At 38.2% G+C, this 47235-nt stretch carries 41 protein-coding genes and 3 tRNA genes; 30 read left to right on the forward strand and 14 right to left on the reverse strand.

Annotation, left to right across the window (positions count from 1 at the left end):
• Both Q4489_RS15485 and Q4489_RS15490 read left to right on the forward strand, forming a co-directional pair.
• A partial coding sequence (locus Q4489_RS15485; protein ID WP_303481988.1) for a transposase occupies positions 1–1379 on the forward strand: 1379 nt, incomplete at its 5' end.
• A 218-nt stretch (positions 1380–1597) separates the two neighbouring features.
• Positions 1598–2467, forward strand: a complete 870-nt coding sequence (locus Q4489_RS15490) for a DUF2971 domain-containing protein (RefSeq protein WP_303481990.1) — start codon at positions 1598–1600, stop codon at positions 2465–2467.
• A gap of 34 nt (positions 2468–2501) precedes the next feature.
• Here Q4489_RS15490 and Q4489_RS15495 read toward each other — a convergent pair whose 3' ends face one another.
• Positions 2502–2744, reverse strand: coding sequence for a type II toxin-antitoxin system ParD family antitoxin (locus tag Q4489_RS15495; protein ID WP_303481992.1), 243 nt, complete (start codon positions 2742–2744; stop codon positions 2502–2504).
• A gap of 89 nt (positions 2745–2833) precedes the next feature.
• Between Q4489_RS15495 and Q4489_RS15500 the strand changes: the two genes are divergently transcribed.
• Positions 2834–3241 (forward strand): GNAT family N-acetyltransferase, encoded by a 408-nt coding sequence (locus tag Q4489_RS15500; protein ID WP_303481993.1) that lies wholly within the window; start codon positions 2834–2836, stop codon positions 3239–3241.
• Between the two features lie 433 nt (positions 3242–3674).
• On the opposite strand, the gene Q4489_RS15505 is transcribed toward Q4489_RS15500, so the two are convergent.
• Positions 3675–4244, reverse strand: coding sequence for a GNAT family N-acetyltransferase (locus tag Q4489_RS15505; protein ID WP_303481995.1), 570 nt, complete (start codon positions 4242–4244; stop codon positions 3675–3677).
• 77 nt (positions 4245–4321) lie between these two features.
• Here Q4489_RS15505 and Q4489_RS15510 point away from each other — a divergent pair, with 77 nt between their 5' ends.
• Together Q4489_RS15510 and Q4489_RS15515 are read left to right on the forward strand one after the other, a co-directional pair.
• A complete protein-coding gene (locus Q4489_RS15510; RefSeq protein ID WP_303481998.1) occupies positions 4322–4987 on the forward strand; it encodes an SDR family oxidoreductase in 666 nt (221 codons plus the stop codon).
• Entirely contained in the window at positions 4987–5343 is a 357-nt protein-coding gene (locus Q4489_RS15515) for an MGMT family protein (protein WP_303482000.1), read from the forward strand. Before Q4489_RS15510 ends, Q4489_RS15515 begins: the two co-directional genes overlap by 1 nt.
• 3 nt (positions 5344–5346) lie before the next feature.
• On the opposite strand, the gene Q4489_RS15520 is transcribed toward Q4489_RS15515, so the two are convergent.
• Positions 5347–6135, reverse strand: coding sequence for an SDR family oxidoreductase (locus Q4489_RS15520; protein ID WP_303482003.1), 789 nt, complete (start codon positions 6133–6135; stop codon positions 5347–5349).
• Positions 6136–6237: 102 nt separating this feature from the next.
• Here Q4489_RS15520 and Q4489_RS15525 point away from each other — a divergent pair, with 102 nt between their 5' ends.
• Complete coding sequence (locus tag Q4489_RS15525) at positions 6238–7023, forward strand: alpha/beta fold hydrolase (RefSeq protein WP_303482006.1); 786 nt, start codon at positions 6238–6240, stop codon at positions 7021–7023.
• A gap of 39 nt (positions 7024–7062) precedes the next feature.
• Here Q4489_RS15525 and Q4489_RS15530 read toward each other — a convergent pair whose 3' ends face one another.
• Entirely contained in the window at positions 7063–7518 is a 456-nt protein-coding gene (locus Q4489_RS15530) for an Hsp20 family protein (RefSeq protein WP_303482009.1), read from the reverse strand.
• 255 nt (positions 7519–7773) lie between these two features.
• Complete coding sequence (gene tpx, locus Q4489_RS15535; protein ID WP_303482011.1) at positions 7774–8394, reverse strand: thiol peroxidase; 621 nt, start codon at positions 8392–8394, stop codon at positions 7774–7776.
• A 173-nt stretch (positions 8395–8567) separates the two neighbouring features.
• Here tpx and Q4489_RS15540 point away from each other — a divergent pair, with 173 nt between their 5' ends.
• A complete protein-coding gene (locus tag Q4489_RS15540; protein WP_303482013.1) occupies positions 8568–9662 on the forward strand; it encodes a response regulator in 1095 nt (364 codons plus the stop codon).
• Positions 9663–9666: 4 nt separating this feature from the next.
• Complete coding sequence (locus tag Q4489_RS15545) at positions 9667–10632, forward strand: diguanylate cyclase (protein WP_303482015.1); 966 nt, start codon at positions 9667–9669, stop codon at positions 10630–10632.
• Positions 10633–10787: 155 nt separating this feature from the next.
• Here the strand turns inward: Q4489_RS15545 and Q4489_RS15550 are convergent, their stop codons facing one another.
• Positions 10788–12602: a M2 family metallopeptidase gene (locus Q4489_RS15550; RefSeq protein WP_303482018.1), complete on the reverse strand. Its 1815-nt coding sequence runs from the start codon at positions 12600–12602 to the stop codon at positions 10788–10790.
• 678 nt (positions 12603–13280) lie between these two features.
• Here Q4489_RS15550 and Q4489_RS15555 point away from each other — a divergent pair.
• From Q4489_RS15555 to Q4489_RS15570, 4 genes are all read left to right on the forward strand, one after another.
• A complete protein-coding gene (locus tag Q4489_RS15555) occupies positions 13281–13910 on the forward strand; it encodes a TetR/AcrR family transcriptional regulator (RefSeq protein ID WP_303482020.1) in 630 nt (209 codons plus the stop codon).
• A gap of 70 nt (positions 13911–13980) precedes the next feature.
• Positions 13981–15012: a beta-N-acetylhexosaminidase gene (gene nagZ, locus Q4489_RS15560; RefSeq protein ID WP_303482023.1), complete on the forward strand. Its 1032-nt coding sequence runs from the start codon at positions 13981–13983 to the stop codon at positions 15010–15012.
• Between the two features lie 170 nt (positions 15013–15182).
• Complete coding sequence (locus Q4489_RS15565) at positions 15183–17036, forward strand: protein kinase (protein WP_303482026.1); 1854 nt, start codon at positions 15183–15185, stop codon at positions 17034–17036.
• A 20-nt stretch (positions 17037–17056) separates the two neighbouring features.
• Positions 17057–17437 (forward strand): VOC family protein, encoded by a 381-nt coding sequence (locus Q4489_RS15570; protein WP_303482029.1) that lies wholly within the window; start codon positions 17057–17059, stop codon positions 17435–17437.
• A gap of 38 nt (positions 17438–17475) precedes the next feature.
• On the opposite strand, the gene Q4489_RS15575 is transcribed toward Q4489_RS15570, so the two are convergent.
• The 6 genes from Q4489_RS15575 to Q4489_RS15600 form a co-directional block, all read right to left on the reverse strand.
• Complete coding sequence (locus Q4489_RS15575; RefSeq protein ID WP_303482032.1) at positions 17476–17934, reverse strand: hypothetical protein; 459 nt, start codon at positions 17932–17934, stop codon at positions 17476–17478.
• Between the two features lie 354 nt (positions 17935–18288).
• Entirely contained in the window at positions 18289–19854 is a 1566-nt protein-coding gene (locus Q4489_RS15580; RefSeq protein WP_303482033.1) for a hypothetical protein, read from the reverse strand.
• A 12-nt stretch (positions 19855–19866) separates the two neighbouring features.
• Complete coding sequence (locus tag Q4489_RS15585) at positions 19867–22530, reverse strand: hypothetical protein (RefSeq protein WP_303482036.1); 2664 nt, start codon at positions 22528–22530, stop codon at positions 19867–19869.
• 253 nt (positions 22531–22783) lie between these two features.
• Entirely contained in the window at positions 22784–24829 is a 2046-nt protein-coding gene (locus tag Q4489_RS15590) for a hypothetical protein (protein ID WP_303482038.1), read from the reverse strand.
• A gap of 199 nt (positions 24830–25028) precedes the next feature.
• Positions 25029–26093, reverse strand: a complete 1065-nt coding sequence (locus Q4489_RS15595) for a patatin-like phospholipase family protein (protein WP_303482041.1) — start codon at positions 26091–26093, stop codon at positions 25029–25031.
• A 3-nt stretch (positions 26094–26096) separates the two neighbouring features.
• Positions 26097–27446, reverse strand: a complete 1350-nt coding sequence (locus tag Q4489_RS15600) for an anti-phage deoxyguanosine triphosphatase (protein ID WP_303482047.1) — start codon at positions 27444–27446, stop codon at positions 26097–26099.
• A gap of 321 nt (positions 27447–27767) precedes the next feature.
• Here Q4489_RS15600 and Q4489_RS15605 point away from each other — a divergent pair, with 321 nt between their 5' ends.
• Positions 27768–28505 carry an ABC transporter substrate-binding protein gene (locus Q4489_RS15605; protein WP_303482050.1) on the forward strand — a complete coding sequence of 246 codons (738 nt, stop codon included), beginning with the start codon at positions 27768–27770 and terminating at the stop codon, positions 28503–28505.
• Between the two features lie 64 nt (positions 28506–28569).
• Here the strand turns inward: Q4489_RS15605 and cmoB are convergent, their stop codons facing one another.
• Together cmoB and cmoA are read right to left on the reverse strand one after the other, a co-directional pair.
• On the reverse strand, positions 28570–29535 hold the full coding sequence (gene cmoB / locus Q4489_RS15610) for a tRNA 5-methoxyuridine(34)/uridine 5-oxyacetic acid(34) synthase CmoB (RefSeq protein ID WP_303482053.1): 966 nt from the start codon (positions 29533–29535) through the stop codon (positions 28570–28572).
• Positions 29536–29544: 9 nt separating this feature from the next.
• Complete coding sequence (gene cmoA / locus Q4489_RS15615) at positions 29545–30279, reverse strand: carboxy-S-adenosyl-L-methionine synthase CmoA (protein WP_303482056.1); 735 nt, start codon at positions 30277–30279, stop codon at positions 29545–29547.
• A 142-nt stretch (positions 30280–30421) separates the two neighbouring features.
• On the opposite strand from cmoA, the gene Q4489_RS15620 reads away from it, so the two are divergent.
• The 17 genes from Q4489_RS15620 (at position 30422) to nadA (ending at position 46913) form a co-directional block, all read left to right on the forward strand.
• A complete protein-coding gene (locus tag Q4489_RS15620; protein WP_303482059.1) occupies positions 30422–33268 on the forward strand; it encodes a transporter substrate-binding domain-containing protein in 2847 nt (948 codons plus the stop codon).
• Positions 33269–33371: 103 nt separating this feature from the next.
• A complete protein-coding gene (gene aspS / locus Q4489_RS15625; protein WP_303482062.1) occupies positions 33372–35153 on the forward strand; it encodes an aspartate--tRNA ligase in 1782 nt (593 codons plus the stop codon).
• A 99-nt stretch (positions 35154–35252) separates the two neighbouring features.
• Positions 35253–35780, forward strand: a complete 528-nt coding sequence (ruvC, locus tag Q4489_RS15630) for a crossover junction endodeoxyribonuclease RuvC (RefSeq protein WP_303482065.1) — start codon at positions 35253–35255, stop codon at positions 35778–35780.
• A gap of 87 nt (positions 35781–35867) precedes the next feature.
• The gene (gene ruvA / locus Q4489_RS15635) at positions 35868–36485 is read left to right on the forward strand and encodes a Holliday junction branch migration protein RuvA (RefSeq protein WP_303482069.1); all 618 of its coding nucleotides are present in this window, start codon (positions 35868–35870) and stop codon (positions 36483–36485) included.
• A gap of 12 nt (positions 36486–36497) precedes the next feature.
• On the forward strand, positions 36498–37505 hold the full coding sequence (ruvB, locus tag Q4489_RS15640) for a Holliday junction branch migration DNA helicase RuvB (RefSeq protein WP_303482072.1): 1008 nt from the start codon (positions 36498–36500) through the stop codon (positions 37503–37505).
• Positions 37506–37635: 130 nt separating this feature from the next.
• The gene (locus Q4489_RS15645) at positions 37636–39180 is read left to right on the forward strand and encodes an AbgT family transporter (protein WP_303482076.1); all 1545 of its coding nucleotides are present in this window, start codon (positions 37636–37638) and stop codon (positions 39178–39180) included.
• A gap of 468 nt (positions 39181–39648) precedes the next feature.
• Positions 39649–40059 (forward strand): tol-pal system-associated acyl-CoA thioesterase, encoded by a 411-nt coding sequence (gene ybgC / locus Q4489_RS15650; protein WP_303482078.1) that lies wholly within the window; start codon positions 39649–39651, stop codon positions 40057–40059.
• Positions 40049–40726, forward strand: coding sequence for a protein TolQ (tolQ, locus tag Q4489_RS15655; RefSeq protein WP_074500444.1), 678 nt, complete (start codon positions 40049–40051; stop codon positions 40724–40726). Before ybgC ends, tolQ begins: the two co-directional genes overlap by 11 nt.
• A gap of 18 nt (positions 40727–40744) precedes the next feature.
• Entirely contained in the window at positions 40745–41173 is a 429-nt protein-coding gene (gene tolR / locus Q4489_RS15660; protein ID WP_074500441.1) for a protein TolR, read from the forward strand.
• Positions 41174–41176: 3 nt separating this feature from the next.
• Positions 41177–42004, forward strand: coding sequence for a cell envelope integrity protein TolA (gene tolA / locus Q4489_RS15665; RefSeq protein WP_303482083.1), 828 nt, complete (start codon positions 41177–41179; stop codon positions 42002–42004).
• A 72-nt stretch (positions 42005–42076) separates the two neighbouring features.
• Entirely contained in the window at positions 42077–43384 is a 1308-nt protein-coding gene (tolB, locus tag Q4489_RS15670) for a Tol-Pal system beta propeller repeat protein TolB (RefSeq protein WP_303482087.1), read from the forward strand.
• A 44-nt stretch (positions 43385–43428) separates the two neighbouring features.
• Positions 43429–43968, forward strand: a complete 540-nt coding sequence (gene pal, locus Q4489_RS15675) for a peptidoglycan-associated lipoprotein Pal (protein WP_074500434.1) — start codon at positions 43429–43431, stop codon at positions 43966–43968.
• 15 nt (positions 43969–43983) lie between these two features.
• Positions 43984–44760: a tol-pal system protein YbgF gene (ybgF, locus tag Q4489_RS15680; protein ID WP_303482090.1), complete on the forward strand. Its 777-nt coding sequence runs from the start codon at positions 43984–43986 to the stop codon at positions 44758–44760.
• A gap of 146 nt (positions 44761–44906) precedes the next feature.
• Positions 44907–44982: transfer RNA gene (locus Q4489_RS15685), tRNA-Lys, on the forward strand.
• Between the two features lie 203 nt (positions 44983–45185).
• Positions 45186–45261 (forward strand) — tRNA-Lys (locus Q4489_RS15690).
• Between the two features lie 199 nt (positions 45262–45460).
• Positions 45461–45536: transfer RNA gene (locus Q4489_RS15695), tRNA-Lys, on the forward strand.
• Between the two features lie 336 nt (positions 45537–45872).
• The gene (nadA, locus tag Q4489_RS15700) at positions 45873–46913 is read left to right on the forward strand and encodes a quinolinate synthase NadA (protein ID WP_303482093.1); all 1041 of its coding nucleotides are present in this window, start codon (positions 45873–45875) and stop codon (positions 46911–46913) included.
• Positions 46914–47235 lie beyond the last annotated feature (322 nt).

A 47235-nucleotide genomic window follows, 5' to 3' on the forward strand; every position in this document is an offset into this window, starting at 1 on the left:
GCGGTGCAGCTGCCTATTCACCGTCTGTGATGCTAAAAATCATTCTCTTTGGTTACTCTCGTGGTTTTATCAGCAGTCGCCGTATTGCTAATGCATGTGAAACTAACATTACCTTCATGAGTTTATCGGGTGATGTGCAACCTCATTACACCTCAATAGCTTCGTTTGTTGCCCGAATGAAAGACCAGATAGAGCCGCTGTTTACCCAAGTGCTAATGATATGTGACAAAGAAGGTTTAATAGGCCGCAACATGTTTGCCATTGATGGCTGCAAGCTAAAATCAAATGCGAGCAAAGAGTGGAGCGGAACATTTACTGAACTAGCACGAAAAAAAGCGAAACTAGCGCGAGCAAGTAAACGTATTATCGAACGTCATCAATCTCAAGATAGCTTAAATGAAGCGCTAATAACACAGGACTTAAAGCAAAAAGAAAAGCTGGATAAAAGTGCTGAGAAAATCACCCGATTTCTAGCTACGCATCAAGAAAAAACAGGTAGCAAAGGCAAGCCTGTTAAAAGTAATATCACTGATCCAGACAGCGCTAAGATGACCACCTCAAAAGGTACCATTCAAGGTTACAACGGCATTGCAATTAACGATGATAAACATCAAATAATCTTACAAGCACAGGCGTGGGGCTCGGTTGGTGAGCAACAAACGTTACAGCCAGCGGTCATGCAATTAAAACAGCAGCTTGATAAACTTAATACTCAACAACAGACAAACGCGCAAACAATAAAGTTTACAGCAGACAGTGGCTTCAATAGTGAAGCGAATCTTGAGTTTATGGCACAAAGTGGTTTTGATACTTATATAGCAGACCATCAATTTAGAAAAAGAAATCCGCTCTTTAAAGAGAGTGAAACCTATGAAACGGAGCAGGAAAAGCGTCGATTTAAACGCAGTAAAGGCAAACCACGATTATTCACCTCAAGTGATTTTCATTATGATGAAGCAACGCAAACTTGCCGATGCCCAGCGGGAAATGACATGTGGTGCAGTGGGATAAATGTAAGTAACCATAGTCAACAATACACGCGATTCTGTGGTTACTTAAAGGACTGCAAGGTATGCTCTCTACAACAGCAGTGTATGCGTAAACCACCGAAGGATAGAGGAAGACAAGTTCAATTCAAAAATAAGGCGTCACGAAAAAAGCGAAGTTATGGTGACAAAATGAAAGTTAAGATAGATAGCCCAATAGGACGACGACAATACAGTAAGCGGTTAGGGACAATCGAGCCCGTATTTGGCAATATTACAATCAACAAAGGCATGAATAAGTTTACCTTACGAGGGCAAGAGAAAGTAAATACCCAATGGCAAATGTATTGCTTGGTTCACAATATTGAAAAACTAAGAAACCACCTACATTAAAGCTGATATTCAGTAAAACCCTCAGTAATAACACCTTAATTTCACTCAAAAATACATCAAATCAGACATATTGCAATTATCAGGTACAAAAAATAAAGATCGGCAAAAACGTAAACGTTTTTGATTGTTAAAAAGAATTAATGAAGTTAGAGTATTTGAATTAAAAAATAACAATAACGAGTTATTCTACAGGCTCGTTAGCTTTACAAGGATTACAGATGCTTTATCACTATACGAGTCTTGATGGACTAATTGGAATTATTAACGGCAATAGTGTTTGGGCTAGTCACTGTAAATACTTGAATGACTCTACTGAATATATTCATGCTCTAAATGCTCCAATTTCATTATCTAATAACATCTATATGGATGATGATTATTTATCGCCATTCGGATTTTCTATTCGTAAAGCTTTAGACGACATGAAACATAATGATGTTTATGTTTCATCGTTCAGCGAAAAACCTGATTTATTAAGTCAGTGGAGAGGTTATTGCCCACCTGGAAGAGGGGTTTGTATTGGCTTTAAACGTGAAATTTTAGAAGCGTTTTGTAAAGATAATGGCTTAAATTTGAATAAGTGTATATACAATGAGAGTGAACAGTTTCAAAAGATGAGCGCGTTGATACAACAATGCCAAGCTGAATTTCCTAAGCCTGCCGTTAGTAGAGAAGATTATGATGCTTTTGATAGCAAAGGCAGAGTAGATCATGAGTTAAATTATCAGCAATATGTCACAAAAGGTGATGGAAAAAATCAAGCAGATGCCGCTTTAAATAATTTATGTAATTCAATAACTAAGTTAGCTCCTTTATTTAAAGACGTTGGTTTTCATGAAGAATCTGAATGGAGAATTACCGCTGAAAATCCTACTTGTTCAATCAATTTTCGAGCAGGAATTAGTCATTTGATTCCATATATTACATTACCTATTTTGAGTTTCTCTAAAGAGGCTATTGGTGAAGTTATTATTGGCCCTAACGCAAGTTCACATAATTGCTCTAATTCAGTGTCTATGTTGCTAAAATCAGCTGGTTTCAGTGATGTTAATGTTAGAACATCAAAAATCCCATTCAAGAGTTGGTAAAGCTAACAACACGTCCTGAGGTGGACAGCAAGCATTAAACCTTGCTTTCCACTGCAAATTTCAACAACGGTGAACCTTTATTTTTCAACGCTTCTAGATAGGTTGACTCATCATACGCTGTATTTGTTTTCCAGCACCTAAATAATATCCTTATCCACTTAAATGCTAATGTTCTTAATCTAGCTCTAATAACTTCACTTGCCGAGCCATAACGACCAGTGTTAAGTTGTTGGTTTATAAGATGAACACCCAGTGTAACACTTGTATTTTTAGCCATAATTCAAAACCCGAAGAGTACCCATATATAATATATTGTGATATAAAAAAATAACAAGTCACTAATAGGCGCTAGGTATTTATTCAAGTATGACGATAATTTCTAATTTTACTGCTAATCAAATGAAGCAAGTCCATCAATTGTATAAAGAAGTCTGGTGGGGTAAAGAACGCTCACTCGAAGATACAGTAAATTGCATTCAAGGCTCTCAAATTTGTATTGGCATTCTCGATGACGATGATAGTTTAATAGGCTTTACTCGTGTGATTAGTGATTTTATATATAAAGCAATTATCTTTGATGTCATTGTAAGTAAAGCTCATCGTGGTAATGGTTTAGGGCAAAAGCTAATGACTTTAGTTAAAAAGCATAAGAAACTACAAAAGGTAAAACACTTTGAGTTATATTGCTTACCTGAAATGGAAGCATTTTATTCAAGTTTCGGTTTTACAACGGATGTAGGTGGTATTAAACTTATGCGGTGTACTAATGCCTAGTATAAATGAACCTCTGCTCGTCAATGGTCAATAGAGTTTTCTTAACTGTTGTTAGGCAGCTAATTGTTTCTAATCAGCAAAACCTATTACTTCGCTATGTCGTTAAGCCGTTTAAATCGTTTACGATAAACGCATATTGAGGCTCTCTTAGTGTGCTCTCATCACTTCCTGAAGCAGTCTATCCTTAGGTTGTTCAGGGGCACTAGACTTTCGTCGCTTAACCTTAATCTGTCACCACTCAAGCAAATTATTTATACAGCGTTGATCGTTCAGTATATGACGAAGATAAAAAGTACAAACTGTGGCATTACGGTTATAAAATTAGAGTTGCTTCAGTAGTCGGTCTTAGTACTCATATGGGGGATAAATTGTTAATGTAGATACGACAATATCGCTTGTTAATTATACCGTCAGCCTTTTTGGATAATCACACTTATTCAGTTTTAGTAATGTGTTCGCTAGCAAGCAGTGCGTAAATAAATTCATCATGCCATTGATTATTGAGTAAAGTATGAGCACGAAAGTGTGCCTCTTTCTGCATACCGAGTTTTTCCATGACTTTCCAACTACCAATATTTTTGGCGTAACAATAGGCGACAACTTTATGAACGCCAACCTGTTGAAAGAGAAATTCTATCAGGCAACAACCAACCTCTGGAATAATGCCCTTTCCTTGGTGTTTTTCTAATAGTAAATAACCTATTTCAGCACGCCGCTGCGCTAAGTCTTCAATACGAAAACCGAGACTGCCAACAGCAGATTGTGATATTTTTTCTGTAATTTTAAAGGTCAACCAATGATCTTCCTCGCGTTGCCAAGGCTTGATTCTTTGTGAAAACTTTTCAGCTAATGCTTGTGGTTCAAGTATTGGCCCTATGTACTGCATTAATCTTGGATCAGTTTGTAACTGTTGAAACAGATTAAAATCATCTGAAGTCATTAAGGCTAGGTCAAAACGCGCTGTTTGAAGCGTGGTTAGCTGTTGGATCCGATCAATACTCATAAACTATCCTTGAATAATGTTTAGCGTGTTGCCATATAGTACATAAGGTTTCATTAATAACAAACAGAGGAAGTGAAATGAAAAACACTGTAGTAATTACTGGCGCTAACCGTGGAATTGGACTTGCCATGGCGACGATTTTCGCAGAACAGGGTGATAACGTTATCGCATTATGTCGTCAAAGCTCAGCGGCGTTAGATGCGTTAAATGTCAAGGTAGTCAATGGGGTTGATGTTGCCACCGAGCAAGGCTTAACAGTGATGGCTGAGGCATTATCTAACGAGAGTATTAACGTATTAATTTGCAATGCGGGTATTCTAAGAGACGAACAATTAGGTCAATTAAACACAGCCACAATAAAAGAGCAGTTTGATGTTAATGCATTAGCGCCGCTATTAGTTGTGGAACGTTTACTGCCTCAGTTAGTTACCGGTAGTAAAATAGCGATGATCACTTCTAGAATGGGCTCTATCGCGGATAATGGTTCAGGTGGTCGTTATGGCTATCGTATGTCAAAGGCTGCTTTAAATGCGGCGTCAATGTCGTTATCGAAAGACCTAGCTCCTCAAGATATCTCTGTTGGTGTATATCATCCTGGTTTTGTTCAAACTGAAATGGTCAATATGGGCGGTGATATTAGTGCTAATGAAGCCGCTGGTCGTATCGTTAAGTTAATAGAGCAACAATCAATGGCTGAAACAGGCGTGTTTAAACATTCAAATGGCGAAGTATTACCCTGGTAATGGTTAACATCGGCAATTACCAACGAATTTGGCAAACGGTTCAATTCATTCCGGTTGGTAAAGTGGCGACCTATGGACAAATTGCTGATTTAGCTGGCTTACCAGGCCGCGCGAGATTAGTGGGTAAAGCGCTTGGTTATGTACCTGATAGCGGTTGGCAAAATAAAGCTGTTCCTTGGTTTCGTGTGATTAACGCACAAGGGAGAATATCGTTACCGTCCGGCAGCGAAGGGTTTGAACGGCAAAAAGCGTTGCTACAAGAAGAACAAATTGTGGTAGTAGGGGCTAAGATCAGTCTTAAAGAGTTTCAATGGCAGCCTGATCTTAGCGAGTTACTATTTACCTTACCTTTTTAGCGATTACAGGCTAGATGTTCTACCACCATCGACGGGTAAATTAATACCAGTAATGTAACCCGCGCTAGGCGATGCTAAAAATGCCGCTGCAGCGGCAAATTCTTCAGGTTGCGCAAATCGTCTCATTGGGATGTGAGATTTTTCATTTTCGGTAGCTTGCTCAATACTAATGTTTTGCTTTGCTGCTTTACCTTCGATAATCGCGTCTAATCTGGCAGTGGCTGTTGCGCCTGGCAACACGTTGTTTACTGTAATACCAAACGGCCCTAATTCATTGGCTAAGGTTTTAGCCCAACTTGCTACTGCACCACGTATTGTATTGGAAACACCTAAGTTTGGTAATGGTTGTTTTACTGATGTTGAAATAACGTTAATTATTCGTCCATAACCTGTTTTTTTCATGTGTGGAATAACGGCCTGTACTAAATGGTGGTTTGACACCAAATGTAATTGAAAGGCATCAATAAACGCTTGCGCGTCAGCGGTATTCGCAGGTCCTGGCGCTGGTCCGCCAGTATTATTAATGAGAATATCAATGCCGCCATGCTTTTCTATATTTGCTATAACAGCATCTTTCACTTGTTCAGGCTGAGAAAAATCAGCAACTAATACATGATGTTGTTGGCCTTGACTAGTGTCTAATAACGCCAACACCGTATTGAGTGATTGTTCATTACGTGCAAATAAGGTGACGTTAGCACCCAGTGATGCTAGTTCGATTGCACATGCTTTTCCAATACCTTGGCTGCTACCGCACACTAGTGCGCTTTTGTTGGTTAATGTTATATTCATGCTTCTCTTTATTTCTTGCTTTCGACCTAGTTATTTAATCATATCTCTTGTTAAAATGTGCAAAATTTTACGATGTTGATATGAAAAGGTAGTGTTTCAGATATGCAAGGTATCAAAGTATTAGGACAAGGTCCTGCGATTGTTTTATTGCATAGTTCACTCAGTAGTAGTAAGCAATGGTTACCATTATGTTTTCAATTGCAAGATAGCTTTACCTTGATTAATGTTGATTTACTTGGTTATGGTGATGCTGACTTACCTGAAGATCTCCTTAGTTATACCTTCGAAGATGAGCTAACCCGCATTGATCAGTGTTTACTTCAAGAAAATATTCAAACGCCCATTCATCTTGTTGGTCATTCGTGTGGTGGGGCAATTGCATTAGCTTGGGCGATGCAACACAAGGAGCGAGTAGCCAGTTTATCTTTATTTGAACCGGTTGCCTTTCATTTACTTGAACAGGAACAAGCTCAGTATTTTCAGCAAGTGAGTGAGTTTTCACAGCAATTACGCCAATTAGAAAGTACAGAGGCAGCAGCGGCATTTGTTAATTTTTGGAATGGCGAACAGTTTTTTCAACACTTACCGGTAAAAGTTCAACAACAAATGGCAGTTGCGATGCCTAAGGTTCATGCAGATTTTCAAGGAATATTAGATCAAAGGTATCAGCTGACAGACTTGAGTCAGTTATTATGTCCGTGTTTATTAGTGATAGGGGAACAAACCAGACCTTTGAGTAAAGTATTAAGTCAGTTAATTGCTAAGCATCTTTCTAATGCTCATGTGCAGTACGTTGAACATGGTCATATGGCGCCAGTTTCTCATCCACAAGAGACGGTAACCTTGTTCAGCCAATTTTTAAATCAACAAAAAAAGCCCGGTGAATAACCGGGCAAAAAATAAGGGAGAAAATCAGTTTAGCTTATGTTAATTCGAGTTGTCATTTAATAAGCTTTTACCATTAATGGCGATTTTTCGTGGTTTTAACGCTTCTGGAATTTCACGCTGTAAATCAACGTGCAGTAAGCCATTTTCCATAAAGGCACCAACCACCTTAACATGGTCGCCTAATTGAAATTTTCGTTCAAAATTTCGTTCTGCAATGCCTTGATGTAAAAATTTTCTGTCAGTTTTATCTGCTTCACCTGCTTTAGTGCCAGTAATGACCAAGTTGTTGTGTTCAGATTGTATCGCTAGCTCTTCTTCAGCGAAACCTGCAACAGCCATGGTAATTCTGTATTGATCTTCAGCAAGTAATTCAATGTTATAAGGGGGATAAGACGATTGTTTATCAGCACGAGATGCTTTGTCTAATAATCCAGCTAAGTGATCGAAACCGATAAATGAACGGTAAAGTGGGCTAAAATCTGTTGTTGTACGCATAATTCATATCCTCTGTTAAGCAATATGTTAATAAATAAAGTTGTGCGTTGAATGTCGCTCGAGGTTCTCGCCGCGTATTTCATCGTACTCGCATAACTTTTATAAAGTGCCTTTCAATAGTGAACAGGCGGTTAATTGTAGCCCCTTTCAGCGACTACAATTAATAGATAGGGTTAATATGCTTTTATTCAAGGATAAAATTTAAATTTTTGTTTTTTTATTTCTTAATTCACTGAAAATAAAGTTAAAAAGTTTTTATTTTTTTTCATCTGCCATTTTTACGGCTGCTAATGCGCTGAGTGCTGCATCGTAATCAGGGTGTTGTGAAATATCTGCAACAAGCTCTTTATAAGTGACTTTACCGGTAGCATCAATGACGAATATTGCGCGTGTTAATAACCCCATATCTTTGATCAGTAGGCCATATTTTTTACCAAAATCGCGCCAAACACTGTCTGATAATACTTGTAGCTGTTCGATATTTTCATTTTTGCAAAAGCGCTTCTGTGCATAAGGTAAATCATTACTAATAGTCAGCAAAGTTAAGTTGTCGCCTAATTTGGCCGCTTCTTCATTGAATCGCTTAGTTTGAACAGAACAAACGCCAGTATCTAAACTCGGTACCACAGAGATTAACACGGGCATATTTGAAAAATCACTAAGAGAAACCGGTGAAAACATCTCATCAACCACTTTAAATTGAGGTGCTTGATCACCAACAGCTACTTGATTACCCATTAAAGTAATGTACTTATCACCCGCCTTAACAAGATCATAAGATTCTGGTAGCGGATCCGAGACTGGTTCATTGGCTAAACTTGGCAGCGATAGGCTGATGAGAATCGCGAAAATACTTGAATAAGTTGTTTGTTTCATGTGATGTAATAAATTTTTTAAGAGTTGAAGATAAAATAGTACCTCTGACAAAAATAAATTGCGAATAAATAGTGTTTTTATCGATTTATAACTATTGTTATATTTGAGAAGGCTTTAAAATAGCCGAAAATGTTTTTTTATTAATATTATCTTTGTGTTAGACGAGTTTTTCTATGCCAACACCTTTGTTGATTTGTGACGATTCAAATATGGCGCGAAAACAGGTCGCGAGGTCTTTGCCTGATGGTTGGGATGTCGAGATCAGTTTCGCAACTAATGGCTTGGAGGCCATCGAGTTAATTAAAGCAGGCAAAGGAGATGTGCTATTTTTAGATTTAAATATGCCAGAAATGGACGGCTATCAAGTACTAGAGGCTATTGTACAACAAGACTTACCAACAATGGTGATTGTGATATCTGGTGATATTCAACCTGAAGCGCACCAACGAGTCACTAGTTTAGGGGCGTTAGATTTTATACAAAAGCCTGTAAACAAGGAAAAATTAACCGATATACTAGCGGCTTTTGGTGTGTTTAATGCTGATGTTCAACAAAGCGAAGCAGACAAACCTTCGGTAATTGAACCTAGTGAGCCATTAACTTTAACACCATTGAACGTAGCTACCTCGTTTCCTGAAACGGCTGACGTTGAGTCTTCATCTCAATTACCACCGTTAGAAGGTGATATTCGCGATTGTTACCAAGAAATTGCCAATGTCGCGATGGGGCAAGCTGGTGATTTATTAGCACGTTTACTTGATGTATTCGTGGTGTTACCTATTCCAAATGTTAATTTAATTGAGGTGAGTGAGTTGTCAATGGCACTATCAGCCATTGAAGCACATGAAAGTACTTCGGGAATTTGCCAAGGGTTTATTGGCGCAGGTATCTCTGGCGAAGCGTTGCTTATTTTAAATGATTCAAGTTTTAAAGATGTAGCGGATTTAATGAATTATCAATATGAAGTTGATGATACAACCGAGCTTGAATTGCTGATGGATTTGGCAAATGTGTTGATTGGCGCGTGTTTGAAAGGGGTTTCAGAACAGTTAGATATGCCTTTTAGTCAGGGGCATCCGGTTGTATTGGGTCAACATCGTAAAATATCGGAATTAATTGCTACTAACTCAACAAAATGGCGAAGAACGTTAGCAATAGAAATAAGCTATGGAATTGAAAATTATCCAATAAAATGTGATCTATTGTTATTGTTTACCGAAGACTCTATGAACACATTAAATAATAAAATTGCCTACCTGTTGGATTAAAAACATGTCGTTAGAAACTGAGCAAATAAATGAATTACACTGGTTAATGGAAATGCTACATACCATAGATGTAGGTTTGGTTGTGCTTGATCGAAAATACCAGATACAAATTTGGAATGGTTTTATGGAGAATCATAGCGGGTTATTACCAAGAGAAGTGAAAGGTAAAACGCTTTTTTCATTATTTGAAGAAATTCCAGAAGAGTGGTTTGTGCGCAAATCAGAATCAGTATTTATGCTTAAAAATAAAGCGTTTACCATTTGGGAACAACGTCCTTATTTATTTAAGTTTCAAAACTATCGACCAATTACCGGTACAGCTGATTATATGTACCAAAACACCACTTTTATTCCCTTAATGTCGTCAACGGGTGAAGTTACCCACTTATGTTTAATTGTTTATGATGTCACTGATAATGCAGTGCATAAACAAGATCTTGAGCAAGCGAATGCCGAGTTAGCAATCTTAAGTCAAACAGACGGCTTAACCAAATTGTTTAATCGTACGCATTGGGAACGATGCTTAGAAGCTGAATATAAACGTTGGACGCGTAGCCAGCACGCAAGCAGTTTAGTGATGATCGATATTGATCATTTTAAAGATGTTAACGACAATTATGGACACATGGTAGGTGATGACGTGATCCGTCATTTGTCTAGTGTGATTCGAAAACATGTACGAGAAACGGATGTTTCAGGTCGATATGGTGGAGAAGAATTCGCGATTTTACTGTCAGATACCTCTGTTGAAAATGCGCAAATCTTTGCGGAACGCTTACGTGCAGAAATTGAAGATGCGCTAGTGCAACATAATGATATTGATGTTAAATATACAATTAGTTTAGGACTGGCAGAAATCGATCCTAGTATTAAAAATTATGAGGCCTGGATAGAATGCGCTGATGCGGCATTATATCGCGCAAAAGAGTCAGGTAGAAATAAGGTCGTGTTACACCCTAAACAGACATAACGAACTAATTAAAGGGGTCAGGTACATTACATGAAACTATCATTAGTTCAGGTAAATCTCTTTTAATCATAACCAACTTGTATAGTCGGTGCTACAAACAGCCATTAAAAAGGCGCCTTATAATAGGCGCCTTTCTAGAAACCATTTTTTATAGGCTATATACCGCAGCTTTTACCTTGGTTTTTCTTCTTCAACCATTTATGTAACGGTGCAAAATAATCTAAGATCGCTGTAGCATCCATTTGTTCGCTACCTGTTAGCACCTTATAAGCTTGCTGCCATGGTTTGCTTTTACCCATTTCTAACACTTCATTCAGCGCTTTACCAGCGGCTTTGTTATTGTAAATTGAACAACGGTGAATGGGGTCTGTGTTACCCGCAATTTCACATAAGGCTTTATGAAATTCAAATTGCTGAATATGTGCTAAGAAATAGCGAGAATATGGCACACCACCTGGTACATGATATTTCGCGCCTGGATCGAATGCATTCGCTGGGCGTTCTACAGGGGCTGCGATACCTTGATATTTTTCACGTAGTTCCCACCATGCCGTATTGTAATTTTCAGGGGTAATTTCACCCGAATATACTTTCCAACGCCATTGGTCAACTAATAAACCAAAAGGAATAAATGCCACTTTATCGAGCGCCATTTTCATTAATAATCCAATGTCTTTTGATTCGTCAGGAATTGAATCAATTAAGCCAATTTCTTTAAGGTATTTAGGCGTAACAGAGAGTGCGATAGTATCGCCAATTGCTTCATGAAAACCATCATTCGCACTTCCTTGATATAGCGTCGGTTGGTTTTTGTAGGCGCGTTGATAAAAGTTATGTCCTAATTCATGATGAATTACATTGAATTCTTCACCGGTTTTTTGAATACACATTTTAATGCGAATATCATCTTTAGCGTCTAAATTCCATGCGGATGCATGACACACTACGTCACGATCTTTGGGTTTAGTAAATAAAGAGCGTTGCCAAAATGTTTCCGGTAATGGTTCAAACCCTAATGAGGTAAAAAAGTGCTCAGCACCTTCTACCATTTTTATTTCATCATATTGGTGCGCGGCAAGTTGTTTAGTAACATCATAACCAGGATCAGCATTTTCTGGTGCAACGACATCATAAATATTGCCCCATGTTTGCGCCCACATGTTACCGAGTAAATGTGCCGGTATTGGCTCGTCGCTTGGTACTCTATCTTCACCGTATTGTTCAGCTAGTTTATCTTTTACATAACAGTGCAAATCTTCATATAAAGGTTTTACTTGCAACCATAAACGATCTAGTTCTTTGGCGAAATCATCGGCCGGCATATCATAATTTGACCGCCACATTGTGCCTAAGTCGCGGTAGCCTAAACCTTTTGCGCCTTCATTTGCCAGTGCTGATTGTTCGGTAAATAAAGGCTTCATTTCTGGACTGACTTCACGCCAACCTTGCCACATTTCTAATAGTTCGTCGTAGTCCCTGGAGGTAGCCATTGTTGATGTCATGTCACCTAAACTCAGCGTTTCACCAGAATTAGTCGTATAGCTGCCTCGACCATACATACTATTAAGTTGTGAACCTAAGGTCGCCAGTCTAGCTGATTTTTCAGCATCTTGCGGTGCTGGCATGACTAGGCTTTGTTTTAAAATATTCAGTTTTCTGCGTTGATCATCTGTTACTTCAACATCATCAAATTTTGCCGCTTCCATGGCAAAGCGTACACCGGCCTCTGTTGATTTTTGATCTGCATTTGCTGCAAGTGCATTAGTATCATGGGTAATAAAGTTGGCATTTATCCATGCTGCTCGAGCGCCGGCTAAATTTAATGTTATTAGCTCCTGTTCAACATTATTGAGAAATCGTTCTGCATCTTGTTGAGTTAGTGAAGTTGTGGTTGCGGGTGTAGTGTTGCAGCCAACCATGGTTGCTGCGACACATAGGGCAATGAAAGATTTTTTTAATTGTTTTTTCATGATGCTACTTGTAAACCTATTGTAAATTTAATGTCAGTATAAAAGAATATATTTATGTTTAATAGCTCATTAAAAAAGTAATAGTTATTAACTAAAAGTGCAATGCTCTCTGCTTGTTTTATATATAAATACAGGTAAATAGAAGAATTAATACATTGACAAAAAAAAGCCCGACTAATGCCGGGCTATTAAAATTCATGAAACTTAGAACACTCTTACGACCAACACATTCCCAGTATTGAACAATACATTCACAAGAGTTGATTAAATAATAACCTAAATATATCTTAGGATCTTTAGCTATTTTAAAAAAATTTGTAATTGCTTATTTCTTAAGTAAATTTGATGTGTTTACTGCTTATAAACTAAGAATACATACACATTACTATATGTGATATTTTCTTTTCATTTTACTGAGATATTTCATATTTTTTATTAAAGGCCGTATATTTGAGATCTCAATAACCTATATTGTATATGCTCACGATTAAAGGTTTAACTATATATAAAACAAATAAATGAATACTTTACCGTATGTAAGAACAACTCTTTATTTTGAGAGCCACTGTTTTAGTCTTTGAGGTATCAATATTCATAGCTTGAACTTTCGCTTATTGCGTTATTTTAAACGCTTGTTTAAACTGTGGGGTAATTGAGCAGTAAAATGTGGTGATTTCCATGGATACTAAAAATAAAATACTTGATGCCGCTGAAACATTATTTGCCGATAAAGGCTTTAATGGCACATCGTTACGCGAGATCACAAGTTTAGCTGATGTAAATCTAGCTGCGGTTAATTATCATTTTGGGTCAAAAAAAGAACTTATTAAAGCGGTTATGTCTCGGTACATGAATGAATTAGCACCGCGTTTAGAAAACTCCTTAGTATTGGTTTGTCAACAAGAGCAGCAGCCTTCGTTACTTGAAGTATTCTCTGCGTTTATCGAGCCATTATTATCGTTAAATGTTTTTCGTGAAAATGGTACAAGTAATTTCTTACAGCTTTTAGGACGAGGTTATACCGATAGCCAAGGTTTTTTACGCTGGTTTTTAACCACCCAGTACCCAGGGGTTATCACGCACTTTGTCGAAGCAGTTCAGCGAGCCTTCCCTGAGCTTACTGCTGAAGATATCTTTTGGCGGTTACATTTCACCATGGGAACTGTCATTTTTACCATGTCATCAAGTGATGCGTTAATTGATATCGCTGAGAATGATTTTGATCAGTCATTAGATATTGGTGATGTTATTCGTAAAGTTATTCCATTTGTTTCTGCTGGTGTTGGTGCACCACTCCAAGTTAAGTAGGGTTATCAAGTAATTTAACTTTTGCAATGTTGCAATATTAGGTACAGTAAGCCGATTATTGTTTAGATAAATGGCTATTATGGGTCCGATCATGATGGACGTGCATGGCACGTCGTTAACTGAGCAAGATAAAGAGCTTGTTCAGCACCCACTTGTTGGTGGGTTAATCCTCTTTTCTCGAAACTTTGAGTCTGTTCAACAAATACGTGAATTAATTTCTCATATCAGACATACAGCCAATAAACCGTTATTGATCGGTGTTGATCATGAGGGAGGGCGTGTACAACGATTTAGAGACGGTTTTTCACAAATACCTGCCATGGGCCACTTGATTGAATACGCGAATAATAATGTAGCACAAGCCCAGCAATATGCGAGAAACGCAGGTGCGTTAATGGCGCTGGAAGTACAAGGCGTAGGTATTGATATTAGTTTTGCGCCTGTTTTAGATGTTAACGGAGTCAGTGAGGTTATTGGTCAACGTGCTTTTTCTCAAAACATCGAACAAATTGCGCCGTTAGCTAACGCTTTTATTCAAGGAATGAAATCTGCCGGCATGAAATGTACGGCTAAACATTTTCCTGGTCATGGAAGTGTACAAGCAGATTCACATATTGCCATGCCAGTTGATACGCGCTCATTTGCAGAAATCTCTCAACATGATTTACTGCCGTTTCGACAGTTAATGATTGAAAACATGATAGATGCAGTAATGCCTGCACATGTTATTTACCCTGATGTAGATGATAAATCAGTGGGTTTTTCAACGATATGGCTTAAGCAAATATTACGTCAATCGTTAAGCTTTTCTGGTGCCATATTTAGTGATGATTTATCGATGCATGGTGCGTCTTCCATCGGTGGGTATGTAGAACGAGCAGAAGCGGCACAAGAAGCAGGGTGCGATATGCTGTTATTGTGTAACAATCGAGAAGCATGCATTGATGTGATTGATAACGCGAATATCTCAATTCGCCAACAAAGCAAAGCACGATTAACTGCGATGTTAGCAACAAAGCCGATGAATTGGCAACAAATGCAAGCAAGCCAAGTGTGGCAACAGCTAACTGAATTGAATAATGTACTTTTAGAAAATAGCTAAGTTGATAAAAAAAAGCCTTGGCAAATAACCAAGGCAGGAACAATGCAAACTAACGTGTTTGTTTACTAGAGAGAGCACTTAACAGCGAGCACTGCTGATTAAGTAAGGTCATGTTACCGTGGGTTTATGACAGAAAAATGACGAACTTGTATTGATACGAATTATTTAACATGAATGTTCAAAGCGGGTATTTTGTGGCAGAGAAAAAACTACAACATTTTTATATTGCCGAAGAGCAGTCAATATATTTGCTAAGTCATAAAGATGCCACCAAATTAAAACAGTGGGTAGAGCTTTGTGAACGACAGCTTTCATTGCTTGGCTTTGAAGATATAGAGTTGATAGGTAAAGGTGCTTATGGTTTTGTATTTGCTGGAAAAAATGAAGCAGGTGTTGAACAAGTATTTAAATTTTCTCGCATTAATCTACCGCAACACGTACAAGACAGGCTAGCCGAAGAAGCTGAAATACAGCGAGAGCTGACGCACAACCGTATCCCTAAAATAATTGAATATTATAAAATTAAACGGCAATCGATCGTGCATATGGAAAGAGCGCCTGGCATCGATTTAGAACGCTTGTCGCATCAAGTTGGGCCGCTAGCGCCTGAATTAATTGTGAATATCGCACTGCAATTGGCCGATATTTTATTATATTTACGAACGGTTAAGTTTCACAGTAAAGGTAAGCCTTATGTTCACGGCGATATTAAACCGTCAAACCTTGTGTACCATCAAGATGATAACAAATTATATTTAGTTGACTGGGGCTCTGCTGTAGTGGCTCAACTTGACATTAATGGACAAACAACCGCTAACAATATCATGGATTTGATGAGCAGTGACTTGCAAAATTCTAATGCAAGGCTAGGCGATGTGTATTTTATTGGGCCAGAACAAATTAATGGCGAAATGTCATCTCCTCGATTTGATGAACAAGGCATGGCCGCAACGTTATATGCGCTAGCGTCAGGACAATCATGTCGTTATGGGCATCAAATGATAAAGCCGACTTCTCTTGGCTTACCAAAAATGTTAGCGCAAATTATTGAAGCGATGTTAAGTGATGATAGAAAAACTCGCGAACAAGCAGGCGATTATTTTTTCAAACACCTTTCATTACTTCGAAATACAGTGCTAGCAGAAACGCCAACATGGCCGGTGATAAAGCCACTTATTCCCGTGTGGTGTAAACCTCGAACACGAGAGATTGATACAGTAGTGTATGGATCTCGTAAATCATTTTTGCGTGAAGAAAGTGATGAAGCTTCCTTAGAAAATATAAATGATGCTCAATTAGAAAAGTACTATAAAAATTATTTAATGGGCATGGGCGATACAGAAAAAGCGTTTATTGCCGCGGTGAGTCGTTTGGGTAACTTCCCTGTGGTTGGGGGCTTGGCGATCCGCTGGGAAAAAGAAGGTGTGTATATAGATTCAAATTTAACCTTGTTTGATGAGCGCTTAAAAACATCATTTCAAAGTGCAGTAAATAATATGATTTATTTAGCCCAAGGTATTTTTCGTACTGGTGTATTTAAGAGTTGTTTGTTTAATGCTCGAAATACACTACACGTTGAGCGCGAAACTATCGAACAACCTTTTATTGCACTACCAGAGCAAGTTATACCGTTTGATATCAGTGATGTGCCGGAACAAGATGATGAATCAAAATTACATTCGTATTTTGAGGATGGCAAAGATCCTGATGAATATCTTTATTTGCCTGACGAGATGATGGAAGTCTTATCAACATTAAACTTAATTCACCATACCGGATGCATTATATTTGAAGTGTTAGAAACGCATTTAAAAATTCATAGCTATTTAATGCTATTAAATCATGAGCAAGAAGCAGAGTTTTCAAAGTTATTAGCTAAACTATTAGCATTGTTACCTACAATCACAGGGTTGGGAATTTCTGGTTTTATGAAACTTCCCTACAAAGACACACGGTTTTTTGAGCATATTAATCGGTTACCGGAGAAATATTATCCAATAAATCCGAAGTCTCATGACATATAAATAGAACAAGGGGTTATAAAATGAAAGCAAATACTGGTGAAATGGCATGGTTAGATTTATCGGTGCAAAATGCTACAGAGGTAAAAGATTTTTATCAGAACGTGATTGGCTGGCAAACGAATGAGGTATCGATGGGCGACTATCAAGATTATGCCATGCTAACTCCAGGCAGTGGGGATGCTGTTGCCGGTATTTGTCATGCTAAAGGTTGTAATATTGATTTACCAGCCGCATGGTTGCCATATTTTTTAGTAGCAGACATAGAACAGGCTGTAACAGCAACAAAGGAAAAAGGTGGAGAGCTAATCACTGATATTAAATCAATGGGTCAAGATAAGTACGCGGTAATAAAAGATCCAGCTGGCGCCGTTTGTGCGATTTATCAAAAATCATCTCAATAAAATCCCCCGACTAATCTAGCTATGATGCATAGAACATATTAACAATCATTAATGTGTTCTTGCTGATGCTCTTGTAACACCTGTTTAAAACTATTTTCAAGGTAGTTTATGGCTGCATAAATCTTTTCAGACGATAATTCTGCATGGTTGTGTGAGCGTAAATCCGTATCTATCTGTGTTAAAAGGTGGTCAATATAGGTGTTGTAATTGTTGCTTAAATGAAAAAAGGTATAGCGCAGATACTCATTTACCGCTTTGTCGATAACACTAATAAGTAAGCTGCATAGTTGAGGCTGCGTAAGGTGACTATCAAGCATCAGTAACGCGTTGATTTCATTGTACAGTTGATTAATATAAAGGCGTCGTTGTTTTAACACTGACGTTAGTAAAGAAACGTTAGTTTTTTGATATAAGCTTTTATCGTCAGGGTGTGCCGCTATTGAAATTTTCTCATGAAAGTAACAGGTTAAATAACACCGTATTTTTTTGGTGATCAATCGTTTAACCCTTGAACGAGTGAACTGTTTTTTAATGCAATAAAGTAACCTGAGTTCATCGTAATTTTTATGATGAAAGGAATGGAAATTAATCCAAGTTTTATCGGTTGTATTAATATAATTTTCCACAATTTCAATACTTAATGAAAGTGTGCTGTTATTTTCTTTATGCTTGTTAAATGAACTGTTTAGATGTGAACAATTCATCAACAATTTTTTTGAAAATGCGTGTTTGTTTTTGACTACTTTGGAGAAAGGCGATGCCAATGAAAAATATTTCACTGGCAACTCTGTTCGATAAAAAATGCTGACTAAGAGGTTTTTCATCGATAAATAACAAGTAATTAATCGTGGCTAACGGCTAAATTGAAGATTATAACTATTTCGATGTTGTTGATAAGCCAACATTTGCTGCTCTAGTTTTTGGATCACATCACTATCACAACGATGCTGTTTCATCGCTTCACTTAAGCCCATAGTCACATCGAATAAGTTTATCCTAGGGTACTTATTTATCGCACCAGACAACATATCAGCAATTTGTACCCGAGCTTGAGTATCTTTATTGATATCAGCAAAGTTAACATGTGGATACAAACGTCGTGGAATATAAATCGTATCAGTTTTACTCGGTAACCTTTCTGTGCGAACTAAGGTACCAAAGCCATTGCGATATTCTTTTTGCCTTTCAGTTGTCAAGGTAACCACTGCTGGATTTTCCCCTAAGCAACTCGGGAAGTAATGCTGATAATAGGTTGCATACGTGCCCAGTAATCGACCAACAAAATGGTATGCTTTCCATGAATTAGCTATATCTTGGTTGAGTTGTTTTTCACTTCCATAAAGGTCACCAAACATTTTCGCCATTTCGGCATTTGCTTCACCCATCCAACCAAGGCGGTACGGAGCGCTTGATTGGTATTCTATGTCCATCACTAAGTTGAAATCATTGTCATATAAAGCGGTTAAATAACTGCAGCCTTTATACCCACTAAAAGGGCTGTCGGTACGGCATTTACGCAGTTTTTCGACTTCTTGTTCAAATAGCTTTTGTTTTTCGGCATTAGCGTTAGCTTGTGCAATTTGTTGTTGACGTTTAGCTTCTTCTCTAGCGCGTTTTTCTGCGACAAGCTGTTTTTGGTAAACAGCATTGACCTGTTCATTCACTGATTGAGTGATTTTCTGTAATGAAACAATCGAACTCGCTGGGTTTCGACTGTAATGTTTGGCGCAAGATTTAGATTTTTGTAGCAGCTTTGTCGATTGTTCTTTTAAAGAGGTTATCCATGGCGTCATTTTTTCGGCATTTTTGATGCTTGCGAATGACCCTTGAGATAATGATTGGCTAAATTGTTGGGTATCATTACTTAAGGCACAACTTTTTAAACAACTGTCTTTAAACAAAGAGTTATGACACACGTTACCTAACGCTGATAGCGATGGTACCAATGAATTAAGTACTTGTGCATATTGGCTTGGGGCACTTACCGTGTTGACCTTTGGCTTGCCTGGCGCTGGTAACTTACCTTCATGCAAACTTTTTAACAACAGCGCAAAAGGTTTAAATTCGGCAGGGAAATTATTACGCCATTGTTGATTACAGCTAATAGTGTCACGAGCTAACTGTTTAACGCTGTTCTTGATTGAAGGCTTGTTTGCCTGTCTATTTATTTGAGCCGAAAGTGTATGTACTCTTTTGTATAATCCTCCACAAGCTGATTTACAATGGAAAGCTTGTGCTGGGTTTGTAAATCGTGACGCACATATTTGCTCAAGCTTGCCAGCCAATATTTGAGCATTGCCTACATCTATTTGGTTGCTAGCCGTTAATACAGGAAATTCATCCGCATTATTTGCTGGTATATATAACAAGATATTGAAGGCGAAAATTGTATACAGCATTTTTTTTATGTTAATCATTGTTCTTTCCCTTTAGCTACAACTCTTAATTGCAGTTTGCCTAATTTCGTTTTTTTGGCGGTTATTTGCACTTCCTGATTTTTTGATAATATTTGCTATTGCGTTGCCGTATGATTTGGCAAAACAACTGCAGTTTAAACCCTTAAATGCGCCTGATTTTTGCATCGATGTACATTGTTTAGCTTGTGTGTCGGCAATTGCTTTTTCATCAGCGCATTGGCGAAAAGCGTTACTTTGTGCAAATTTATACTCATTTACAACAGGTGCTTTTTGTATTTGTTTTTCATAAGCGCTTGCCGCACATTCACAATTGTATGTACTAGCGGTGCCATTACGCATGCAGCGGCCTAAATAATCTAATCGGTATGCGTTGCTTGAAACTTTACGTGGTTTTATTATGTTTTGTTTTTCTGCAGGTTGAACTGGTTCGCCTGAAAGGCGCGATGCTAATTGGCGTTCTTTTTCAGCTTGCGCACGTTTAGCTAACAGTGCTTGCATCGCTGCTTTATTGTCAAAGTCAATATTAGTCAATGTATTAAATGCCTGCTTAGTTAATGCGATAAAGTGCTCGTTAATCGTGTTGTCACTTAATTTGTGGTTGTCGCGCTCATTTTTTAGCATATGCAAAACGCGTTGCATGCCATATAGGTCTAGATAATCAAAACCTAAAAATTGGACATAGTCATTGTAAATGGCACCATGGGTGCTAAGCATTAGATTACCTTGTTTTATCACTTTCTCAACAACGTTATTTCCCATCGATTTTGCAGTATCTAAATCTTCAAAATTAGTTTTTGCTATTGCTGGAAATATGTCTGCGCATTGGTTTATTGCAGCCGTTGCTTTCAAAAATGTTTGGTAGCTTGTGTTAGCCGGCGCGTTGAACAATTCACTTGCTAAAGAAGCTCCTTGCTCACAAGTGACAATGTTTTTAAGTAGGGTTGCTTGATAAAACATTGGTTTTCCTGTTCTTGGATCATTACCGGCTGTTCCTGCTTTTTGGATGAAACCGTATATGTTGCCAGGTGGTTGATGAATATTACTTTCAATTAACTTGTCAGGAAATTTCCCCATCATTTCTTGTTGTAATTTACTGCTTTTTTCTGCAGCAGTTAACACTTTTAACGCCCCTTTTATTTCTTGTTGGTGCTGTTTTATCCATGGTGATAATGTTTGTTCTACAAACGTTAAATATTGTGTTTGTTTTTCGTTGCCTTTAGCTGTTTGATTTAATTTATGTTGCTTATTATTGGCGTATGCCGACCAGTTAGGTAACCATTGTTCTGGTGTCATTACTCTATCTGGAGGGCAATCTCGGCAAGTGGCACGGCCGCTTAATGGTGCTTGAGATACGTTATTTTTCTGCCATTCATTGAATTGCTTAGCAGAATTAACTGATGCCACCTTGCTGGTGATCTCATTGTGTAATTCGTTAAAGCACAAACGATGTAAGTAAGCGGATTTTAATTGATAATTCAGCGCAAATGATTTTTGATTGTTCGGAATTAGCCAAGGTGAATCTTGGTTAAATGTCGTTAAATAGTTCATATCGCATGGTTGAGTTAAAGCAGCGATAAATTCAGCTTGGCTGCCATACTCACTAAATTGCAGTGCTTTTCTTTCCCAACTATTTGAATCTATTTTGTTTTTTAATTTTTCCAGTTTGTTCATCGAGGCTTTAATTTGGTCAAGTTTAAAACCGTTTTTGTTGACACTTGATTGAATTTTTTTAAATTCATCTGTATTGGTAAAAAGTTTTTGGGCCTCAGAGAATGTAAGGTTTTCAATCGCGTTAACTGCAACCACTTGCTTAACTTTATCACCAATGGTGACTTCTTCTTCTACGAGTAGCTCATCTAAATTTAAACTTGCAGCTTCTTTTACAGGCCATTTTCCTGCTTTTATTTCTTGGCCAGCGGCAATTAATGTAGTGACAATTTCGGGTGTTGTTTGTGATTCATTAAGATAAGCATTGAAATAATGAATGCAACCGCCAGCTTGTCCAGTTAATTGCCCTTCAATAGTCATCAATAAACCGCGTAAACTACCTTGGGCAGTAATATTTTGTAAACCTTGGGCTGATTTCGCTTTTTGTTGTGCAGTTGACACGCTGTCAAAATTATTGGCTAATTTAGTTGATGTTTCTTTGCATTGCGATTGACAAATCTTAACCAATCCAGGGCTTTTCATATAAGATTCACAATGAGCGGATAAATGGCTGTATAAGGCTTTTACTTTATTTGGGGCAAGGTGTCCTGCTTGGTCATGAATAGAAAGATCGACCTTAGGCAAGGGAGCTGATTTAACCGATTGTTGATTGCTCGTGGCTGCTTGCTCAGCGTTAACGATCAAATTAAGGTTACTATCAACCATCATTAAACTCATATAGATACTGGAATGCGCGGATGAATTTTTGGAACTATCGTTTGCAAAAGCATCGCGGCACGCTTTTACTCCCTGTTTAACTTTTGGAATATTCCCATTTAAGTTAGCCATATTCTTTAGAGTTTCAGCTTGAGTTGCGCATGTTTTTTCACAGCTTCCCTGGCAAATTTTACTTGCTTGTTGCAAGGCGTTTATCACGTCTTGCCTATTTTTTGGAATATTTATTGCGCTTGCTGTAATGCTAATAAGTAAGGCTGAAATTAACCAACCCATAATGAGAAAACGTACCATGTTTATTGTCCTTTAAACTTTCATATGTTTTGATTATTACATGTAAAAATGCAATTAAAATAAGTAGGTAAGCTTAACTGCCGTTAACTACAGTTAAATGACGTAAGTAAATTCATAGATAGCACCAACTAACAAAAATTGATGACCGCGAATATATGTTAAAGGGTGTATTAGTAAATGCCTGAATACCGTTATATAAACTTGCGAGTACCCATCATAATTATGATGAGTACAAAATTCGTTGTATTATCGATTAACTCGCAAGTGGCGCTAAAATTGGATCTTTAACAAAGCCTGGGCACATGCCAGCTATTTGTTTATAGATTGGACGCGCAGGTTCAAATTCACCGAGCATGACATATGCGAGCATTAAGCGAACTAATGCATTTGGTATTGTTGCCTTACTTGCAACTTCATTAAGTTCAGTTAACAATTGTTGCTTCGTTGGCTGCTCGATACGATGTTGATCAATATAGGCATCAGCAACTTTGATATAAACGAGTTGTACTTCGGTATTTCCTGGAGATTTTCCAGCTATACGTAACCTTTCAGCAATTTGTAACGCCTTCGCAAAGCTTTCATGAGCCACGGTATAATTACCATCAGCCTGATAAGCTAGCGCTTTAGTGATCCAAGGGTCAAAATGGCCATCAACCTGTTCTAATGCTAACAGTGCCATACCACGCTCGGCATATTGAACCGCTTTTTGAGTATCACCTAAAAATTGAAATAACGACGCGAGCTGATGTTCGATAATCCAGCTAGGATCTCGTTCAAGATTGTTTACCTTTAAGAACGCTTCTTTTGCCTGTTCCATATTGCCTTGACAAAAGTACATGGTTCCTAGGTTATTTAAATTATTAAAGTTTTCGTCTTTTTCAACACTATTATGTAAGGTTGCAATAGCTTCAACAGGTTTACCTAAGCGATAGAGTAAATGTGATTTTATAAAGTATCCTCGCCAGCTTTCAGGTTCTTGATCAATAGCGTGGTTAATAATATCTATCGCTTCATTATAAAGTTCAGGTTTTTTTTGTGTTGCAGCTTGTTTTTGCAATACTTTAAACTGGCCATATAAGGCATCAGTGTAGCCAGGGTTTATTGCTAATATTTCTTGGTGATAGGCCATAGACTGTTCAAGTTTACCTTTCGCGCGACTATAATTTGCCATGCCTTGTAAAGATTCTTCTAAGGGCGCAAGGTTTAACGCTTGTCGACAAGTAGATTCGGTTTCATCAAGCATTTTAATATCACTAGATAAACTCGCTTTGCGTAATAGAGTTGTACAAAGTGCGCCATGAGCACGGGCAAACGTTGAGTCAATGCGTATCGCTCTTTGTAAACGCGTTTCTGCACGAGATAAATTTGCTAAGGTGTTTTCTTGATTTAAATACTGCATCGCGAGTATAAATTGCTCTACAGCCTCGTTTTCTAACGTTAGTCCTTTTGCTACGGGCACCGTACCTGTTTGCAAAAATGAGGATAATGATTGAAAAATTCTTTCTGTTAACGCGCTAAGGTGTTTATCTACTGAGGCTGTTAAAAGTGCATCGTTATAAAGTACGATTCGTTGATGCTGATCTAATATATAAACGGTAATATGGCTAAAACGCTCAAGCGTGTTAATTTTCCAAGTAATTACATAATCGGCTTCTAATGACTTGCTCCAGTCTAATTGATCAAGTTGCATAACAGACTCGGACCAATTTTTAACTAATTTAACCGTTGATGGCAGTTTTTGTGACAGCGAATGCGTAATTGAGGTATTAATTGGGGTTCGCGAATTTATTATGGCCAATTTAAACGCATTGATGCTTGCCATAGTGCTTTGTTGCTCGGTATTTTGTGAAGGGGTTGATGAGTTAACAAAACGATAACTCGTTACAACTATTGCTAATACGAGAATAAAAATGAACGCTAAACGTCGCCAATTTGGCTTTGTTTCAGCACTTGCTTCAGATGGTTGTTTAGCTATTGTGTTTCCAGGTGGTTGTATTGGTTGAGTTGTTTGTTCAGCAGTAGGCTCTTCAGTATCTTCACTGGTTAAATACAACTGGTATGCTGGTACGCAAAGGGCTTCGGCAATGCGTTCTAATGATATTGGCTCTACGGGAAGTTGTCGAAATGCTCGGTTAACCATGTCTTTCGGTGGAGTTGCAAGGCCTTCTTGTTCGGCTATTTTTCTCGCTAAAGCGGTTTGAGTTTTTAGCCCAACAGCTAGCATAGCTGCATCAAGCTTTTGCCGTGATGCCTTAATTCCACGCTTACGTGATTGGTTATTGTCTTTTTTTATTACCATCGACGTTCAGTTTTATGCTTTTTAATTATCATGCACAGTGGTTAAAATTAAGTCAATGATAATATGTGGATTTATCTCAACCAGCATTAAATAAATCGATGTGAGCGGCTCCTTTATATCTCCCTATTTAAATAAATGATTTCATCTTGCGTTTGCCTGCTTAGCAACAAGGTGTTAGCTGAAAAGAAGCGTGACGCCTTTAGCCAACAATATGTTTTTCAAGCGGTTTAATCGTATTGATATCAGGGGAGCGAACAAATTGCGCAAAACTTTCGGCAAGTTGCTCTGAATGCGACAAAACGGTTTGCCAATAAGCTATTCTTGCCTGTGGTTCCATGGTGGTAAAGTCTTTACGATCCGGTATCTTTTTAAAAGGTAAACTGTTGATAAATTTAGTTGAAGGACAAAGCATAACAACATTCTCATAGTGTTTTATTGAGACCTGACGTTTTGAGGTTTTATCGAACCAACCAGGTTTTGGTTGATTAGTAAAATGAGGATATAAAATCAGCCCATTATTATTGGGTAATTCAACGTCAAAGTGATAATCTATGAGCCCGCCATCTCGATACATGCCCTTAGGCGCCTGCTCGATAAATTTCACCCCCTGCATCACCAGCGGGATAGAGCCAGAAGCTAATAAAGCTTGCTTATAATTCACCGAGTTTAAACTGATATATTGATTATTGAAGCGGTATTTATCTGAAACTTTTAACGGGCTATTAGGCGCATGGAAGACAAAACGTTGGTATTGTTTTGCGAGTAAATCACGACTAACGCGGTTTAGTAATATACTGCCAATTAAGCCAAATATTTGCGGGATTTTGTGATCGTAGCTAGTTAATCCACGACATTTAGCCACGATAAAATGTGGTTTGAATACAGGGTGATTAAGTGATTCTTCGATACCTTTTTCAGAAAAAACCGCATCGAGTAATGCTTTTGCTTTATCTGTTACTTCAACTGCATCAGCGTTTTTAGAATAAACCGTTTCACTATAAATTTCTGCTAATGCTGTTATGGCAGTTACCGGATCATTTTGACTTAATGCGGCAAAGCGGAAAGCGCCAGCGGAAGAGCCAACTAAATTGATCGTTTGTGTCGTGTTTTTAAAAAATTCACCAAAGATAAACTTATCTAACCCGAATAAGGTAAACCATTTAGGACCACCACTTGCTCCGTACATTGCACTAAATAATTCAGGGGTAAAACCATTTTCATTTATTTGTTTTAAGGCGTTTTTGCCAGCGTAAATCGTTAACATGCTTTAATTATTTGACCATGAAAGGGGGGTGTGATCTTGAGGAATAAACAATGATTGATAAAGCTTTGTGGCAAAATCATCAGTCATACTAGCAACGTAATCAGCTATCACTCGATGTGGATTTTCATTCTCACGTAATGCTTTTAGATATTGTACTTTAGCTTGATTAGGCAGTAAACGCTCAGGATCAGAAGACAGTGCTTCAAATAATTCCATGACAATTTGTTGTCCGCGATATTCAACTTGTTGTATTGCAGGTTGCTTAATAACAAATTGATAGACGAACCCTTTAAAAATGTCTAACACTTGTTCTGCTATTTTCGGATGTTTAGCGTTGTATCGTAATAATGGCTCAGTAAATGTAGTGCTTTGTTCTGTATTTAAATCTACGAGTTCTATGGCCGTAATTAAGTAATTTACTAATGAGCCGATGGCTTCTTTTTGTAAATGATGCTGTGTACTAAAAAGTTGTTCGGTTAATTGAGTGCTGATTTGCTGCAACCATTGGTCATCTAATTGTTGTAGTTTTTGAACGACATGTTTTTCAAAATCATTTGCTTGCACGACACCTGTGGCTATTGCATCTTCTAAATCGTGTATTCCGTAGGCGATATCGTCTGCGAGTTCCATCATTGAACAATCTAACGATTTATAATGTGTTTTTAGGTGTTTATTTGCAGCTGGCGAAGAGCTTGATTGAAATAATTCTCTGTCTTGTGACGATAATGGTGCTAATAACCAATCGATAGAAGATGTATCGTCTTGATAAAGCCCTTTCGGCGGATGCCAGTCGCTTGCTTTTAACTGGCGAAATCGTTGTGGCACCACTGGCGTTTTTTTTGTGGTTAAAAGCGCTAACGTTTGCGGGTATTTAACCAGACCTAATAAGGTTCGCCGAGCCAAATTCATACCAAAGCCTTCGCTAAAGGGTTCTAAACGTGAAACGATACGAAAGGTTTGTCCGTTGCCTTCAAACCCACCATGATCTCGCATCATAAAATGTAGGGCAACTTCACCGCCGTGTCCGAAAGGTGGGTGACCAATATCATGAGCTAAGCACAATGCTTCTATTAAACTGTCTTCTTGCGGGAATAGCTGTTCCGCTAACGCTGGATACTTTGCCCGTAGCTGCGCACTGATACCTGAACCTATTTGCGCTGCCTCTAAAGAATGAGTAAGACGAGTTCGATAAAAGTCACTTTGGCCACTGCCAATGACTTGAGTTTTGCATTGTAAGCGACGAAAAGCAGCAGAATGTAAAATACGTGCACGATCACGCTGAAATGGGCTTCGGTGATCGTGTCGGCGTTTAACTACGGAAGAAAATTGTCGCTCTGACCAGATATCATTCATACATAGCCTTTGTCTTATTGTGTGATAAATCTCAGTAAACTAGCTTATTATGAACGTGTAACCTTAGTGTTGGCAATGTTTTGTTATCGTTACAAGGCTTTAAGTCTTTCATTTACTTGTAAAACACATTTTAGCTTATACTACTGATGTTATTTATTGTTGAGAATGTCGAAGTAATTTGTTCAATTAAACTTATTCCCTGTCGATATAGGGGTATTGGGATAAATCGGCATAAAGTTGCCTAAAGTTGTCTGTGATATGTGCGCAGTAAGGTATATTCACTTTTTTTAAAATGGTGAGTGGTTTTGATTGGGAGTTGGAATGCGAATTAAATATTGGATAAGTGTGGCTGTATTATCCTGTAGCTTTTTATGTTCTATGGATGTTTCCGCCAAAAAGGTGTCAGTTATTGCTAGCTTACCCAAACCACCTTTTATTATTGAAGAAAATGGTAAAGGCCTACAATTAGAGTTGATGCGAGAGGCTTTAAAGCCATACAATATTGATGTTGAATTTTATCATGCCCCAGGTGGACGAAATATTACTGCTTTTCAACGTCTTAATGCAGATGCGATATTAAATGTTCGGCCTGATTATCAATACCCCGCATTATATTTATCTAAGCCTTATGTTAACTACCAAAATGTAGCGATTAGCTTAGCTGAAAATAATTTTATACTTAATAGCGTGGAAGGATTAACCAATAAAGTGGTTGTTGCCTTTCAAAATGCGAAAAGATATTTAGATCAAGATTATAATTCAGCAATTGATTATGTTATTGATTACAGAGAAATACCTGATCAGAAAAAGCAGGTTGAAATGCTATTTTTAAGACGCGCTGAAGTGATTATTATAGACATTGCTATTTTTAACTACTATCTAAAACATTTCAGTAATGACTTGTTAGTTAAGCCGCACAAGGTGCATTATCTTTTTGAAGAAAATACCTTTTCAGCTGCTTTTAAGTCTGAAAAGTTACGCGATGAGTTTGATAAAAGTATTGATATGATGCGAAAAAATGGCAGATATCAAAAAATAATAAACCAATATATTCAATAAAATAAATGGAATATTACAATTGTTATCGTATTTCAATGCATCACATTAACACTGATAAATCTGCTTATTTATTGGCAATAAATATCGCGCGTTTAGGAGCAGGGTAACCTTCAATGGTTTTGCTACTATCGTTAGGGTCAAGAAAGTCTTGTAACGATTCTGTATCAATCCAATCGGTTTTACGTTGTTCTTCTACACTGGTGATATCGGCATTTACCACTCTAACGTTACTAAAGCCACACCGCTCTAACCATGCACACATTGCTTTTGCACTAGGTAAGAACCAGACATTGCGCATTTTCGCGTAACGTTCACCGGGTACGAGTACGGTATTTTCATCACCATCAACAATTAAGGTTTCTAACACTAATTCACCGCCTTTTACCAATTGTGCCTTTAACTGATACAAAAAATCGATTGGCGAACGTCTATGGTATAAAACACCCATTGCAAATACTGTATCAAAGGCTGCTAATTCAGGTAAGTCTTCAACGCCTAAGGGTAAAAGGTTAACAGAAGTATCTTTAGCAAAATGCTGAATCGCTTGAAACTGCATGAAAAACAATTGTGTTGGATCAATACCTACGACAAATTTTGCACCAGATCCTTTCATTCGCCATAAGTGGTAACCACTGCCACAGCCGATATCAAGTACATATTTATCTTGTAAATTACTGATGTGAGGGTATAGGCGATCCCATTTAAAGTCACTACGCCATTCAGTATCAATATGCAAACCATGAAGATGATACGGACCTTTGCGCCACGGTTTTAATTTTTTTAATAAGTTTTCTGCTCGTTTATATTCGCCTTCATTGATATCACGCCTTTCACCAATTTTTACTTGCGAATTAAAATCAACAATCGAAGGTGATGTGTTAGGAAGTGCTTCAAGTGTTTTTTGCCAATGAGAAAACTCACCATGCAATTGTTCTTTTTGCCAACGTGCAAGTTGTTGTGGCAATGAAGTAAGCCAGGGCGCTAATTTATTAACGGCGATTTGTTGGTAAAAAGAGGCAAAATAATTCATAAAAATAGCTTATTTAATCGCGAAAAGTGAAAAGAAATTGTAGCATTGAAACCATGTGCTACTTTGCGAAAAGCCAGTATTGGCAAGTCGCAGATGGTGATCTTCAAGTGAATCTGGCTTCATTACATTTTCAAGTGCAGTACGCTTTTGCGCAATTTCAAGATCGCTATACCCATTGGCGCGCTTAAAGTCATGGTGTAAGTCAATGAGCGTTTGGTTACAGGCATTGTCAGGATGAATAAATTTATCTGAGATAACTAATATGCCACCCGGGGTTAAACCGTCGAAAATGGTTTGTATTAGCTGAGCTCGTTTGTCTGGATCAATAAATTGCAAAGTGAAATTAAGCACAACCATAGAAGCATTTTCAATGCTTATTGCTAGTACATCATCTTCGATAATTTCTACAGGTGTTTCACCTTTAAATGCCAGCACGTGTCTACGGCACCTATCCACCATCGCAGCTGAATTATCTACGCCAATAATACGACAGCCTTTCGTTTTAATTCCTTGGCGCATAGCCAAAGTGGCAGCACCTAACGAGCAGCCAAGGTCGTAAATATTAGTGCTTTCAGTCACATATTGTTGGCTAAATTGGCCAATTGTATCGATAATGGTGTTATATCCTGGCACAGAACGAGATATCATATCGGGGAATACTTCGACAACATGTGCATCGAAGGCAAAATCTTTTACTTGGCGCTGCTTGTGAGAAAAAATAAGATCAGGTTTTGACGGTGTCATGTTACTTTTAAAGTGTCATCTAAAAAACTATGATTATTTTAACGTAAAAACGCAAATGAATGAACTTGAATACGAAAAACTCTTTGGACATCTTCGAAATTTTTCACACGAAGAAGCATTAGCGAATAATAGGAGCTAAAATTTGTTGAAGTATTACACATTTTTATGCTGGCTTTTACTGGGGTTATTGGTTGTAAAAAATGAGGTTGGCTTTGCCGCTTCATTTAATGAACGTGTGTTCACAATCGCAGTAAATAAAACCTCTTATCCGTATCATTTTCAAAATAATCAAGGTGAAGCGGCTGGCCTAACTGTTGATTTATGGCGTGCGTGGGCTGAAAAACAACAAGTTGAAGTTGTTTTTCAGCTGATGACTTGGTCAGAAACATTATCACAAGTTGATAACGGCTCTGTTGATATTCATGGCGGGCTATCAAAAACACGCCTTCGTGCAAAAGAGTATGATTTTACCAGTGATTTTTTTCAGCAGAAAAATTATATCTATATACATCGCGATTACCATGTTCGGGAAATTGATAGCTTAAAGCCGTTTACTATTGGTGTAGTTCGTCACTCGAGCTATGTTGATTTTATCACTGATCAATACCCTGAATTGGTGTTGAAGTTTTACGATAACCGTTTTGATGTATTTAATGCTGCGCTAAAAGGTGAAATAGCGGCTTTTGCAAACATTGATAGAATTTCAAATAATTACCCTAAATATCGAGAATTGAGTCAATTATTTCCTGCTTATAAACGATTGTTGTTTCATCAAGGAGGATTTGCATCGGCAGTGAAAAAAGATAATTCTCAATTACTTAACTTTATTGAACAGGGAATGAGGAAGATTTCCCGTGAAGAGCGATCAGCCATTGAGAAGAAATGGCTGGGTATCGATAAAAAAACTAACAACATAGTTTTGCTTTTTTCTCCTGAATTTGCCCCCTTTATGACAGTTTCCTCTTCCGGAGACCCACAAGGGTTATTTATCGATATGTGGCGTTTATGGTCTGAATATACTGGCCAAATTATTGAGTTCGTACCACAATCCTTTGAAAATGCCAGCGAAATGCTTACTAGTGGCGGTGCGGATATTCATATAGGTTTTCCAGATTTAAGCTTTACTCGTGGCAACTTAACCTTGTACCCAGAACTACGTACAGCGATGCAAGTATACCAAGCTGATATCAAATATTATGTGCATATTAACAATAAAGAAACTACCACTTCAGCCGCTTTAGCAGGAAAAAAACTAGGTGTGTTTCAAATAATACCGAATGTAGAAAACATACGATTATTATTTCCAGAAAATGAATTGACCTTTTATCAAGACTTTAAAACCATGGTTCAACAAGCTGAAAAGGGCGTAATTGATGGCATAATCGGTGTGAAAGATATTATGGAAGCCCGATTGCAAGTAGCAAACGTACAGCATGATTTTTATGAATTGCCAGACTCTGTATTAGGCGCCAATATTTATGCGGTTACATCGAAAAAGAATAATCGGTTAATAGAGATCATTAAAAATGGTTTTGAGCTAATTCCAGAAGAGGAGTTAATTAAACTTGAACGTCGATGGTTAAACAAAGACAGTAAAGGCTATTTCAAGCTCAATAAACAACGCGCGCAATTAAGTAAAAAAGAAGACAGTTGGTTATCTCAGCAAGATAAAGTGCGAATGGGAATTAATAAAAACTGGGTACCTGTTGAGTTTATAGATGAAAACGGCCAAGTCCAGGGTATTAATATTGATATAAACACCCTTGTTGAGCAACGAACTGGGCTTAACTTTACCTATGAAGTTTTCGATAATTGGCAACAGATGCTTGAAGCCATTGAGCAGCAAAGAATTGATATTTTAGCGAGCGCTACAGAAACTGCTGAACGTAAAAAACACCTTTTGTTCAGTGAGTCATACTGGGATATGCCCTGGGTGATCATTCACCAGAAACAACAAGGTGAGAGACAAAAAATAGAAGATTTTTATGGCCGAAAATTAGCGATTGTTAAAGGCTATCATCTTATCGATAAAATTAAAAAAGAGCATCCTACTATTTCTTTAAGATTAGTTGATAACCACGAAGAAGGCCTATTAGCGGTACAAAATGGCATAGTCGATGGCTTTGCTGAGAATATTGCTTCAGCGTCTGAATTAATTCGAAGAGACAGTTTGGTCACCTTAACAATGTCAGTCGTTGAAGATTTAAACACCGATGAAAATAGATATGCGGTCCGTAAAGATTGGCCAATATTACGTAGCATTATTAATAAAGGTTTAGCAACTATAACCGCAGCTGAGAAAAAACAAATATATGAGCGCTGGTTTGAAATTAATATTGAAACAGGGCTTGATAAAAGTGTGGTATTGCGAGTGTCGTTACAAATAGGTGCGATTATTGTCATCGTAATAATTGTCTTTATTCTATGGAATAGAAGACTTTATAAAGAAGTAAAAATGCGTAAAGCCCTAGAAGAAAAAATGAAACATATGGCGACGCACGATGAACTTACAGATTTACCAAATCGCTTGTTATTAAAAGATCGTATCAATCATGGTATTAATTATCATCGTCGACAAGATAGAACCATGGCCGTTTTGTTTATTGATCTTGACGGCTTTAAAACAATTAATGATACCCATGGACATGATGTTGGTGATGAATTATTAATACTGGTTGCTGATAAACTATCGGGTTGTGTGCGCAAGTCAGATACTGTGGTTAGGTTTGGCGGAGATGAATTTGTCTTATTATTGACAGGCTTACACCATAAAAATGAAGCGGCTTTTATTGCCGAAAAAGTATTGAAATCAGTACAGCAACCTTTTGAGTTATCTGTTGGTGAAGTACGAATTGGTTGTAGTATTGGTATTGCTATGTTTCCAACTGATGGCGAATCAGAAAGCGACTTACTCAAAGTCGCGGATACTTTGATGTACCGCGTAAAAGCTGCGGGTAAAAATCATTATATTTTTAACACGGATAATTAAGTGACATTCACGCGTAAATCTATATAATTGGCGACAATTTTTTCCGTAAAAATGGTTATCGGTATTGCGGTAACTAAAGTTCAAAAATTCAGGATTTAACTATATGCGTACGCTGTATTGTGGTGAGGTAAATGAATCTCATATTGGTCAAGAAGTTACTCTTTGTGGGTGGGTAAATCGTCGTCGTGACTTAGGTGCGGTGATCTTTTTAGACTTACGAGATCGCGAAGGTATCGTACAAGTTGTTTATGATCCTGATTTGCAGGAAGTACTTGAAAAAGCAAATACCTTACGAAATGAATTCTGTATTCAAGTTAAAGGTAAAGTACGAGCACGTCCTGAAGGACAAATTAATAAAGATATGGCGACCGGTGCTATCGAAGTACTAGGGCTAGACGTCAATATTCTTAACCGTTCGGCACCATTGCCTCTTGACTCCAATCAAGAAAACTCTGAAGAAAATCGTCTTAAATATCGTTATTTAGATTTACGTCGTCCAGAAATGACGGAACGATTACGTTTTAGAGCAAAAGTAACTGCAGCGGTACGTCAATCTTTAGAGTCTCAAGGATTCATGGACATTGAAACACCTATATTAACTGCGGCTACGCCAGAAGGGGCGCGTGACTATTTAGTACCAAGTCGCACACATAAAGGCAGTTTTTTTGCACTACCTCAATCACCACAGTTGTTTAAGCAATTGCTGATGATGTCAGGAATGGAACGTTATTATCAAATCGTAAAATGCTTCCGTGATGAAGACTTACGTGCAGATCGCCAACCAGAATTTACTCAAATCGATATTGAAACATCGTTTATGACTGCCGACCAAGTGATGGAAGTGACTGAACGTATGATTCGTGAGTTGTTTTTACAATTACTTGATGTTGATCTGGGTGAATTCCCACGAATGCCATACAGCGAAGCAATGCAACGTTTTGGCTCCGATAAACCAGATTTACGTAACCCACTCGAAATCGTTGACGTAGCAGACATTTTAAAAGATGTAGAGTTTAAAGTGTTTTCTGGCCCAGCAAATGATGACAAAGGCCGTGTTGCGGTTATACGCGTACCAGAAGGCGCAAGTAAATTTTCTCGTAAAAATATTGATGAATTGACTAAGTTTGTTGGCATCTATGGCGCCAAAGGCATGCCTTGGTTAAAAGTTAATGATAAGGCAGCAGGTCTTGAAGGTTTGCAATCACCGATTCTTAAGTTTTTATCTGAAGATGCTGTAACTGCATTGCTTGAACGAGCAAACGCAGAAACCGGCGATATTATTTTCTTCGGTTCAGACAGCTACAATGTTGTTACTGAATCATTAGGCGCACTTCGTTTAAAATTAGGTGAAGAGCTTGGTTTAACTACCGATGATTGGAAACCATTATGGGTAGTTGACTTTCCAATGTTTGAAGAAGCAGACGGTGGTTTACATGCTTTGCATCATCCATTTACAGCGCCAACTCATTTAACACCTGAAGAATTAGAAGCTAACCCAGTTGGTGCACTTTCAAATGCCTATGATATGGTGTTAAATGGCTGTGAACTCGGTGGTGGTTCAGTGCGTATACATGATCAAAAAATGCAAGCAGCGGTATTCCGTATTCTTGGCATCAGTGATGAAGAAGCGAAAGAAAAGTTCGGATTCTTACTTGAAGCCCTACAATATGGTGCGCCACCACACGCAGGTTTAGCGTTTGGTTTAGATCGTTTAGTGATGCTAATGACAGGCGCAAGTTCCATACGTGATGTAATGGCATTTCCAAAAACGACAACCGCAGCATGTCCTTTAACTAATGCTCCGGGTCAAGCAAATCCAGAACAGTTGAAAGAATTAGGCATTCAAACCGTTACTCAAGTGTCTGACGAAAAAGCTGGCGAATAGCTTAATTATTAAGTGTTAAATGACGAAAACGAATGATGCAGTTAAAGTAATGCTTTAACTGCATTTTTTATGTAATACGCAAACGCATTAGGAATAACATTGGCGATTATTTTAGGAATTGATCCTGGTTCACGCTTTACGGGGTACGGTGTGATCGAACAGCAAGGTCGTTCGATAACTTATCTTGGCAGTGGCTGTATTAAAGCCATTGCTGCTGGCGATGACTTAGGTGATCGTTTACAAACGATTTATGCGGGTGTTAGCGAAATAATAATACAATTTCAACCAACGATGTTTGCGATAGAGCAAGTGTTTATGGCTAAAAACCCAGATTCAGCCTTAAAGCTTGGACAAGCAAGAGGCGCTGCAATTGTGGCAGCAACAAGTGCAGAGCTAAAAATTGCAGAATATTCTGCAAGGCAAATTAAACAATCCGTTGTTGGCACTGGCGGTGCAGACAAAACACAAGTTCAGCATATGGTGAAGTCAATTTTAAAACTGCCTGCTACCCCACAAGCCGATGCAGCTGATGCGTTAGCGGTTGCGTTATGCCATGCTCATAGCCATGACTCAATCAGTAAATTGTCTGGTCAGGCGACTAAAACGGTACGTAGAAGATTAAGATAACACTTTACTGTATAAATATATAGTGATAAGGTTTGCGACTAAGATTTATAAATTTAAATAGAACATTAGTTAAATAGGATTGCTGTAGTGATAGGGCGTTTGCGTGGTACATTAATTGAAAAAATTCCTCCTGAAATACTCATTGAATGTGCAGGAGTAGGTTACGAGGTTACCATGCCTATGACCAGCATTTATGCTTTGCCAGAGCATGAGCAGCAAGCGACAATTTTTACGCATTTCGTTGTCCGTGAAGATGCACAATTACTCTATGGTTTTGCCAATAAAACCGAACGTAAGCTTTTTAGATTACTGATTAAAATTAATGGTGTTGGCCCTAAATTAGCGTTGGCAATTTTATCAGGTATGTCTGCTGAGCAATTTGTTAGTTGTGTCGCCCATGATGATTTATCGACCATTGTTAAAATACCTGGTGTTGGTAAAAAAACCGCAGAGCGCTTACTTATAGAAATGCGTGATAAATTAAAAGATTGGCATGCTGAAACAGACACTACTAGCTTCTCATTAACCGCAGATAATATTGCTAATAGAGTATCAGATGCACCTGATACTAAAGGCGATGCAATCAATGCGTTAGTTTCACTTGGTTATACAAATGCACAAGCGAGTAAAGCTGTAAAAGCAGTTCATCAGCAGGGTATGGATAGCGAAGCCATCATACGTGATGCATTAAAATCAATGTTATAAAAGAGAAGCAGCATGATAGAAGCAGATCGTTTGATACAACCGGTAGCAACGAAAGAAGATGAAGGCATTGACCGAGCTATACGTCCGAAATTACTTAATGATTATACAGGTCAAGCGCATGTAAAAGCGCAGATGGAAATTTTCATTCAAGCTGCCAGAAATCGTGAAGAAGCACTTGATCACCTACTTATTTTTGGCCCACCAGGGTTAGGTAAAACAACGCTGGCCAATATTGTCGCAAATGAAATGGGCGTGAATATTCGTACAACATCAGGCCCTGTGCTAGAGAAAGCAGGCGACTTAGCCGCGTTACTCACAAATTTGGAAGAAAACGATGTGCTATTTATTGATGAAATACACCGTTTAAGCCCTGTGGTTGAAGAAGTATTATACCCGGCCATGGAAGATTACCAACTGGATATCATGATAGGCGAAGGGCCAGCAGCTCGATCTATAAAGCTTGATTTACCTCCTTTTACTTTGATTGGTGCAACTACTAGAGCCGGTGCTTTAACTTCACCATTAAGAGATAGGTTCGGTATTGTTCAGCGATTAGAATTTTATAATAATCAAGATTTAACCGATATTGTTAATCGTTCTGCACACTTTTTAAATCTAAACATTGATAACGAAGGAGCGTTTGAGGTTGCAAAGCGTTCACGTGGTACTCCGCGAATTGCTAATAGACTTCTACGACGAGTTCGTGATTACGCTGATGTTAAAACGCAAGGTCAAGTTGATCAAGGTGTAGCACATCAAGCTCTTACTATGCTTGAGGTTGATAATGAAGGCTTCGATATTATGGATCGCAAATTATTAGAAGCAATTATTGATAAATTCAACGGAGGCCCTGTTGGTTTAGATAACGTTGCGGCAGCCATTGGTGAAGAGCGCGAAACAATTGAAGACGTGCTTGAACCTTTCTTAATTCAGCAAGGATTTCTTCAGCGTACACCACGCGGGCGTATTGTGACCGACAAAGCCTACCGACACTTTTCTATAGCCCCTAAAGCACCATAATGTAAACGACTTAACCAAGTCTTAGATTAAATGGATAATCACTGCATTTATTGCATTGAATTCTTTTTGCACTCTTTTTATCAAAGCCTTATGCTCTTATTGTTAATAATAAAACAAAGGAGTATCGCTCATGAGTGCCGAACAAAAAATAAAGACAAAAGGCATTGATAAGTTTTTAAATAGCATCGAACGTATAGGCAATAAATTACCTGATCCTGCCATGATATTTTTCATTGCAATGATCACCATTTGGGTATTGTCTGCTGTGCTTTCACAAGTTAACTTTTCCTCTTTAGATCCACGCACTGGTGATGCAATTGTGGTGCATAATTTACTTACCATGGAAGCATTTGCGCAATTTTTATCAACCATGGTTAAAACGTTCACTGGCTTTGCACCGCTAGGTGTAGTGTTAGTCGCAATGCTTGGTGTAGGAATGGCAGAAAACTCTGGTTATATCAACACAGGGTTAAAATTGATGCTCAAACGCACACCTAAATTTATGCTAACTCCGTGCATTATATTAATTGCGATCATTAGTCATACTGCAGTTGATGCGGGTTATGTATTGGTGATCCCATTAGCTGGGGTTATTTTCTTTGCCATGGGTCGTCATCCGCTCGTAGGGATAGCGGCGGCCTTTGCCGGTGTAAGTGGTGGCTTTAGTGCTAACTTTATTCCTTCAGGCATAGACCCATTATTACAAAGTTTTACCCAAAGTGCTGCGCATATTATCGATCCAGACCTATCTGTAAATCCTTTAAATAATTGGTTTTTTACATCTGCATCCACGTTATTCATCGTGTTAATTGGTTGGTATATTACTGATAAAATTATTGAACCTAGGCTTAAAAATGTAGAAATTGATGGTGAAACTGATGATTTACCTAGTTTTGATGAGATAGGTGATAAAGAACGAAAAAGTTTTTATATCGCAACGACCGTAATGTTAATTGGTATTGGGCTATTAGTGCTAGGTACTGTTGGCGAAGATTCAGCGTTTCGTAGTGAAAATGGTTCATTAACAGACTTTAGTTCACCGCTAATGCAATCAATTGTTCCATTAATTTTTCTATTGTTTTGGTTACCTGGAATTGTTTATGGCTTTTCTGTTGGCACTTTTACCTCAACACAAGATATGGTGAATGCCATGACAAAGTCAATGCACGGCATGGCTTACTATGTGGTGATGGCTTTTTTCTGTGCTCTGTTTATTTCTGCTTTTGGCAAATCTAATTTAGGTGCGTTATTAGCAATAGAAGGTGCAGAAGTACTAAAAGCTTTAGCATTACCTAGTTCAATTACTATCGTTGGAATTATCATTTTAACGGCTTTCGTTAACTTATTTGTTGGGTCAAGTTCTGCTAAATGGGCGTTACTAGGGCCGATATTTGTACCTATGTTAATGCAACTGGGTATTTCACCTGACTTAACTCAAGCGGCATACAGAGTAGGCGATTCTAGCTCTAATATCATTACCCCGTTAATGCCTTACTTTCCACTCGTTGTTGTTTACTGCCAAAAATATGTTAAGGGCACTGGGATAGGTACGCTGATCGCATTAATGATCCCTTATTCCATTGTCTTTTTAATCGGTTGGACAATATTTTTATTAGCATATTGGGGATTAGGCTTCCCGCTTGGATTACAATCTAGTTATATTTACCCAAGCTAGTGATGGCATTACATTCTTTTTGCTTAACTGGCAGAATTTAGACAAAAAAAAGCCCGCTTAAAGGAAGCGGGCCAACTTAATTTCTCAAGTTGCTAGAAGGAATATGGTATTCCAGGAAACATGTCAGAGAGATAAGATAGCAAACTATCTAATCTAAAAATTCACTGGCTAATGATAAACCCTAGGGGTATAAGAAGTTTATCAGTGCGCTAGCTCAGAAAACATGTGTATTTTAGATAAAACATTGATCTAAAACAAACGAGAATTTTTTATCTTTCATATTAGAAAAACTAATGGATAAGGTGTTAAATTAGCTTTGGCTATTTTCAACGTAATTATCAACGCTAATAAAAGATGTAATTTATTTGTAAATTCTTACAAAACGTACCTTGTAGGGGTTGTTTGCATCTATCATTTTCTATTACTATACCTAGCATCTAAAAACCTGAACAAGCCATACTTTCATTAATGCAAACAATTGAAGACCATTTTCAAATTAGAGTGTTTTATGAAGATACCGATGCTGGCGGAAATGTTTATCATGCAAATTATTTGAATTTTTGTGAACGTGCTCGTACAGAATGGTTAAGAAAGCTTGGTATTAGCCAATCAACTTTTTTAGAACAAAATGCGGGCTTTGTGGTCAGAAAGCTTGAAATGGATAACTTAGCGCCCGCTAAATTAGATGATTTGCTAACGGTTATTACTACAATTGAACAACTTAAACGTGCAAGTGTTAGCTTTATTCAACAAGTATTTAATGAACAACAACTGTGTATGTGTCGTATTAAAGTTGTGGTTGCCTATGTTGATCTTATCCATGCAAAACCATGTGCCATACCCAATAATATTTTAGGAGCGTTAAAAAGTGTCAGCTGAACTTTCGATTTTGGATTTGTTTTTGGAAGCAAGTTTGCTCGTGAAAACAGTCATGTTAATTTTACTTGGTTTTTCGGTTGTTTCGTGGGCGATGATTTTTCAACGTCGTAAAGTGCTTGTAGAAGCAACACAGCAATTAGAAGAGTTTGAAGACAAGTTTTGGAGCGGAGCTGATTTAAGCCGTTTATATGCCGAAGTAACTGCAAATCAACAAATAAAAGGTATTGAAAGCTTATTTGTAGCAGGCTTTAAAGAGTTTGCACGGATCAGAAAAAGCAATATTAATACGCCTCAGGCCGTTGTTGACGGAACGCATAGAGCTATGCGTGTTGCGCTTTCAAGAGAAGTTGATACGTTAGAGACACATTTACCTTTCATGGCAACCGTTGGTTCGATTAGTCCGTACATCGGTTTGTTTGGTACTGTATGGGGAATCATGAATTCGTTTATTGCCCTAGGTGCAGTACAACAAGCGACACTTGCGATGGTTGCTCCGGGCATTGCAGAAGCTTTAATAGCAACAGCCATGGGCTTATTTGCAGCAATTCCTGCTGTTATGGCATATAACCGCTTTACTCACAGTGTTGAAAAGCTGGAAAATAGATACGCGAATTTTATGGAAGAGTTTTCAAGTATATTACAGCGTCAATCATCTGCGGCTCAGTAATCGCGAAGGAGATTTTATATGTACAGTCGTGTTAGACGTAAAAAAGTCGCCGAAATAAACGTTGTGCCTTATATCGATGTAATGTTGGTTTTATTGATAATCTTCATGGTTACAGCACCGCTGATCACTCAAGGGGTAAAAGTAGACTTACCTAAAGCTGATGCTGAACCCTTAGATGAAGACTCTAAACCGCCATTGGTAGCGTCAGTTGATGCTGAAGGCAATTATTATTTAGCAATAGGCACGAGTAAAAATCAGCAGTTATCTGCTGAAGAGGTCGCAACCTTAGTAAAATCACACCTTGCCAAAGCCCCTGAAACACCTGTTGTGGTCAATGGTGATGGTGCTGTGTCATATGATGCCGTCATTCAATTAATGGTGTTATTACAAAAAGAAGCAGGCGTACCATCGGTTGGGTTGATGACTGACTCTCTTGAGGAGAACTAACGCGTGCAAGGATCATTTGTAAAAGCGTTAGTCATTAGCTTTTCTGCGCATATTGTTATTGCCTTAGTGTTATTATTTGCTGATTTTTCTTCGTTAGCAAAACCAACACCCACGGCAAGTAATGCTATGGCGCCACCAAAGCCAATTAAAGCCGTTGTTGTTGAAAAGAAAACGATAGAAAAGCAGTTAAATAAAATTCGTGAAAAAGATTTAGCGCAAAAACGTAAAAAAGCTGCTGAAGATAAAGCAAGAAAAGATCGCATTCGTAATGCGGCGCTTGCAAAAAAACGTAAACAAGAGCAAGCCAAACGTAAAAGAGAAGAAGAGTTACAAAAATCAGCGTTAGCTAAAAAGAAAAAAGCGGCAGATGAGAAAAGACGCCGCGAAGCTGAAGCTAAGCGAAAGAAAAAAGCTGAAGAAGAAAAACGAAAACGTCAAGAAGCTGAAAGAAAACGCAGAGCTAAAAAAGAGCGAGAAGAGCAAGAGCGTCAATTAGCAGAACAAATGGCGCAAGAAATGGCAGCAAGAGCGCAAGCTCGTCAACAGCGAGTTACCTCAGAGCTTGACCGTTATACAGCATTGATCACACACATCATTCAAAGTAACTTATTAACAGATCAAGCAACGATGGAAGGTAAGTCGTGTAAGCTGAATATTACCTTGGCGGCATCTGGCTTTGTTATTGATGTTTCAAGACAGGGCGGTGACCGTATAGTATGTGATGCGGCACGTAATGCAGTTAAGAAAGCGGGTACTTTGCCTGTGTCAAAAGATCCGGAAGTGTTTGAAAAAATGCGTTCGATCAGTTTAACTGTGGTGCCAGAGTTTTAATTAACCTTAAAAAAAGCAATTTGATATCTTATGAAAAAACTCAGAATATTTATTTCTTTATGCGTGTTGTTAATGACAACGCGAACGTTTGCCGGCTCATTAGAAATAGTGATAACCGAAGGGGTGGACGGTGCCCGTCCTATCGCAATATTACCTTTTACCTATGATGGGCCAGGTCAATTGCCTGAAAACATCACTCAAATTGTCAGTGATGATTTACTACGAAGTGGTAAATTTAGCCCGGTTTCCCCAACAAATTTTCCACAGTTTCCTAATAAAGTTGAAGATGTTGATTACGCAGCTTGGGCAAACATTGGCGTAGAAAATGTTGTTGTTGGCAAAATATCGTCAACTGGCTTAGGCCGCTATCAGGTGACCTTTCACTTAGTCGATGTTGTGCGTGGCCAAATTACTGACGGTAAAACGCAAATGTTAAGCGGTGGCAAGCTTGTAAAAAGTACTGATCACATTTTAGCGGAAAGTAGTGTTGAAATAAGCTCAAGTCAATTTCGACGCTACTCTCATCGAATTAGTAATAAAATTTACCAAACGTTAACGGGTACTCGTGGTGCATTTTTAACAAAAATAGCTTTCGTGATTGTAAGAGACCAAGGTGAGTATCCGTACCAATTAGTAATATCTGATTACGATGGTTTTAACGAACATACGTTGTTAAGTTCAAAAGAACCGTTGATGTCTCCGTCTTGGGACCCTTCTGGCAATCAATTAGCTTATGTGACTTTCCTTAATCATCAAGCTCAAATTTATTCTATTGATATTTATACAGGTAAACGTAAATTAATTGCTTCATTCAATGGTATCAACAGTGCTCCTCGTTGGTCGCCTGACGGTAAGAAAATGGCGATGGTATTGTCGAAAGACGGTAATCCTGAGCTTTATGTGATGAATGTAGCCACTAAAAAACTACGCAGAATTACCCGTCATCGTGCTATTGATACGGAGCCAAGTTGGACGCCTGATGGTAATTCATTGATATTTAGTTCAGAACGGGGTGGAAAAGCGCAGCTATATCGCGTAAATTTAGTGAACGGAAAAGTAAGACGACTCACTTTTGATGGTGAAATGAACCTTGGTGGCTCATTATCGCCTGATGGTCGTCAACTTGTAATGGTAAATCGCACACGTGGTCAATATCATTTGGCAAAACAAAATTTGGAAACAGGTACATTCCAAGTGTTAACACGAACTCGATTAGATGAATCACCAAGTATCGCACCTAATGGTGGCATGATTATCTACAGTACATTACATAATAACCGACAAGTTTTGAGCTTAGTCTCATTAGATGGTAGATTTAAAGCACGATTACCTGCGCTTAATGGCGAAGTGAAATCTCCTGCTTGGTCACCGTTTTTATAAAAATTGTAAGAATTAAAATTATTGAAACAATAAGGAAACCTAAAATGCGCTTGAATAAAACTGTGAAGGCTCTTGCTGTAGCTTTACCTATAATGGCTTTAACTGCTTGTAGTTCAAATACTGAAACTGATGAACAAAGCCAGGTTGATACAAATACTCAAACTCAAACTACAACTGAGCAAGATAACGTTCAAGTGACTGCAGCTCAACGTGAAGCTGAAATTGCAGAGCAAAAACGTCAAGAAATGGAACGTTTACGTTCAGAACATATCGTTTATTTTGGTTTTGATAAATCAACAGTAAGTGCAGACTTTTCAAATGTATTAGACGCACACGCCACGTTTTTATCAAAAAATAGTGATGTGAATGTGTTAATTGAAGGTCATGCTGATGAGCGTGGTACGCCTGATTACAACATCGCATTAGGCGAACGTCGTGCTAAGTCTGTACAAACGTATTTAGAAAACATGGGTGTATCACCTTCTCAAATTTCTATCGTAAGTTATGGCGAAGAAAAGCCAATGGTTAGAAACCGCTCAGAGAGTGCTTTTGCTAAAAACCGTCGTGCTGTATTAGTTTACTAATTGAGTAACCTATAAATGAAACTAAACCAAGTTTTATTTGGTGTATTTTCTGCTGCCGCCTTTTATGGTCAGGCAGCAGAACCAGCACCAGTGATTGACGCATCTAACGTTATTTCTAGCGCTACAAGTTCTGGTTCATTGCATGAGCAAATTGAAGACATTGTTCGCCAAAATAAGGTGTACACACGTAATCAAATTAAAATGCAGCGCCAACTTGATGAATTACAAAATGAAGTAAGTGAACTTCGTGGCGTTACAGAACTACATTCACATCAGTTATCGCAAGTATTAGATCGGCAAAAAGAGTTATATCAAGAACTTGAACGTCGAGTGTCGCAAGCACTTAAACCTAAAACACCTACGAATACTTTTGAGCAAGCAACAGTATCAACACCTACCGTTAGCCCAACAGTTACGAACGGCGATGATGTATATAATGCCGCGCTTAATTTAGTATTAAAGGAAAAGCGTTACGATGATGCGATACCTGCTTTTCGTCAATTTATAACACAATTTCCAAATTCAAGTTATGCAGCTAATGCGCAATATTGGTTAGGGCAGTTACTCTTTAGTAAAGGGGAACTTGCACAAGCTAAATCAGCGTTTTCTGTTGTGGTGAATCAATTTAAAGATTCATCTAAACGTAGTGATGCAATGTTGAAGTTAGGAATGGTTGAACAAAAACAGAATAATTTTGCCCAAGCAAAAAGTATCTATCAACAACTTTTATCATTGTACCCTGATTCAAGTGCTGCAAAGTTAGCACAACCAAGATTATCGTCACTACCGTAAAGTTGTGGCGATAAGTTGCCCACTGTGTTGGCTTTTTAAGCAAAAAATCACGTATAGTAAAAAAACTTAATTTTGTTGTTGCACTCGGCAAAATTATGAGTATCATATGCGGCGCGTTGAACGAGACGTTCCACGCAAATAAATGTCGGTCGTTAGCTCAGTTGGTAGAGCAGTTGGCTTTTAACCAATTTGTCGAAGGTTCAAATCCTTCACGACCGACCACTTTCTCTTGTAAGAAAAGTAAGGTTGAAGGGTTGAACCAAGAAGAAGGTTCACAAAATTGTCAGGAACAATTTTGAACGCATGAAATGCGGCCCAAAGGGTGAAGTACAGGATGTACGGAATAAATCCTTCACGACCTACCACTTTCTTCATACCAAATAGAAAGTGTGGCTCGCCATTTATTAGATATAAAACTAGATTATCGGTCGTTAGCTCAGTTGGTAGAGCAGTTGGCTTTTAACCAATTTGTCGAAGGTTCAAATCCTTCACGACCGACCACTTTCTTTTGTAAGAAAAGTAAGGTTGAAGGGTTGAACCAAGAAGAAGGTTCACAAAATTGTCAGGAACAATTTTGAACGCATGCAATGCGGCCCAAAGGGTGAAGTACAGGATGTACGGAATAAATCCTTCACGACCGACCACTTTCTTTAAGAACTTTAGAAGTGACATCTTTTTTATTATCGTATCTATCTATCATCGGTCGTTAGCTCAGTTGGTAGAGCAGTTGGCTTTTAACCAATTTGTCGAAGGTTCAAATCCTTCACGACCGACCACCTTTCTAGTAATCTCATACAGCATGTACGGAATAAATCTTTCACGACCGACCACTTTTCTAGTAATCTCATACAGCATGTACGGAATAAATCTTTCACGACCGACCACTTTTCAAGTAATCTCATACAACATGAACGGTTAATTTTTTGTGTAGATAGTTAATCTTTTACTACCTATGATATTTTTCTTACTTAATCCCTATTTTATTTAAACCATACTACTTTGATTTTGCTTTAAATAAAAACCATCGGTTGTACATAGAACCGATAGTACACTTTTCATCGTATATCTCGTATAATTCCGCCCCAGTTGTAATAGGCACGTAGAGTAAACTAATGGCACAGAGTAATTTAGCAGTAGATTTTGAATTTAACTTTCCAGCGAAACCCGCAAAGTTATCTGAACAAGAGAAATCAGACTTCAAAGCACGCATTAAAAATCTATTAGTTGAAAAAAACGCGGTATTGATCGCGCATTACTACACTGATCCTGAAATTCAAGCTCTAGCAGAAGAAACAGGCGGCTGTGTGGCAGATTCACTAGAAATGGCACGCTTTGGTAATCAGCATAAGGCAGATACGTTAATTATTGCTGGTGTTAAGTTTATGGGGGAAACCGCTAAAGTGCTAACACCGGAAAAACGTGTTGTAATGCCTACGCTAGAAGCTACTTGTTCTTTAGATTTAGGTTGCCCTATTAAAGAATTTAACGATTTTTGTGATCAACACCCCGATCGTACCGTTGTGGTTTATGCCAATACATCAACGGCCGTTAAAGCACGCGCTGATTGGATAGTAACCTCATCCTGTGCGCTCGATATAGTAGAGCATTTAGATGAACAAGGCGAAAAAATTGTTTGGGGGCCTGACCGTCACTTAGGCAATTATATTCAAAAGCAAACAGGTGCAGACATGATCATGTGGCAAGGCGCTTGTATTGTGCATGATGAATTTAAAACCAAAGCGCTAACTGATATGAAATCGTTGCACCCAGATGCCGCTATTTTAGTTCATCCGGAATCACCCGCGGAAATTGTAGAGTTAGCTGATGCAGTAGGTTCTACTAGCCAGCTTATTAAAGCCGCGCAAGAAATGCCTAACCAAAAGTTTATTGTTGCTACTGATCGCGGTATTTTTTATAAAATGCAGCAACTATGCCCAGAGAAGGAGTTCTTTGAAGCACCAACGGCTGGTGAAGGCGCAACCTGTAAAAGTTGTGCGCATTGTCCATGGATGGCAATGAATGGCTTAAAAGCCATTGAGGAAGCTCTAATAGACCCTACAGGCAAAGAAGTCTTTGTTGATATGGAATTACGAAAAGGAGCTTTACGTTCCACTAATCGTATGCTTGATTTTTCAGCAAGTTTAAAACGTTAAGTTAAAAAGTAACCAGTTAACGATGAAAGTATAAGAAAGCCTTGCTAAAGCAGGGCTTTTTTTCTAACATAGCGCAGCTTTTTCTTAGCGAAAGTTAAGCTGATTAAAAGTGAGCAAGGCTGACGTGTCCGAGTAGGGCGTTATCGTCAGTAAAAAGCAGACATTCATGGACGAATGGCTTGGGTGCAGATCATCATGGATGTGTTTATGCCAAGTCTTAGAATTTAGGTGACGTGTCCGAGTGGCTGCCAAGGTTTAAACCACGCTTGGCGTGCTCAGCCAAACCACCCAGTGTCGATAAACACTGTAAAAAGTTTATCGC

Source organism: Thalassotalea sp. 1_MG-2023 (assembly GCF_030546745.1).
Lineage (GTDB): Bacteria > Pseudomonadota > Gammaproteobacteria > Enterobacterales > Alteromonadaceae > Thalassotalea_C.

What these genes read in the sequence shown, in the direction of transcription:
- ruvB (WP_303482072.1), top strand. Translation starts at nt 36,498, where the DNA reads ATGATAGAAGCAGATCGTTTGATACAACCGGTAGCAACGAAAGAAGAT.
- Q4489_RS15600 (WP_303482047.1), bottom strand. Translation starts at nt 27,446, where the DNA reads ATGAATGATATCTGGTCAGAGCGACAATTTTCTTCCGTAGTTAAACGC.
- Q4489_RS15540 (WP_303482013.1), top strand. Translation starts at nt 8,568, where the DNA reads ATGCCAACACCTTTGTTGATTTGTGACGATTCAAATATGGCGCGAAAA.
- Q4489_RS15585 (WP_303482036.1), bottom strand. Translation starts at nt 22,530, where the DNA reads ATGGTACGTTTTCTCATTATGGGTTGGTTAATTTCAGCCTTACTTATT.
- Q4489_RS15580 (WP_303482033.1), bottom strand. Translation starts at nt 19,854, where the DNA reads ATGATTAACATAAAAAAAATGCTGTATACAATTTTCGCCTTCAATATC.
- Q4489_RS15530 (WP_303482009.1), bottom strand. Translation starts at nt 7,518, where the DNA reads ATGCGTACAACAACAGATTTTAGCCCACTTTACCGTTCATTTATCGGT.
- Q4489_RS15555 (WP_303482020.1), top strand. Translation starts at nt 13,281, where the DNA reads ATGGATACTAAAAATAAAATACTTGATGCCGCTGAAACATTATTTGCC.
- ybgF (WP_303482090.1), top strand. Translation starts at nt 43,984, where the DNA reads ATGAAACTAAACCAAGTTTTATTTGGTGTATTTTCTGCTGCCGCCTTT.
- tolB (WP_303482087.1), top strand. Translation starts at nt 42,077, where the DNA reads ATGACAACGCGAACGTTTGCCGGCTCATTAGAAATAGTGATAACCGAA.
- cmoB (WP_303482053.1), bottom strand. Translation starts at nt 29,535, where the DNA reads ATGAATTATTTTGCCTCTTTTTACCAACAAATCGCCGTTAATAAATTA.
- Q4489_RS15505 (WP_303481995.1), bottom strand. Translation starts at nt 4,244, where the DNA reads ATGAGTATTGATCGGATCCAACAGCTAACCACGCTTCAAACAGCGCGT.
- cmoA (WP_303482056.1), bottom strand. Translation starts at nt 30,279, where the DNA reads ATGACACCGTCAAAACCTGATCTTATTTTTTCTCACAAGCAGCGCCAA.
- Q4489_RS15605 (WP_303482050.1), top strand. Translation starts at nt 27,768, where the DNA reads ATGCGAATTAAATATTGGATAAGTGTGGCTGTATTATCCTGTAGCTTT.
- Q4489_RS15515 (WP_303482000.1), top strand. Translation starts at nt 4,987, where the DNA reads ATGGTTAACATCGGCAATTACCAACGAATTTGGCAAACGGTTCAATTC.
- tpx (WP_303482011.1), bottom strand. Translation starts at nt 8,394, where the DNA reads ATGAAACAAACAACTTATTCAAGTATTTTCGCGATTCTCATCAGCCTA.
- tolR (WP_074500441.1), top strand. Translation starts at nt 40,745, where the DNA reads ATGTACAGTCGTGTTAGACGTAAAAAAGTCGCCGAAATAAACGTTGTG.
- Q4489_RS15590 (WP_303482038.1), bottom strand. Translation starts at nt 24,829, where the DNA reads ATGGTAATAAAAAAAGACAATAACCAATCACGTAAGCGTGGAATTAAG.
- Q4489_RS15490 (WP_303481990.1), top strand. Translation starts at nt 1,598, where the DNA reads ATGCTTTATCACTATACGAGTCTTGATGGACTAATTGGAATTATTAAC.
- Q4489_RS15520 (WP_303482003.1), bottom strand. Translation starts at nt 6,135, where the DNA reads ATGAATATAACATTAACCAACAAAAGCGCACTAGTGTGCGGTAGCAGC.
- Q4489_RS15510 (WP_303481998.1), top strand. Translation starts at nt 4,322, where the DNA reads ATGAAAAACACTGTAGTAATTACTGGCGCTAACCGTGGAATTGGACTT.
- pal (WP_074500434.1), top strand. Translation starts at nt 43,429, where the DNA reads ATGCGCTTGAATAAAACTGTGAAGGCTCTTGCTGTAGCTTTACCTATA.
- Q4489_RS15595 (WP_303482041.1), bottom strand. Translation starts at nt 26,093, where the DNA reads ATGTTAACGATTTACGCTGGCAAAAACGCCTTAAAACAAATAAATGAA.
- nadA (WP_303482093.1), top strand. Translation starts at nt 45,873, where the DNA reads ATGGCACAGAGTAATTTAGCAGTAGATTTTGAATTTAACTTTCCAGCG.
- nagZ (WP_303482023.1), top strand. Translation starts at nt 13,981, where the DNA reads ATGGCTATTATGGGTCCGATCATGATGGACGTGCATGGCACGTCGTTA.
- Q4489_RS15525 (WP_303482006.1), top strand. Translation starts at nt 6,238, where the DNA reads ATGCAAGGTATCAAAGTATTAGGACAAGGTCCTGCGATTGTTTTATTG.
- Q4489_RS15565 (WP_303482026.1), top strand. Translation starts at nt 15,183, where the DNA reads ATGAATGTTCAAAGCGGGTATTTTGTGGCAGAGAAAAAACTACAACAT.
- aspS (WP_303482062.1), top strand. Translation starts at nt 33,372, where the DNA reads ATGCGTACGCTGTATTGTGGTGAGGTAAATGAATCTCATATTGGTCAA.
- ybgC (WP_303482078.1), top strand. Translation starts at nt 39,649, where the DNA reads ATGCAAACAATTGAAGACCATTTTCAAATTAGAGTGTTTTATGAAGAT.
- Q4489_RS15545 (WP_303482015.1), top strand. Translation starts at nt 9,667, where the DNA reads ATGTCGTTAGAAACTGAGCAAATAAATGAATTACACTGGTTAATGGAA.
- Q4489_RS15550 (WP_303482018.1), bottom strand. Translation starts at nt 12,602, where the DNA reads ATGAAAAAACAATTAAAAAAATCTTTCATTGCCCTATGTGTCGCAGCA.
- Q4489_RS15570 (WP_303482029.1), top strand. Translation starts at nt 17,057, where the DNA reads ATGAAAGCAAATACTGGTGAAATGGCATGGTTAGATTTATCGGTGCAA.
- Q4489_RS15495 (WP_303481992.1), bottom strand. Translation starts at nt 2,744, where the DNA reads ATGGCTAAAAATACAAGTGTTACACTGGGTGTTCATCTTATAAACCAA.
- Q4489_RS15645 (WP_303482076.1), top strand. Translation starts at nt 37,636, where the DNA reads ATGAGTGCCGAACAAAAAATAAAGACAAAAGGCATTGATAAGTTTTTA.
- Q4489_RS15500 (WP_303481993.1), top strand. Translation starts at nt 2,834, where the DNA reads ATGACGATAATTTCTAATTTTACTGCTAATCAAATGAAGCAAGTCCAT.